Consider the following 53,904-nt stretch of genomic DNA (forward strand, 5'->3'; position numbering starts at 1 on the left):
CGCCGACATCGGCATGCTTGTGCTTGACCATGGCGCTCTCGGTCCACGAGGCATTGGCATCCGGCACCGCCTTCAGCGCCATGGCCATCGCCTTGATCACCATGTCGTTGACCGACAGCTTGTAGGCGGGCGCCTCACCCTTCTCGGTCTTCTTCACCGGCGCGGCGGCATTGAGTTGCGTGCGCAGGGCCAGCAGCGCATCGAGTTCGCAGTCGAGCGTCAGGTAGAAATGCGGGATGGTGGTTTTGGCTTCGACCAGGCGCCGCGCGATGGTCTTGCGCATGTTGTCATGCGGAATGAGTTCGTAGGAGCCTTCCTCGAACAGCTTCAGCACCTGGTCGTCCGACATTGGCTTCACCGCCGGCGCGGCGGCTGGTGCGCCAGCCGGAGCCTTGGCGGCGGGCGCTGCCTTGGCACCACCGCCGGCGATCGCGGCATCCACGTCTGCTTTCACCACCCGGCCATGCGGGCCGGTGCCGGTCACGGCCGACACATCGACCCCCGCCTCCTTGGCGACACGGCGTGCGAGCGGCGATGCAAAGGTGCGGTCGCCAGCCGCATGACCATTGGCAGTGGCTGGAGCTGCCGAGGCAGGCTCGGCCTTCGACGCCTCGGTCTTTGGTGTCTCGGCCTTTGATGCCTCGGGCTTTGATGCCTCGGGCTGGGGCGCTTCAGCCTTGGCGGCTTCAGCCTTCGGCGCTTCGGCTTTCGCCGGTGCGGCATCGCCACCGCTTTTGGCGGCAGCGCCCGCATCTTCGCCTTCGGCGGCAAGCACGGCGATCAGCGCGTTGACCTTGACGCCTTCGGTTCCGGCCGGCACGACGAGCTTGGCAACCGTACCCTCATCGACAGCCTCGACCTCCATCGTCGCCTTGTCAGTCTCGATCTCGGCGATGACATCGCCCGGCGAAACCTTGTCGCCTTCCTTGACCAGCCATTTTGACAGATTGCCTTCTTCCATCGTGGGCGACAGGGCCGGCATGGTGATGTTGATAGGCATCGCTCACTCCTGGATGAATTTGAAAAGGCCGCGCATGACGGTCAGCGTGGCGACAATGAACACGGGTGGCAAGACACCGAAATGGTAGCTACCCTTGCCCATCTCGAGGACCATCATGCTGCCGGTCTGGTCGACCTTTGCGGAAGCAGTTGCCACAATAGCAAGAACCAGCGACGCGGCACCGCTGAGCATCAACAAAACCGCATCGAACTTCCCGGTCATCGATCGCACGAAAAATGCGACCACGACAGTGGGAACAATGATGGCTGCCAACGTCCAGAAAGACAGCATCCGCATTGCTCCCTAGCGATATGTGACTGCCTTAACCGCCTCGATGACCTCGCCGACATTCGGCAATGCCAGCTTTTCGAGGTTGGCCGCATAGGGCATCGGCACGTCCTTGCCGGCAATGGTGATGACCGGCGCGTCGAGAAAATCGAAGGCGCGCTGCGAGACCTGGTTGGCGATATGGTCGCCGACCGAATTCTGCGGGTAGCCTTCTTCGACCACGACCAGCCGGTTGGTCTTCTTGACCGAGGCGATGATGGTGTCGAGATCGAGCGGACGAATGGTCCTGAGGTCGATGATCTCGGCATCGATGCCCATGCCGCGCAGCTCGGCTTCGGCCTTGACGGCATAGGTCATGCCGATGCCGAAGGAGACGATGGTGACATCCTTGCCTGCCTTGTGAATACGCGCCTTGCCGATCGGCAGCACGAAGTCGTCCAGCTTCGGCACGTCGAAGGACTGGCCGTAGAGGATCTCGTTCTCGAGGAAGATGATCGGGTTCGGATCGCGGATCGCCGCCTTGAGCAAGCCCTTGGCGTCGGCCGCCGTATACGGCATCACGACCTTCAAGCCTGGAATGTGGCTGTACCAGGCGGCATAGCACTGCGAGTGCTGTGCGGCGACGCGGGCTGCGGCGCCGTTCGGCCCACGGAACACGATCGGCGCGCCCATCTGGCCGCCCGACATATAAAGCGTCTTGGCGGCCGAATTGATGATCTGGTCGATCGCCTGCATGGCGAAGTTGAAGGTCATGAACTCGACGATGGGCTTCAGCCCAGCCATCGCCGCACCGACGCCAACGCCGGCAAAACCATGTTCGGTAATCGGCGTGTCGACGACGCGACGCGGCCCGAATTCCTGCAGCAGGCCTTGCGTGATCTTGTAGGCGCCCTGGTATTCGGCGACTTCCTCGCCCATCACGAAGACATCGCCGTCGCGGCGCATTTCCTCCGCCATGGCATCGCGCAGCGCTTCACGCACCGTGGTCGAGACCATCTCGGTGCCGGCCGGAATATCCGGATCTGCGGCGATTTCCGTTTTCGGTGCGGCCGCGACAGGCGCGGCGGCTGGCTTTGCCACTTCCGCCTTGTCCTCGGCCGGCGCTTCCGCCTTTGCCGCTTCCGCCTTGGCGGGAGCCGCGGACTTGCCGACATCGGCGGCGCTCTCGCCGTCCTGCAGCAGAACGGCGATCGGCGTGTTGACCTTGACGCCTTCGGTGCCGGCGGCGATCAGGATCTTGCCCAACGTGCCTTCATCGACGGCCTCGACTTCCATCGTCGCCTTGTCGGTTTCGATTTCGGCGAGCACGTCACCGGCGACGACCTTGTCCCCCTCGTTCTTCAACCATTTGGAAAGATTGCCCTCTTCCATGGTCGGCGAGAGCGCGGGCATGAGAATTTCGATCGGCATGTCCTGGCCCTCCCTTACAATACGATATCGGTCCAGAGCTCGGACGGATCCGGCTCGGCGTCGTGCTGGGCAAATTCGGCGGCGTCGGCGACGATGTCGCGAACCTCCTTGTCGACGGCCTTGAGTTCGTCCTCGGTTGCCCACTTCTTCTCGATCAGGCGCGCCTTGACCTGCTCGATCGGATCATGGTCGGAGCGCATCTTCTGGACTTCTTCCTTGGAGCGGTATTTGGCCGGGTCGGACATCGAGTGACCGCGATAGCGGTAGGTCTGCATTTCGAGAATGATGGGTCCGTTGCCGGCACGGCACCACTCGGTAGCCAAATCGCCGGCCGCCTTCACCGCACGCACGTCCATCCCGTCGACCTGGATGCCCGGAATCTTGAACGAGGCGCCGCGATGCGAAAAATTGGTTTCCGCCGACGAGCGCGAAACCGAGGTGCCCATGGCGTAGCGGTTGTTCTCGATGATGTAGATCACCGGCAACTTCCACAGCGAGGCCATGTTGAAGCTCTCATAGACCTGACCTTGGTTGGCGGCGCCGTCGCCGAAATAGGTCAGCGAGACATTGTTGTTGTCGCGGTAGCGGTTGGCGAAGGCCAGGCCGGTGCCGAGCGACACCTGCGCGCCGACAATGCCGTGACCGCCATAGAAATGCTTTTCCTTGGAGAACATGTGCATGGAGCCGCCCTTGCCCCTGGACAGGCCGCCGCGGCGTCCGGTCAGCTCGGCCATCACACCGCGCGGCGACAGCTCCATCGCCAGCATGTGGCCGTGGTCGCGATAGGCCGTGATCATCTGGTCGCCGTCGATCAGCGCCATCTTCATGCCGGTGACCACGGCTTCCTGGCCGATATAGAGATGGCAGAAGCCGCCAATGAAGCCCATGCCGTAGAGCTGGCCGGCCTTTTCCTCGAAGCGGCGGATGAGCAGCATGTGCCGGTAGGCGGCAAGCTCTTCGTTCTTGGTGAAGTCAGCAGGCTTTGGTGCCGACAGACCGGATTTGCCGTCGGATTTCGATTTGGCAGGCGCTTTTCTGGCTGCGTTGGCCATGCATCACTCCCTGTTGGCGTCTCTTTGCGGACACTGGAGCAAGGTCAACCTGCTCCGGGGAGATCGCCCTCCCCTTCGATTTATGGGAGGCTAACACGTAGAAAGGCGTTCCGCCATGTCGAAATTGCATAGCTGGCATGCGCCTAAGCGGTTAAAATCATTGAAAATATTGCTGATTAACCGAAAATAGGTTACTTCGTCGAAACCGGCAGCATGATGGTGATCTCATCAGGTTGGGATAAATTGAGCGCTTTACGAGCCTGCTCGTCGAGCATGTCCTTCTCCAGCGTGCCATCATGCATGAGCTTGACGCGCCGTTCGAGCTCCGTCCTGCGCGCCTTGATCGCATCGAGCTGACCCTGCAGCGCGACCGTCTCGGCCTCCAGCTTGTATTTGGAATTGATGCCGAATTCACCATGGTAGGCATGAAAGCCGAAATAGGCCAGGAACGCCACGCAGAGCGAGGGAATGATCAGCCGGCCGGTGTTTCTCTGCTTGTGCTGACGTGTCCACATGTTTCAAATTCCTTCGGGTCGCGAACGCTACGACCTAGCATCTATCTCGCCCGATTGTGCTTAATGGACGGTTACGCACGACTGGATTTGGCAGGCTGCCGAAACGAAGAACCGAAAAGGACGGACATACAGCGCACGCCATAGCCGCCTGAGATCGCTGATCCGACGTCCCCGAGGAGGAGTACCCCAATGCAAACGCGAGCACTCGATATCACGGCGCGATGTGCGTTTGTCCTCTTTCTGGTTTTCGCGCACCTGCCTGTCTCCTTGGCGGAGTCGGGACATCTGGTTGCGGCGACCGCGATCTCTGGCGCTCCTGCGGGTGCGATGGCGTGGCGCATTCGCTACGACACGACCGACCACGAGGGACGCCCGGTGCAATCGACCGGCGTGCTCGTCGCGCCAAGCGGCCTTGCGCCGAGTGGCGGCCGCAAGGTGGTAGCTTGGGCGCATGGTACCACGGGCATCGCGGAGCCTTGTGCCCCGTCATTGGGACCGCGCGCATTGGCTTCCATTCCGGCCCTCGAACAAATGGTCAGGCAGGGATGGACCGTTGTGGCCACGGACTACCCGGGGCTCGGAACGCCGGGGCCTCATGCCTACCTCGTGGGGGAGGCCGCGGCACACGCGGTGCTCGATTCGGTCCGCGCCGCGCGACAGGTCGAGCATGCGAATGCCAGCACGCAATTCATCGTGTGGGGGCTGTCGCAAGGCGCGCACGCCGCGCTCTTCACTGGACAGGAGGCGCACGGCTACGCGCCCGATCTGCAACTGCTTGGTGTAGCCGCCGCAGCGCCACCGACAGACTTAATCATGAACCTTGGAGATAGCTCCAGTCCGATGGTTCGCACGATTTTGACGGCGTTTGCGGTCGACAGCTGGTCCAAGGTCTATCACGCGGATACGGGAACGATCGCCAAACCGACGGCCCGGCGCTTACTGCATCGGCTCGCCTCTACATGTGGCAGCGAGGATCCGGCCCTTCGAACCAAGATCCAAGTGGCACGCCTCCGTCGTCAGATTACGGATGTCCACCTGACCGCCATCGAGCCGTGGCGTTCGCTGCTTGTCACCAATTCGGCAGGTGGCGGTCCCGCTGGTGCACCGCTGTTCGTGGCGCAAGGCACCGACGATGCCGTCGTCTCTGCCGATGTGACGAAGCGCTTCGTTGTCAATGCTTGTGGACGCGGAGAACAAATTCGCTTCGTGTCGATATTGAACGGCATTCATCGCACAACGGCGACCGCTTCCGCCGAAGAGACATTGCGCTGGATGGCCGGACGATTCGCAGGTCAGCCATCACCGAACGACTGTCCTATCCGATGACGGGACGGCGAGATGTGACCTCGCCGCCTCCGGATATGGTGTTCCCGCTCAGCTCTTGATCACCGACTTGCCGGCGTAACGCGCCTGCTTGCCGAGTTCTTCCTCGATGCGGATCAACTGGTTGTATTTGGCCATGCGGTCGGAGCGCGACAGCGAGCCGGTCTTGATCTGTCCGCAATTGGTGGCGACGGCAAGATCGGCGATGGTCGAATCCTCGGTCTCGCCCGAACGGTGCGACATGACGGCCGTGTAGGCTGCCTTGTGCGCGGTCTCGACCGCGTCGAGTGTCTCGGTCAGCGAGCCGATCTGGTTGACCTTGACCAGTATCGAATTGGCGACACCCATGCGGATGCCATCGCGCAGGCGCGCCGTGTTGGTGACGAAGAGATCGTCGCCGACGAGCTGCGTCTTCTTGCCGATCAGGTCGGTCAGGTATTTCCAGCCTTCCCAGTCATCCTCGGCGAGGCCGTCCTCGATCGAGATGATCGGATAATCGGCGGCGAGCTTGGCGAGGTACTTGGCCTGCGCCTTGGGGTCGCGCGTCTTCTTCTCGCCCTCATAGACATAGCTGCCGTCCTTGAAGAACTCGGTCGCGGCGCAATCGAGGCCGAGCGCGATCTCTTCGCCCGGCTTGAATCCGGCCTTCTCGATCGATTCCATGATGAAGTCGAGCGCCACCGGCGCGCTCTTCAGGTTCGGCGCGAAGCCGCCCTCGTCACCGACATTGGTGTTGTGGCCGGCATCTTTCAGCTTCTTGCGCAGCGTGTGGAAGATTTCCGAACCCCAGCGCACGCCTTCGCGCAGCGTCGGCGCGCCGACCGGCAGGATCATGAATTCCTGGAAGTCGATCGGATTGTCGGCATGCGCGCCGCCATTGATGATGTTCATCATCGGCACCGGCAGGACATGCGCCTTGGTGCCGCCGACATAGCGATAGAGCGGCAGGCCGGCGGCATCGGCCGCGGCTTTCGCGACCGCCAGCGAAACGCCCAGAATGGCGTTGGCGCCGAGCCGGCTCTTGTTGGGCGTGCCGTCAAGCTCGATCATCGTCTGGTCGATATGGATCTGGTTTTCGGCTTCCATGCCGCCGATCGCCTCGAACAGTTCGCCATTGACCGCCTCGACGGCCTTCAGCACGCCCTTGCCGAGATAGCGGGCGCCGCCGTCGCGAAGTTCGACGGCTTCGTGGGCGCCGGTCGAGGCGCCCGACGGCACAGCGGCGCGGCCCATCGAGCCGTCTTCGAGAACGACATCGACCTCGACGGTCGGATTTCCACGGCTGTCCAGGATTTCACGCCCGACAATATCGATGATGGCGGTCATTGCGATGTCCTCGATTGATCTGGAGAAAGGGGTCGCGCCCGTCTTAGCCAAAGCGACGCAAAAGGCAATCGGGCCCTGGCCGAATATTGCCGTTCGCTCGATTCACGAAGCGCAAGTTTCTGTCATCATAAGTCATGCCACCACACGCGCATTCCGGGTTATGGATGTTGTCGCGCGGGGCGAAACAGGAGGAGTTTCGCCATGTCTGAGTTGAGCGGTATCGTCAGTCTGTTCCTGATCGCCGCGGCGTTCCTGACGTCATGCGACAATCAGCAGTCACCGCCAAAAGCCTTTGCGCCTTTGGCGGCTTCGCACATCAGCGAGTAGCGTTGCCTTGAATCGAAAAGGGGGCCGTCGAAACGACCCCCTTTTTCGATTGTGGCGTCAATGCCAATAGGGCGTGACTTTGTAATACTGATAGGACTCGTCGCGCGCGCTCTCGCCATCCGCGCCGGCCAGTTCGTTGATCGAATGGGCAGGCGCTGCCTTCAGCTGTTCCTTGGTGAAGGGTACGACATAGCCGCCTCTTGCCTCATCATAGTCGAGGGTTGCCCAAGGAACGGCGTGGTACTTCTCGCCAATGCCGAGAAAGCCGCCAAATCCGATCACCGCGAACATGATGCCATTCGACGTCTTGTCGAGCATGACGTCCTCGATGCTGCCGATGCTGTCGCCCTGGGTGTTGTAGACGGTAGTGCCGATGACTCGCGAAGCGGCAATGGCTTCGGTGTGGCCTGTCTGGGTTGTCATTATCGTACTCCTCGTTGTCGTTGATCACTGCTTGACAATGAGAGGCGCGGGCGAAAGTTCCCGACTTTTTGGCGGCTGCCTGATCACTCCGCGAGGATGAAAGTCACCTTCATGTTGACGCGATAGGCCGCGATCTTGCCATCCTCGACAACGATCTTCTGGTCCTGGATCCAGGCGCCTTCGACGTTCTTCAGGGTCTTCGAGGCGCGCGCAATTCCCTGCTCGATGGCGTCCTGAAAGCTCTTGCTGGACGACGAGGTGATTTCGGTGACGCGGGCGACAGACATTGGCTTCCTCCTGCCAAAACGCTCATTTGCAGGACAAAGCGTACAACTGGGGCTTGTTCGCTACAAGATGGTGGCTTTTCAGCCCTTTGCGATCCTGTCGAAGGCCATCAGCCTTTCCAGCAGTGCCGGCATGTCTTTCAGCGGCACCATGTTGGGACCATCGGAAGAGGTCGAATTGTCGGGGTCCTGATGGGTCTCGATAAAGACGCCGGCAACGCCGACGGCAACGGCCGCGCGGGCCAGCGTCTCGACAAAGCGGCGCTCTCCGCCAGACGACCCGCCCTGCCCGCCCGGCTGCTGCACCGAATGGGTGGCGTCGAAGATCACCGGGGCGCCGATCTCGGCCATAACAGGCAGAGCGCGCATATCCGACACAAGTGTGTTGTAGCCGAAAGAAGCGCCACGCTCGGTGGTCAGCACATTGGCATTGCCGGAACCGGTGATCTTGGCGACCACGTTCTTCATGTCCCAAGGCGCGAGGAATTGCCCCTTCTTGACATTGATGACCTTGCCCGTCCTTGCGGCGGCGACCAGCATATCGGTCTGGCGCGACAGGAAAGCTGGTATCTGCAGCACATCGACATGCGGAGCAACAATCGCGCACTGCTCCTCGGTGTGGACATCGGTCAACACGGGCAGCGAGAATTCCTTGCGCAATTCGTCGAAAACTGGAAGCGCGGCGTCCATGCCGGCACCACGCGTTGCCGACAGCGAGGTGCGGTTGGCCTTGTCATAGCTCGTCTTGTAGACGAGGCCGATGCCGAGCCTGCCGGTCAGGTCCTTCAGCGCACCGGCCATATCGAAGGCGTGCTGGCGCGATTCGAACTGGCACGGGCCGGCGATCAGCGCCAGGGGTCCTGCATTGTCGAAGACGACATTGCCGACGGTTACCGACGAATTGGGTGCCAGGGGGTTGCTCATTGGATCTCCCGAAAGATGAAAGCCGCGCCCTGCCCGGGTGCCGGCCGCACGATGATGTCATTGCCCGACATATCGTGTTCGATGGCATTGGCCGCAAGCAGGCTTGCGGCGGCGTCAATGTCGCGGATCGAAAAAACCACGGCGGCGAAGCGCAATTCTGATGGCGCCCCGGCCGGCATTCCAAAGCGCGCCGTGAAAGAGGCGGCGTCCAGGACGGTCAAGATCGCGTTCGGCAGATGAAAAGTGCCGCCTTGCGTATCGGCGGACGGGTCGTTGACCGCCACTGAAATCAGCCGATGCTGCTCGGCTGGGGCGCCGCCGCTGATTGCAATCACCTCGACAATTCCGTCGACGCCGTTGGGGTGAGCCTGCAATGCCGCGCGGTCCACTTTCGGCGCATTGATGCGCTGGCAGGTAAAAAGAAATGCGTCCGTTTGGCCGTGAGCCGCAGCAAAGGCGAGCTTGAACGAGGCCGTATCGCTTTTGCCCGCCGCGTCGGTGAAGGTTCGCGAGAAGCTCAGCGTGTCTCCCGCCGACAGGCCGGCTTTGACATAGCGTTCATGGTCACCATCGGCATTGTCCGTGCCAAGAACCACCGCGGAAAATCCCTCGTTGCCATGGCTTTCGCGATAAAGGCGGTCGCGCGCAACGAAGACATTGCCCTCGGCAGCCGCCTCTGTCGCAGCCTGTTCACTGCCAATCGCAAGCGGCTCCAGATAGGTGCCGTCGGCAAGGAAAACGCAGCAGTTTTCCGTGCCAAAGGGATGGATGCCGGTCGGAGCGACGACGAAGCCAAGCGCGTCGAGCCGGGCGCGCGCGGCATCGAGGCTCTGTGTCGGCAAAACCAGATGATCGAGCGGATGAATGCCTGATGAGGTCATGGAAGCGCGATGTGCATCATTCGGAAGATCGGTTCAAGACCTTGATCGCCGGCGGCGGCGCGTCGCGCTGGACGAATTGCGGGCCTGGCGGAAGGCCATCAACCTTCCCCGGCGGCCTTCACGTGCTGCCCGGTTATTTCAGGGGGCGCCGCGAACGGCACCTTCTGGAGCAAGCGCTGGATCAGGTTCCGGCCACGACATCAGCGGAATAGCGCAGTTCGCGCATTGGTTTGACGTTGCTGGTGGTCTGCGCATAGAGCGGGTGCGCCTTGTAGGCGGCCAGCGCCGCGTCATCGGCGAATTCCGCGTAGACGACGACATCAACTTCATCCGACAGCGGGTCGACCTTGGTGTTCAACGTGACCTCGAAAAGGCTGGAATGAGGAATATCGCCGAGCGCCAGCAGGCCGGTACGAACTGCTTCCACATCTTCCTTGCGCCGTGCGCTGAAGAAAACGATATGCCGGATCAATCCCGCCTCCTCGATCTGAATGTCGGGGTCTTTTGTGACGGCGGTCTCTTCGCGTCAACCGGTCATGGCGCCACACGTCCTTGCGACGCGCCTCGATCGGTGCTGGACCTCAGCTGCCAATTTGAAGGGGATGTCTAGGTCTTGCCGGTGACGTAGCGCACCGCATGGGAAACCTCCCTGACCGTGACGTCGAGATACCGGCCCTGATTGTAGAGGCCGTCCCAGATCAGGAAGAACGCGATGGCGGCAATGACGATTACATAACGCATGGCTAAAGCTATCGCACTAGCGCTGCTGCTGCCATAGGCGTTTTTGATTGGGCTGCAGCGACCTTACGCAAGACGTCAGATGCCGGGCGCCGCGTGGCACGGTCCAGCTTTCGGGCGTGCCTCTTGAAGTTCCCCCTCATGACGTGGAAGATTGTGGCAGGCATTCACGGGAAGCGCTGAGGCTCTGGCTAAGGGGCGCGTTTTCGTTCGAGCCCGCCTGTCGCCGGATCCGCAAGCTACCGGTCGAGGCAAGGGCGTTCGAACCCGGCGGATGATCCAAGGGAACCGTAGCTCGGCAATTGCGCCGACGCCACGGAGATCCAGGGGCATGGAATGGGACACGGGGAACATCACGGCATAGTGCCGAGCGAAGCGGTCAGGCTCGATGAATTCAATTTCGCCGAGATCGTCAAGGGCCTGCCGGCCAAGGCGCGCATGGTGCTGTCGGCGGCCATGAGCCTGCCGCGCGGTTCGCTGAAGGTCAGGATGCCGGACGGCCGCGCCGTTCTCGTCGGCGGCAAGGCGCCGGGTCCCGACGCCGAACTCGTGCTCAAGAACTGGCGTCTGCCGGGCCGCGCCTTTTCCGGCGGCACGATCGGCGTTGCCGAATCCTATATGGACGGCGATTGGGAAAGCCCTGACGTCACCAGCTTCCTCGAACTGTTTGTGGTCAACTCGGCGATCGGCGAACGCGTCGCGGGCGGCGCCAGCTGGCTCATCAACACGGTCCAGCGCATCCGCCACTGGTTCAACGAGAACACCCGCACGGGGTCGAAGCGCAATATCTCGGCGCATTACGATCTCGGCAACGCCTTCTACAAGGAATGGCTCGACCCGAGCATGACCTATTCCTCGGCGCTTTATGCCAATGGCGCCAACGATCTCGAGAGCGCCCAAGCCGCCAAATACCGGGAGCTGGCCAGGGATACGGGTATAAGTGGCAAGGATCATGTGCTGGAGATCGGCTGCGGCTGGGGCGGCTTTGCCGAATTCGCGGCGCGCGAAATCGGCTGCCGGGTTACCGGATTGACCATCAGCCGCGAGCAGCACGATTTCGCCAAGGCGCGCATCGCCAAGGCGGGGCTTGCCGACAAGGTCGACATCAAGCTGCAAGATTACCGCGATGAAACCGGCACTTACGATCGCATCGCCTCGATTGAGATGTTCGAGGCTGTCGGCGAGAAATACTGGCCGGTATTCTTCTCCAAGATGAAGGCTTGCCTGAAGCCCGACGGCACCGCGGGGCTGCAGATCATCACCATCAACGAAGCCGCCTACGACACCTACCGCGCCAGGCCGGATTTCATCCAGCGCTACGTCTTCCCAGGCGGCATGCTGCCGACGCCGTCCATCTTGAAGTCGCTTGGCGCGACGCACGGCCTTGCCCATCTACGCGAACGCGTTTTCCCCGAGGACTATGCCCGCACGCTTGCCGAATGGCGCCAGCGTTTCCGGGGATCGTGGGAAAAGATCGTGCCGCTCGGCTTCGACGATCGTTTCAAGAAGCTCTGGGAATTCTACCTGCATTATTGCGAGGCCGGTTTCCGCACCAGCTATATCGACGTGCGCCAGGTGGTCTACAAGGCGTAAGGCTGGCCAGGCTGACAGCGGCTTTTCCACGGATGCGCTGGATTCTGTCATGCCGGTGATCAGGAGCGATCCGCGCCGCCCACCCCTCCAAAGAGCTGACTGGAGGCCTTGGGGATGCGGCCAGGACTGACCGCATCCGGCTTTGGCGGCCTTATCAGAGAAGAATGCGATATCTGGCAAAACCAGCTTCGCCCTCGCCGGCAGGCTCGATCCTCAGCGACTTCACATCGGCAATGAAGTCCTTTGCCTTGACGCCTGTCTCGAAGACGACGCTGGCCCCCGGCAACGGCGCGAACGACCAGTTGCCATCCGCCGTCGGGTTGATGGTGCCTTGGCTGATGACGTAGCGGACGATGACGTCGCGGTTGGTGTCAGGCGCCTCGTAGATGATCTTCGAGGCATTGATGTCGGGAAAGTTGCCACCGCCGCCGGCACGATAGTTGTTGGTCGCAACGATGAATTTCGCTGCTGGATCCATCGGCTTGCCGTCGAATTTCAGGTCGACAATGCGATTGGAACCGGCATTGGCGACGCCGCCCTTGGAATCGTATTTCGGCGGCTGCGAGAGGTCTATCCTGTAGCTGACGCCATCGATGACATCGAAATTGTAGGAGGGGAATTCAGGGTCGATCAGCGGCTGCTCAGCCTTCCCTGCCTCGATCTTTTTGAAGATGCCGGCCGACATCTCCAGCCATTCCTTCACCTGCGCACCCGTGATCTCAACCGCGCGAACCGTATTCGGATAGAGATAGAGGTCGGCGACGTTCTTGATTGCGATGTCGCCCACCGGCACGTCGGTATAGTAGTCGGCGCCGCTGCGTCCGCCGGCCTTGAAGGGCGCCGCCGCCGACAACATCGGCACGTCCTTCCACTGGGTGCTCTTCAGGATATCCTTGAGATACCAGCTCTGCGCCTGGTTGACGATTTGCACCGACGGATCATCGGCCACCAGCGCGAAATAGGAATAGAGCGGAGCCGAGGTCTTGCCGACAGGGCGGCGCACATAGGCGAGCGTCGCCTCGTGGTCCTGCTCGACAGCGGCAATGATGCGCTTGTCGTCCGGGACGGTCGGCTTGTTCTTGTTGTCGACGCGCTCGAAGATCGGCCGCGCCTCCGATGTCGCCGAGACCACTTTCCACTTCGACCCGTCGCGTTCCAGCATCAGGTCGATCAGGCCCATATGCGAGCCCCAGAAACCGCCCATGACGGCGGGCTTGCCTTGCAGCGTCCCCTTCTGTGCGTCAACGCCCTCGAGCGCCTGGAAATCCTTCTTGCCGGGGAAGACCAGGTGCTGGTGGCCGGTGAAGACCGCGTCGATGCCTTTGACGCCGGCGACGAAGAACGAGGCGTTCTCCATCATATCACCCTGTTTGACGTCGATGCCGGAATGCGAGAGCGCGATGACGATATCGGCGCCCTCCTCCTTCATCTGCGGCACCCAGGCCTTCGCCGCCTCGACGATGTCGCGCGTCTTGACGTTGCCTTCGAGATTCTTGAGGTCCCAGATCATGATCTGGGGCGGTACGAAACCGATGATGCCGATCCTGATCGGCTGTTCCGCGCCTGACCCGTCCTTGATCTTCTTGTCCAGGATTATGTAGGGCTTGAGGTAGAGCTTGTCGTCGCGCGGGTTGGCGGCAAGCTCGGTGCCCCGGATCAGATTGGCGCAGACGAACGGGAAATTGGCGCCGGCCAGTACCTTGTCCAGAAAGGACAGGCCGTAGTTGAATTCGTGGTTGCCAAGTGTCGAACACTCATAGCCGAGCAGGTTCATGCCTTTCATGATCGGATGGAGATCGCCTTCCTTTAGGCCCTTCTCATAGGCGATGTAGTCGCCCATCGGATTGCCCTGCAAAAGGTCGCCATTGTCGATCAGCATCGAATTGGCTGCTTCCTTGCGCACGGCGTCGATCAGGGACGCCGTGCGCGACAGCCCCATCGTGTCATTGGCTTTGTCGGCGTAGTAATCATAGGGCAGCACGTTCACATGGATATCGGTGGTTTCCATGATTCTCAGATGCGCCTGGTTAGCCTGCGCACGGGCGGAGAAGGGATGAAGCATGATCAGCGCCCCTGTGGCAGCGGCCCCCGCAAGGAGACCACGGCGAGAGACGGGATGGAGCAGTTGCGACATATTTTCTCCTTACTTCGACGACCTGACAGGCCCTGCCCCGAAGCGAACTTCGCGCTGAAACCGGCTCAAGTCCACTCAAGAAGTCGCGCGCATCGGCACGCCAATCCATCAGCTACAGATGACGGCCCGATGAAAAGCGCGGTGAAGAAAGTCAGCTCTTGTCGTCGTCGCCCTGGGTGATCAGCCGGGCGCTGCGCTGGCCTGTGACGTAGATCCATAGCCAGCTCAGCGAAACCGCAAGCCGGTTGCGGAAACCGATCAGGAAATAGATATGGGCGATGCCCCAGAGCCACCAGGCGAGCCAGCCGGTCAGCTTGATCCAGCCGAAATCGATCGCGGCCGCGCGCTTGCCGATCGTCGCCAGATCACCGGCATGCTTGTAATGGAAAGGCCGCGGGCTCGTGTCGCCGGCAAGCCTGGCCTTGACGGTCGCGGCAACATGCCGTCCCTCCTGCTTGGCGGAAGGTGCCACGCCGGGCACCGGCCGTCCGTCGCGCCGCAGCACAAGCGCTGCGTCGCCGATGACAAAAATTTCCGGGCTGCCGGGCACACTGAGATCAGGCTCGACCAAGACCCTGCCGGCCCGGTCCGCCTTCGCTCCCAGCCATTCGGCGGCGGGCGAAGCGGCAACGCCGGCTGCCCACAGGATCGTGCGGGCCGGCAGAACCGTGTCGCCAAAAACCACGCCTTCGGCATCGCAGCGCGTAACGGCCCGGCCAAGCTCGACCACAACACCAAGCCGTTCCAGCGCCTTCCCGGCATAGTCGGAGAGCGTCGGCGCGAAATTGGCCAGAATGCGGTCGCCGGCCTCGATCAGCACCACGCGCGTCTGGCGCGTATCGATGTTGCGGAATTCGCCGCGCAGCGTGTCATGCGCCAGTTCGGCAATGGTTCCGGCAAGTTCGACGCCGGTCGGCCCGCCGCCGACGATGGCAATCGTCAGCAGCGCCTGGCGCCTGGCGGGGTCGGGTTCCCGCTCCGCCTGCTCGAAGGCCAGAAGAATGCGGCGCCGAATGGTGGTGGCGTCCTCCAATGTCTTCAGGCCCGGTGCGAAAGGCTCCCATTCGTCATGGCCGAAATAGGCGTGGCGCGCGCCGGTGGCGAGCACCAGCGTGTCGTAGGCGACGGTGCTGCCATCGTCGAGCAAAACACGTTTGCCGGCCCGGTCGACTCCCGTGACATTGGCCAGCAGCGTGGCCACATCCTTGCGCTTGCGCAGGAGATGGCGGATCGGCCAGGCAACCTCCGAGGTCGCCAGCGCCGTGGTTGCCACCTGATAGAGCAGCGGCTGGAACAGATGATGGTTGCGCTTGTCGATCATGGTGATGCGCACTGCTACACCGGCCAGCGCGCGGGTGAATTCAAGGCCACCGAACCCGGCGCCGCCGACGACGACATGATGTCTGGCATCGCTCATTTCATTCACCCTTGATGGGCAAGATTGCCTGCCTAGATGTAGGTATTTTTGTGCAATGCAACAATGGCAGGACAGTGCGCAAGACTCGTCGTGCCATGTCGTGAATGCGCATGTTGTATCGTATCGCGAGGTATAGCGTCATCGAATGCGAGATGAGGTGAGGCATGGCTAAAGATCATGACGAACAGGGGCCGGCACAGTATGCCTCGCCGCCCTGCTTCATGCATGAGCTCGATCCCGCGTTCCAGCCACCGCTCAGCGACTGGACCGACGTCAGGCGCTGGCGCAGGGCCGAGCGTGAACGCCTGATCGCGGCGCGCCTTGCCGTTTCCGCCGAAGCGCGAACGGCAATGTCGCAACGCATCGCGGAAGGCCTCGACGCCGTGATCGGTGGCGTAGCAGGCCGGATGGTCAGCCTCTACTGGCCGTTTCGCGGCGAGCCGGATCTGCGGCCATGGATGGCGTCGATCAACGCGCACGGCGGCCGCACCGCGTTGCCCATCGTCGTCGAAAAGGGTCAGCCGTTGATCTTTCGCGCCTACAAACCGGGCGACCGGCTGGAGAAAGGGGTGTGGAACATCCCGATCCCGGCCGAAGGCGATCCGGTGCTGCCGGACATCGTCATCTCGCCCATTGTCGGCATTGATCCGGCAAGCTATCGGCTGGGCTATGGCGGCGGCTTCTTCGACCGCACGCTGGCCGCCATGTCGTTCAAGCCACTGGTCATCGGCGTCGGCTACGAATTGCAGCGCATCGCCACCATCTATCCGCAGTGGCACGACATTCCCATGGACCGGATCGTGACGGAGGCTGCCACGGCATAAGTTAGAGGCCGTTTCGAAGGCAGAAAAACGCCTTCAGATGACCACACGAACGAGATTTCGGTCGGGCTCTAAGCCATTTCCGGCTTCAGGCCCATGGCCGTCCGGTCGACGATTTCACGCAAGGCGAAGGACGAATTGATTTTCGTTACATGCGGCATCGCCGACAACCATTCCTTGTGGATGCGCTCGTAGTCGACGAGATCCTTTGCCGCGATCCTCAGGATATAGTCGTACTCGCCCGACATCAGGTGGCACGACAGCACGTTCGGACAGCGTTTGATCGCCGCTTCGAAGTCCGACAGCGTCTTCTCGAACTGGCCGGAGAGGGATATGTGGACGATCGCCGTCATCTGGTGGCCAAGGGCTGCATTGGAAAGCCGGGCGTGATAACCGCGAATGGTTCCGGATTTTTCCAGATTGTCGAGCCGGCGCGAACAGGCCGACTGCGACAGGCCGACCTTTTCGGCAAGGGCCGCGTTCGGCATCCGGCCATCCTTCTGCAACGTCTCCAGAATGGCGATATCAATCCTGTCGAGCGGCATTCTTCGTGATTCCTGCGAATATCAGTACATTTTTCGCAACGATTATCGAAGGACGCGCTCTCCTGCAAGCGCATTCGCAAACACCTGCGCGCCGATTCATGGTTCACTGCGTCCTCACAGGGAGTGAGCCCAAAAGGGCCCGGATCAGGAGAAGAAAATGCGCGTCGGCTGCCCCAAGGAAATCAAGAACCACGAATACCGTGTCGGCCTCACGCCGGGCTCGGTCCGCGAATATGTCGCCCATGGCCATGAAGTTCTGGTCGAGGCCGGCGCGGGCGCCGGCATCGGCGCCGATGACAATGCCTATCGCGCCGCCGGCGCCACCATCGCCAAGACGGCCGCCGACGTGTTCGCCAAGTCGGACATGATCGTCAAGGTCAAGGAGCCGCAGCCCAATGAGTGGGTACAGCTGCGCGAAGGCCAGATCCTCTACACCTATCTCCACCTGGCCCCAGATCCGGAACAGACCAAGGGCTTGCTCGCATCGGGCGTCACTGCGATTGCCTATGAAACCGTGACCGACGATCGTGGCGGGCTGCCGCTTCTGGCGCCGATGTCGGAAGTCGCTGGCCGCCTGTCGATCCAGGCCGGCGCCACGGCGCTGCAGAAGGCCAATGGCGGCCGCGGCGTGCTGCTCGGCGGCGTGCCCGGCGTGCTGCCCGGCAAGGTCACCGTGCTCGGCGGCGGCGTCGTTGGCCTCCACGCGGCCCGCATGGCCGCGGGCCTTGGCGCAGATGTCACCATCATCGACCGCTCGATCCCGCGTCTGCGCCAGCTGGACGACCTCTTCGCCGGCCGGGTCCACACCCGTTACTCGACCGTCGAGGCGCTCGAGGAAGAATGCTTCTCGGCCGACATCGTCGTCGGCGCCGTGCTCATCCCGGGCGCTGCCGCGCCGAAGCTCGTCACCCGCGAAATGCTGTCCGGCATGAAAAAGGGCTCGGTACTGGTCGATGTCGCCATCGACCAAGGCGGCTGCTTCGAGACCTCGCACGCGACCACCCATGCCGAACCCACCTACGAGGTCGACGGTGTCATCCACTACTGCGTCGCCAACATGCCTGGTGCGGTGCCGGTCACTTCGGCTCATGCGCTGAATAACGCAACGCTGCACTATGGCCTGCAGCTCGCCGACAAGGGCCTGAAGGCCCTGGTCGACGACCATCACCTGCGCAACGGCCTCAACGTCCACAAGGGCAAGATCACCAACCGCGCGGTCGCCGAAGCGCTCGGCTATGAACTGGTCGAGCCGAAGGCAGTGCTGGCGGCTTAATTCGCCCGAAAGCTTCCTTCAGTCCCCCGCCGGCTCAAACCGGCGGGTTTTTTCTTGAGCGATCGGTGCAGGCAACAAAAAAGCGGAGCCAAAGCCCCGCTTCCTCGATATCGAGATTGCCGCCGGTTCATCCGCGGTCGGCCAATCGATCGACAATGGCTTTCTAGCGCGTCCATGCGACAGCGGTGCGACAGAAGCTTTCTTCCGGCAATCGTTGCATCTCATGCGCGCTCGATACGGCATTGGTAGCAATTGTTGCGCGCCGAGCGGACATGCACATAGGCAATGTCTTCACGCTCGAACAAGGTCTCGGCTCGTGCGGCAATTGCTTGGGTCGGGATGACGCCACCGCTACCGTAGACGATACGATCATCGCTGCCATAGCCGCGCACGATATAGTCCGGGCTATCGAGAATCTCCGGCGGCAGCCCTGCCCCGGCGGCACGCTCGCACTCCTGGGCATGCAGGAAGATCGGCCCTGTTTCAGCGTAGGGCTGAGGGTTCGGAAATGGCCGGTAGGCGAGGACTAGGTAGACATCTCCGGCGGCGATATTCCCAAGGCAATGCCGGCAAGGCATGCCATCACCGTCAGAGATTTTCCGCTCGGGCGTCTGGCCATAGGCATCGGGGCCGCCGCGCTGCAGGGCCCTTACATCTTCGGTCGGCAGAGCTGTGAACTGGATGGCCATGGCAAGATCTCCGTTGCTATCGACCGGAAATTACCCGCTCACGACAGGGCTTCCCACCCGATTCCCGCCAAGCATCCGGGAACCGATCCGATGTGAGGATCGGCCCCCGTAGACCTTCGATGGGATCACCGGCATCCTCAGATATAAGCCGGCTAATCAGTGCGACAAATCACTTGATGAAATAGTCGAAGAGGCGGTTCAGATTCCGGCTGGAGTTACGGCCGCATGACGCTGGCCGAGCGCTCGGCGAAAGGCAGGGGATGCACGACCTCTTTCTTCTGAGCGACCGGCTTGAAACCGAGCTTCTGGTAGAGCGGCAGGGCTGCGGGGTGGTCGAGCGTGCAGGTCTGCACCGTCACCCGTTTCGGCCCATACGACCATGCCGCCGTAATCGCCGAGCCAAGGAACCAGCGGCCGATGCCTTGCCCGGTGGCGTGTTCCATCATGCCGAAATAGGCGAGTTCGACTTCCTCGGGCAGATGCGGCTTGAGGTCGAAGAAGCCTGCCGGCGAACCGTCGAGATAGAGCACCCTGATGTCGCGATCCTCGCGGTGGATTCCGGCCGACAGCTCGTCGTCATTCAGCCTTAGAACATTGACCCAGTGCCATTTGCGCCCCACCCGGTCCATCAGGTAGCGGTAGAAATGCAAGGGAATATCCCTGGTCTTCAGCAGTGCGACCTGACGGTTGTAGGGCACCGGTGGCGAGGCGGCCTGTGGGGCATGCATCTCCAGAAAAGTCACCGTGACTTCAATATCCTGCAGCACGCCGTTTTCCATCAATTCATTCCTTGCCGGTCTTCGCTGGGCCGGTCACGACCGGCGTATCGGACAGCCCGCCCCACTCGGTCCATGAGCCGTCATAAAGCCTGTTGTCGGTGTGGCCAAGCGTCTCCAGCGCCAGCGTGATCACCGCGGCGGTGACGCCGGAGCCGCAGGATGTGACCACTGGTTTGGACAGGTCGATACCGGCGTCCTCTATCACCTTGCGCAAACGGTCTTTCGGCAGCAGCCTGCCGTTTTCGGAAAGCGCCGAATAAGGGATGTTGCGTGCGCCCGGCATATGGCCGGAGCGGATGCCAGCGCGGGGCTCGGGCTCGACACCGGTAAAGCGGCCCGGTCCCCGGGCGTCGGCAATCTGGCTTGCTTTCGTATCGACGATCCGGCGCATGTCGGCCAGACCGACGACGCGACCGGCATCGAAATCAGCATGAAAGACGCTTGGCGCGATCTTGGTCGGCTCGGCCGTTACCGGCCGGCCGGATACCTTCCATCCGTCGAAGCCGCCGTCCAGAATATAGGTCTGGAAGACGCCCATGATGCGGAACATCCACCATGCCCGGGGCGCCGAGAAGAAACCCGGGCCATCATAAACGACGATGGTGTCATCGGCCGAAACGCCCATCGAGCCGACATACTGGGCGAAATGCTGCGGCGATGCCAGCGTATGCGGCAAGGCGGCGTCGGGATCCGAAACGGCATCCTGGTCCAGGAAACGGGCGCCTGGAATATGGGCTGCATCATACTCGGCGCGCGCGTCGCGTTTTTGCGCCGGCAGATACCAGGAGGCATCTATGATCGTCAGGCCCGGCTGGCCCAAGCGCTCCTGCAGCCAGTCCGCGTCGACGGTGAAAGGACTGTCTTCGGCCATCTTTTTTCTCCTACCGCCTTTCGACGGTGTCTGTCTGTTCAGTTCGCCGGCATGGGGCCGAAGCGGATGCGGAAGCGCCTGTTCTCCCGGCCCTTCTTCTCGATCTTGCCGATGTGGATCTCGCCGATTTCGCCGGTGCTCTTCACATGGGTGCCGCCGCAGGGCTGGCTGTCCACCGAGGCGCTTTCGCCGATGCAGACGAGGCGGATATTGCCCGTGCCAACGGGCGGTCGGACATTCTTGGATTTCACCAGGCCGGGATTGGCGGCCAATTCCTCATCGCTGATCAGCCTGGTGAAGATGGGATGATCAGCCCTCACCAGGTCCATCATGCCGGCGGTCACATCTTCCTTGGTGAAGCTGGCGTCCGGAATGTCGAAATCGACACGGCTGTCGTCCTCGGAAACCGCCGCACCGGTGATCGGGAATGGACAGACGACGGTGAGCAGGTGGCAGGCAGCGTGCATGCGCATCAACAGATGCCGACGCTCCCAGAAGATTGCCAGCTTCACCCGCTCGCCAACGGCCGGTGCCGCCTGCTCCGGCGCCGGCACATGGATGATCTCGTCCTTGGTTTCGCCTGTAATCGTGGCGGCGATCTCGATGCGGCTGCCGTCGGCACACTCCAACGTCCCGCTATCGCCCGGCTGGCCGCCAGAAGTGGCATAAAAGATCGTCCGGTCGAGGATGATGCCGCCGCGCTCATTGATGGCGACGACCGTGGCGTCAGCCGTCCTGAGATAGGCATCGTGGCGAAACAGCGCTTCTGTCTTGTGCGCCATCACGCGACCTTTTCGAACGGCACCGAGATCTTGCTCTGCAGTTCCATCCAGCCCGGCACAGGCAGCTTCTTGTCGCGCAGGAATTCCGGGTTGAACAGCTTCGACTGATAGCGCGTGCCGTAGTCGCAGAGGATCGTCACGATGGTGTGGCCCGGGCCCAAATCCCTGGCCAGCCGCATCGCGCCGGCTATGTTGATGCCGGTCGAGCCGCCGACGCACAGGCCTTCTTCCTGGATCAGGTCGAAGACGATCGGCAGCGCGTCCTCATCCTTGATCTGGTAGGAGAAGTCAGGCGTGAAGCCTTCGAGATTGGCGGTGATGCGCCCTTGCCCGATGCCTTCGGTGATCGAACTGCCTTCGGACTTCAGCTCACCACTGGTGTAGAAACTGTAGAGCGCGGCGCCGAGAGGGTCGGCGAGCGCAATCTTGACGCTCTTGCTCCTGGCCCTCAAACCGAGCCCGACACCGGCCAGCGTTCCGCCCGAACCCGCCGCCGAGACGAAACCGTCGACCTTGCCGCCGGTCTGGGCCCAGATTTCCTCGGCCGTGGTACGGATATGACCATCGCGGTTGGCGACATTGTCGAACTGATTGGCCCAGATGGCGCCGTTCGGCTCGGTTCTCGCCATCTGCTCGGCCAGCCGCCCCGACAGCTTCACATAATTGTTGGGGTTCTTGTAAGGCACGGCGGGCACTTCGATCAGTTCGGCGCCGAGCAGCCTGATCGTGTCCTTCTTTTCCTGGCTCTGCGTATCCGGGATGACGATGACCGTGCGATAGCCGAGCGCCTTGGCGACGAGCGTCAACCCGATGCCGGTGTTGCCGGCCGTCCCCTCGACGATGACACCGCCCGGCTTCAACAGGCCACGTTGTTCGGCATCGCGGATGATGAACAGCCCGGCGCGATCCTTGACCGACTGGCCCGGATTCATGAACTCGGCCTTGCCCAGGATCTCGCAGCCGGTCTCTTCGGAAGCTTTATTGAGGCGGATCAGAGGCGTGTTGCCGATCGCGTCGATCACAGAACGGGGCATTCAGGATTCCTTGTGTACGTGCGCCGAAACCCTAGAAACCCAACGCTTCGGTTTCAAGGCAAGAATTCGTCTGGTCCAGTCGCATTTCCGGCGCTGCGGTGCATGGATGTCGCTGGGGACCGGGCGGACACAGGACAGTTCATTTGCACCCGGCGTCGAGAAGCACTCTTTTCATTCGATTTCTCCACCGCTAGAGCAAGACACCAATAACTCGGCGGGGGCGCAAGCATGACACTCTATCGGGCCGATCCGAAACACGGCGTCGCCTGGGTCACGGGCGGCAGCAGCGGCATCGGCCGCTCGCTGGCCAGGGATCTGGCGTCACAAGGGTATGCGGTGGCGGTGACGGCGCTGGACGACGATCCGATCGACACGCTCATCGTCGAGACCGCACAGATGCCGGGCAAGGTCGTGTCCTTTCCCTGCGACGTCACCGACGAGCCGCGCATGGCAAGGACGGTGGCGGCGATCGAGAAGGACCTCGGGCCGATCGTGCTCGCCATCTTCAATGCCGGAAATTACATCGCGACACCTGGAGAGTCCCTCGTCGTCAAGGACTTCCGCCGCACCTTCGAGGTCAACTATTTCGGCATCATCAATGGGCTCGTGCCTGTGGTCGAGTATATGCGGGTGCGCGCGCGTGGCCATGTCGTTCTGGTCGGCTCGGTGACCGCCTATTTCGGCTGGCCGACCACGGCGGCCTATGGCGGCACCAAGGCGGCGATCAACATCCTGGCCGAGTCGCTGAAATATGATTTCGACAAGATGAACATCCGCGTCCAGGTCGTAAACCCCGGTTTCGTCGACACGCCACTGACCGAAAAGAACATGCTGCCGATGCCGGGCCTGATGCCGGTTGGCCGTGCGACGCGCCGCATGGTGAAGGGAATCAAGTCCGGTGGCTTCGAAGTCACCTTCCCGTATAGAACGAGCTGGCCGCTGAAAATTCTTGGCATGCTGCCAAGGCCTTTATGCAGATGGGTGATCAACCTGACGACCAGCTGGAAGGCACGGCCGCTGCAGTATGAGCGCAAACCGCCCAACAAATAGATGCCCACAGGATTGGTGGCTTGGCTGCCTGAACGGCCGTTGCCTGTGCATGGCCACCACCATAGCTTGAATGTTGTTGCGTGGAGTCTGCGATGGGGCGACGGATCGTGTTTGCTGTGCTGGGCCTGATCGCCGTCCTCGCACTGGCCTTTGTATTGGGTCCACGCGTACCGGTCGACACCACGATCCGTTTCGATCCTTCCGTCATCGGTGACGACCCACAGGCCTATGTGGCAAAGGTTGAAGCCGCCGTGCCCGGTATTCGCGACGGGCTGGAGAAGGAGATCGTCTGGGCGAACCCGATGGTGCACGCCAAGACGCCGCTGTCGATCGTCTACATCCATGGCTTTTCCGCATCGAAGGGCGAGGTCCGGCCCTTGCCCGACGACGTTGCCGACCAGCTCGACGCCAACCTGTTCTACACCCGCCTCACCGGTCACGGGCAGGACGGCGCGGCAATGACGCAAGGCAGCGTCAATGCCTGGATCAACGACTATGAGGAGGCGCTCGCCATCGGCCGGGCGATCGGCGACAAGGTGATAGTCATCTCAACGTCGACCGGCGGCTCGCTGGCGGCCTGGGCGGCGACGCAGGCCGGTGCATCCGAGGGCGTGGCGGCCATTGCATTCATCTCGCCCAATTTCGGCGTGAAGGCATCCGGCGCCGAGGTCCTGACCATGCCATGGGGCAAGCAGATCGCTGAACTCGTCGCCGGCAGAGAACGCAGCTTCGCGCCGCGCAACGCGCTGCATGAGAAATTCTGGACCACCAGATATCCGATCGCAGCGACAATGCCGATGCAGGCCCTGACGGAGCTAGCCTATGGCGCGCCCGTGGAGAAGGCGACCATCCCGGCTTTGTTCATCTTCTCGGATTTGGACAGAGTGGTGCGGGCCGACCGTACCCGCGAAATCGCCGCGCGCTGGGGCGGCCCGCATGAACTGGTCCCCATCGAAAGCAGTGGCGATCCCGACAATCATGTCATCGCCGGCGACGCGCTGTCGCCATCCACTACGGCTTTCCTGGCGCAACGGATTGCTGTCTGGGTCGAGGCGGTGGCGAAGTAAGGTTCGGAGACGAAAAGGGCTGATGAAGCATTGCTTCATCAGCCCTTTCTTTGTTGGTCAGTCACCAGCCAATCACCAAGGGTGGCCAACTGCATAAGGCGTATTAAGCAGCTCGCGCCGCCGGACGCTTGCCGCCGAAGCGGCGCTTGTTGTTGCCCTTGAAGGGCTTGGCGCCTTCGGGCTTGCGTTCGCCGGCAAAGGCTGGCTTGTCGCCGAAACGCTTCTTGCCGAAGCCGTTGTTCTGCTTCTTCTCGCCGCCCGGTCGCCGGCCGTCGCGACGCCCATTGCGGTCGCTGCGATCATTGGCGGGTTCGAAGCGCTCGTTCTTTTCCGCCGGATTGCGTGCCGGATCGGGGCTGCCGAGATGGTCGGCAACAACAGGCAGCTTGGTGCGGATGATCCGCTCGACCTGGCGCAGCTTGCTGTTCTCCGAAGGATCGCAAAGCGTGATCGCGATGCCATCCATGCCGTTGCGGCCGGTGCGGCCGATGCGGTGGACGTAGCTTTCAGCCTCGTCCGGCAGGTCGAAATTCACGACATGGCTGATGCCGGGCACGTCGATGCCGCGCGCGGCGATGTCGGTCGCGACCAGAATGCGCACCGAACCGTCGCGGAAATCATTCAGCGCCTTCTGACGCGCATTCTGCGACTTGTTGCCGTGGATGACGGCGGCCTTGAAGCCGTCGCGCTCGAGGTCCTTGGTCACCCGGTCCGCACCGTGCTTGGTACGCGAAAAGATGATGACGGACTTCATCGCCTCATCGGCGAGCATCGTCGACAACACCTGGCGCTTCTGCTTGGTGCGGGCGAAGACGACGCCCTGGACGATTTCGGCGGCCGCGGTGCTTTGCGGCGAGACTTCGACACGGACAGGGTTCTTCAGGAGGCCCTTGGCGAGTTCAGCGATCTCGTCCGGCATGGTGGCCGAGAAGAGCGCCGTCTGGCGATCGGGCGCGGTCGCCTTGGCAATGCGCTTGACGTCGTTGATGAAGCCCATGTCGAGCATGCGGTCGCCCTCGTCCAGCACCAGCCATTTGGTGTCGGAGAGGATGAGGTCGCCCTCGCGCACGAGGTCGGTCAACCGGCCGGGCGTGGCGATGAGGATATCGACGCCGGGAGCAACCTTCTTCACCTGGCTGAAGCGCGAGACACCGCCCAGCACGAGTGCCGTCGAGACATGCGCGCCCTTGGCGAGGATCTTGATGGTGTCCTCGATCTGCACCGCGAGTTCGCGGGTCGGCGCCAGGATCAGCGCGCGGGTCGTCTTGGCGCGCCGCTTGGTGCCGAGCGCGATGATCTTGGACAGGATCGGCAGCGCAAAGGCCGCGGTTTTGCCGGAGCCGGTCTGCGCGATGCCGAAAATGTCACGGCCTTCCAGCTGCGGCGGGATGGCCTGCATCTGGATCGGCTTCGGTTCGGCAAAGCCGGCATTGTGGGTGGCCTTGAGCAGCGCACCCGTAATTCCCAGCGCCGCGAAACCGGAGAGTTCCGCGGTATCGTTGCCGGGCAAAGTGTTTTCGTTGGTCAAAATAATCTTCTTTCACGCGGCCTCTGGCCGCAAACGTCAATCGCGGCAGGGCGCAACCTGCCGTCGAAAATTTGATATGAAACGACAAGGCGGGCGGACACGTGCGTCCACTCGGCTGCGCTGTCGTGCCCGCAGGCATCATGCCACGGGGCTTTTTCGCCACTTTGTGATGTACCGGAAAGAGGGGCCGATATACCGGAAAGAGGGAAAACAGACGCAACCAGTCTCATTTGTCGAGAAGGCCGGAATCTCCCGGCCCAAGCGCCTATGGGTTGCATATGGCTGAGTTCGCCCCGGAATGCAAGAGGCGCGATGTTGCGGTGCAGCAAAAACCAGCGAGAAGCCGACGCTTGCGCTCCCCGACGGGCATCATTACCACAAACGCAGCTTCCGTTTTCTGGGGACCGAGCGATGAAAGACGTGCTGAAGGAACTCGAGCGGCGGCGTGACATCGCCCGCATGGGTGGCGGCCAGGCCCGCATCGACGCCCAGCACAAGAAGGGCAAGCTCACAGCGCGCGAGCGCATCGAGGTGTTCCTCGACGAGGGTTCATTCGAGGAGTTCGACATGTATGTCGAGCACCGCTCGACCGACTTCGGCATGGAGAAGACCAAGATCGCAGGCGATGGCGTCGTCACCGGCTGGGGCACGGTCAACGGCCGGCCGGTCTATCTCTTCGCCAAGGATTTCACGGTGTTCGGGGGCTCGCTGTCGGAAGCCCATGCCGAAAAGGTCATCAAGGTGCAGGAGATGGCGCTGCGCAATCGCGCGCCGATCATCGGCCTCTACGATGCCGGGGGCGCGCGCATCCAGGAAGGCGTCGCCGCACTCGGCGGCTACGCCGAGATATTCCAGCGCAATGTGCTCGCTTCGGGTGTCATTCCGCAGATCTCCGTCATCATGGGCCCTTGTGCCGGCGGTGACGTCTATTCGCCCGCCATGACCGATTTCATCTTCATGGTGCGCGACACCTCCTACATGTTCGTCACCGGGCCGGATGTGGTGAAGACCGTGACCAACGAGACGGTGACCGCCGAGAGCCTCGGCGGCGCTTCCGTCCACACGACGAAATCCTCGATCGCCGACGGCGCCTATGACAATGACGTCGAAGCACTCTTGCAGATGCGCCGGCTGGTCGACCTGTTGCCAGCTTCCAATACGTCGGAGCTCCCCGAGATCGAATGCTACCAGTCGGTCACCGATCATGACATGTCGCTCGACCGGCTGATCCCCGACAATGCCAACAAGCCCTACGACATCAAGGAGCTGATCCTGAAGGTCGCCGATGAGGGTGATTTCTTCGAGATCCAGCAGAGTTTTGCGAAGAACATCGTCACCGGTTTCGGCCGGGTCGAGGGCCGCACGGTCGGCTTTGTCGCCAACCAGCCAATGGTGCTGGCGGGCGTGCTCGATTCCGACGCCAGCCGCAAGGCGGCGCGCTTCGTGCGCTTCTGCGACTGTTTTTCTATTCCCATCGTCACCTTCGTCGATGTTCCCGGTTTTCTGCCCGGCACGGCGCAGGAGTATGGCGGCCTGATCAAGCATGGCGCCAAGCTGCTTTTCGCCTATGCCGAGGCGACCGTGCCGAAGATTACCGTCATCACCCGCAAGGCCTATGGCGGCGCCTACGACGTCATGGCGTCAAAGCATCTGCGCGGCGACATGAACTATGCCTGGCCGACGGCGCAGATCGCCGTTATGGGGGCGAGAGGCGCGGTCGAGATCATCTACCGCAAGGACATCGGCGATGCCGAGAAAATCGCTGCCCATACAAAGGCTTACGAGGACCGCTTCCTGTCGCCATTCGTAGCCGCCGAGCGCGGCTATGTCGACGAGGTGATCATGCCGCACTCGACCCGCCGCCGTATCGCCCGAGCGCTTCGCATGCTGCGCAACAAGGATATGCAGAACCCCTGGAAGAAGCACGACAACATTCCGCTGTGAACTGGTGTCGCGGGCATCGCGGTTGATCAGCGCCCGCCTCCGGCAGCCACCAGTTCGCGCAGCACCGGCACCATCGCCTGCGGCAAATCCTCGGCGACCAGCCCCGGCCCGAACCGACTGCCGGCCTCGGCATGGATCCAGACCGCCGCGCAGGCCGCTTCGAAGGCCGGCATGCCTTGGGCAAGCAGTCCGGCAGTGATGCCGGACAACACATCGCCCGACCCTGCAGTGGCAAGCCAGGCCGCGCCATTGGAATTGATCGCCGCCCTGCCGTCCGGAGCGGCGATCACCGTATCGGCGCCCTTGTAGACGATGACGGCATTGGCGCGCGCTGCCGCCGCGCGTGCCTTGTCAAGCTTCGATGAGGCATAGTCATCGGCGATGCCAGGAAACAACCTGGCGAACTCCCCTTCATGCGGTGTCATCACCAGCGCGGGCGCGTCCGGCCTGCGGGCGGCTTCGAACAAGACATCTGGCGCCTCACGAAACGAAGTGATCGCGTCGGCGTCGAAGACCAGGCCGGCAATTCCAGTGGACGCGGCCACTGGCTTGCCCGACGCGAGCAGCGCAAGCGCGAACGCCTGGTTTTTTTCACCGACGCCAAAGCCAGGCCCGAGAACAAAGGCCGATGGCCGGCGCTCCTCGACAAATGCCTCAATGTCGGCAGCGTCGTCGGCCCTGTGCAGCATGATCGAGGTCAGGTGCGCGGCATTGACCTGCATGGCGTTGCCCGGCGACAGGACCGTCACCGCCCCTGCCCCGCTTCGGGCAGCGCCAAGTGCTGAGAGCCGCGCCGCGCCGGTGGCATGGGGGCCGCCGGAAAAGACACCGACATGGCCGCGCTTGTATTTGTGCGCGTCGACGGCCGGCACCGGCAAATAGCGCAACCAAAGCGCTGGTCCGTTCTCGAACGTCCGGGGCTGGAGCCTTGCAATGATCTCCAGCCCAATGCCGATATCGGCAAGCACGATCTCGCCGCATCGCTCCCGGCCGGGCAGGAGCAGATGGCCGGGCTTCTTGCGCGCAAAGGTCACTGTGAGCTCGGCCGAAAACGACCTGCCGAGCACCTTGCCGCTGTCGCCGGAAATGCCGGAAGGCAGGTCGACCGCGACAACCGGCAAATGCAGGTCGGTGACCAGATCGACCGTCCTGGCGGCCTCGCCGGACAGCGGCTTGGACAGCCCTGCCCCGTAAAGCGCATCGACCACGATCGAGCCGGAACCGACATCAAAGTCCGATAGCGGCCGGGGCTTGATTGGGCATTCGGCGGCGGCGAGTGCCGCATCGCTATGCGGCTTCGGCGGGGCAGACGCCCAGACCGTGGTGGCGACGCCGCTGCCGGCGAGGATCCGGGCAGCGACATAACCGTCGCCACCATTGTTGCCCGGGCCGCACAACACATGGGCGTGCGCCGCCGCGGGATAGCGCCTGAGCACTTCGGCCGCGACGGCTTGCCCGGCACGTCGCATCAATCCAATGCCGCCGGTTGGACCTGCCGCAATTGTCAGCCGATCCGCCTCGCCCATCTCGGCGGAAGTAAGAAGTTCGTGGCTCATGGATTGCCGATCCGCATTCGATCAAGCATTGTCCAGTTTTCGGCTCGACGCAAACGGGGAGGAGCTGGCGCTGTCATGACCATGTCGATCGGTGCAAGGATCGCGGGCACCAAGCTGCGCGCCTGATGAGCAATTTGCCCAGATCTTGGGCAGACATGCACAGGAGTGCCGGATAGGCTACAGCCGTTCATGCCGCTTCCAATGCAGCGAATGACGCGAATTTGCATCTGGGGGTGACATGGCTTTGAAATCGTATGACACCGCTTCTGTTCCCTCCGACTGGCACAGTTCGTGCTTGATTGAGGCGCAAGCGGGGGCTCACAACCCGTTTTTTTGGCAGTGGAGGCCACTTTTTACATGAAAAAGATCGAAGCGATCATCAAGCCATTCAAGCTGGACGAAGTGAAGGAAGCGCTTCAGGAGGCCGGACTGCAAGGCATCACCGTGACCGAGGCCAAGGGGTTCGGGCGCCAGAAGGGTCACACCGAACTCTACCGCGGCGCCGAATATGTCGTCGACTTCCTGCCCAAGGTGAAGATCGAGGTCGTGCTCGGCGACGATGCCGTGGAAGGCGCGATCGAGGCCATCCGTAAGGCGGCCCAGACCGGCCGCATCGGCGACGGCAAGATCTTCGTCTCCAACATCGAGGAGGTCGTGCGCATCCGCACCGGCGAAACCGGAATGGACGCGGTTTGATCAAGCCGGCCATCCTCTAAGACCGGCCATCCTCCAAGAAACGTCATCCATCAAAAAACGTCAGCACACAGGGATACATGACATGACGACAGCCAAAGACATCATGAAGCAGATCAAGGACAACGACGTGAAATTCGTCGACCTGCGCTTCACCGACCCGAAGGGCAAGCTGCAGCACGTGACGATGGATGTTGTCGAGGTCGAGGAAGACATGTTTGCCGACGGCGTCATGTTCGACGGCTCCTCAATCGCCGGCTGGAAGGCCATCAATGAGTCCGATATGGTGCTGATGCCCGATACGGACACGGTCCACATGGATCCGTTCTTCGCGCAGTCGACCATGGTCATCCTGTGCGACATCCTCGATCCGGTCTCGGGCGAATCCTACAACCGCGATCCGCGCGGCACGGCCAAGAAGGCCGAGGCCTACATGAAGTCGGAAGGCATCGGCGACACCATCTATGTCGGCCCCGAAGCCGAGTTCTTCGTGTTCGACGACGTCAAGTACAAGGCCGATCCCTATAACACCGGCTTCAAGCTGGATTCGACCGAACTGCCGTCGAACGACGACACCGATTACGAGACCGGCAATCTCGGTCACCGCCCGCGCATCAAGGGCGGCTATTTCCCGGTGCCGCCGATCGATTCGGCGCAGGACATGCGCTCCGAAATGCTGACGGTGCTCGCCGAGATGGGCGTGCGCGTCGAAAAGCATCACCATGAGGTGGCCGCCGCCCAGCACGAACTCGGCATCAAGTTCGACACGCTGGTCCGCAACGCCGACAAGATGCTGATCTACAAGTACGTCGTGCACCAGGTCGCCAACGCCTATGGCAAGACGGCGACCTTCATGCCGAAGCCGATCTTCGGCGACAACGGCTCGGGCATGCACGTTCACCAGTCGATCTGGAAAGGCGGCAAGCCAACTTTCGCCGGCAATGAGTATGCTGGTCTTTCAGAGAGCTGCCTGTTCTACATCGGCGGCATCATCAAGCATGCCAAGGCGATCAATGCCTTCACCAACCCGCTGACCAACTCCTACAAGCGACTGGTGCCGGGCTACGAGGCGCCGGTGCTGCTCGCCTATTCGGCGCGCAACCGTTCGGCGTCCTGCCGCATCCCGTTCGGCAGTTCACCGAAAGCAAAGCGCGTCGAGGTCCGCTTCCCCGATCCGGGTGCGAACCCCTATCTCGCTTTCGCCGCCATGCTGATGGCCGGCCTCGACGGCATCAAGAACAAGATCCACCCAGGACAGCCGATGGACAAGGATCTCTACGACCTGCCGCCGAAGGAGCTGAAGAAGATCCCGACCGTCTGCGGTTCGCTGCGCGAAGCGCTCCAGAGCCTCGACAAGGATCGCGGCTTCCTTAAGGCCGGCGGCGTCTTCGACGACGACCAGATCGACAGCTATATCGAGCTCAAGATGGCCGAAGTGATGCGCTTCGAAATGACCCCGCATCCAGTCGAATACGACATGTACTATTCCGTCTAAGATTCCGTTCGGATAGTGTTTCGAAGCCCTTGAAGGATTTCCCCCTTCAAGGGCTTTTTTGCTGATCCTAGGAGGACGCATCTCAGTTCGGGCAGCCTGCCCTCTTGGCCGCCGCAGAAGACCTCGGGTTGGGTGGCAAAAAACCCGTTCGAGCAAGTTGGCGGATAGCCTTTCGGGACGCAATCGAACGCCAGGAGCGAGCGGCGCACTGCCTCAGGCTGCAATGCCCGCTCGTCCGGCGCCCCCGCCAATGCCGTCGTTCACGAAACCCCCGCCCCGTTCGAACGGCATCGCTTTGGCGTAACCCCCAAGGCGACGAATACGCATGCCGCGGCGTGGCCTGTCAACGCCGCCTTCCGGAGGCACAAATCGTCGATTTCGATGTATGAACAGTGGCTTATATAAAGGATCGGTGGTGTACGGACGAGCTGAAACAGGCTGTTTTCCGGGCTTTTTCAATGAAACTCGGAAATGCATGAGACGAGTGGCGGCAAGGGGCGTCAACCAAAGCATCTCGTTCGGCTAAAATTGCCCGTCCCTTTTCAACCTGACTTTTTTTGGGGGAATTCGCCGTTCCGGCAAAAAAGGCCCGGGCGTTTCCGCCCGGGCCTTTTCCACAATGAACATCCGCGTGCGGCGCGGAGCTGACCACGCCGCAAAGAGAATCAGGCAGCGGCCGAAACCTCTGCGCTCGCCGGCACCGAAGCGATCGTCTTCAGGATCTGCGAGGCGATCTGGTAGGGGTCGCCCTGAGAATTCGGACGGCGGTCTTCCAGATAGCCCTTGTAGTCGTTCTTGACGAACGAATGCGGGACGCGGATCGAGGCGCCGCGATCGGCGATGCCATAGCTGAACCTGTTCCACGGCGCTGTCTCGTGCTTGCCGGTCAAACGTTTGTCGTTGTCCGGGCCGTAGACGGCGATGTGGTCCATCAGGTTCTTGTCGAAGGCCGCCATCAGCGCTTCGAAATAGGCCTTGCCGCCGACTTCACGCATATAGGACGTCGAGAAATTGGCATGCATGCCCGAGCCGTTCCAGTCGGTGTCGCCGAGCGGCTTGCAGTGGTATTCGATGTCGATGCCGTACTTCTCGGTCAGGCGCTGCATTAGATAGCGGGCCATCCACATCTGGTCGGCGGCCTTCTTGGAACCCTTGCCGAAAATCTGGAATTCCCACTGGCCCTTGGCCACTTCGGCATTGATGCCTTCGTGGTTGATGCCGGCCGCGAGGCAGAGATCAAGATGTTCCTCGACGATCTGGCGCGCAACGGAGCCGACATTCGAATAGCCGACGCCGGTATAGTACGGGCCCTGCGGCGCGGGATAGCCGCTTTCGGGGAAGCCGAGCGGACGGCCATCCTTGTAGAAGAAATACTCCTGCTCGAAGCCGAACCAGGCGCCTTCGTCGTCGAGGATGGTGGCGCGCTTGTTGGATGCATGCGGCGTAACGCCGTCGGGCATCATGACTTCGCACATGACGAGCACGCCGTTGGTGCGGGCCGGATCGGGATAGACGGCGACCGGCTTCAGCACGCAATCGGAGCTATGCCCCTCGGCCTGCTGCGTCGAGGACCCGTCGAAACCCCACAGCGGCAGCTGCTCGAGCGTCGGGAACTCGGCGAATTCCTTGATCTGCGTCTTGCCGCGAAGATTGGGGACCGGGGTGTATCCATCGAGCCAGATATACTCGAGCTTGTATTTGGTCATTCTAGAGCCTCTCGTTGCTTGGACACCGCAAGCAGGCGATGTCGATGCATGGCCGAAACAGGCCGGCCTGCCGATGATTAAAAAGCAATTCGTATGCCACTCGGCCTCCGATGGGTGCGGCAAAATGGTCATGCCAAGGCTTTGATTTTGCTGAGCCGTCTCAGCAATGCGTCAGGATCGGCCAAACGGCAATACTGCTTAAATCATAGGCAAATCATGATCTTTTCCTAAGCATATTGCCTAAATGAATCGCAGAACCTATTTTGATGAGAACTGAATCGGCAAGCTTCTGAAAAAGCAGGGAGACCGGCAATGCAAGTCACGCAATCGCGTCCGTCGGCGAAAATCCTGATGTTCCCGCTGGCAGCGCGCAAGTCTGCCTTAAATTTAGGCGCCAAGGCCAAATTCGCGGCAGAGCTTGCCGCGCTTCGCGGCGAGCACGCCGATTCCGATGGGTGGTATCACGAGGCCGCCGTCGAGGAAGAGAACCCGCAACGGAAGAGCTGAAGCCCTCCACGTCGATCTCACATGAAAAAGCCCGGCGCGATCGCTCGCGCCGGGCTTTTCGTTCGTATCGGCCGATCGGCTACTCCTTGGTGTGCAGGTCGGTACCGAGCGTATCCTTGACGAAGATCATGCCGATGATCAGCGTCATTGCCGCGATTACCACCGGATACCAGAGGCCATAATAGATATCGCCCTTGTAGGCGCTGAGCGCGAACACCGTCGCCGGCAACAGGCCGCCGAACCAGCCATTGCCGATGTGGTAGGGCAATGACATGCCAGTGTAGCGAATGCGAGTCGGGAACATCTCGACAAGGATCGCCGCGATCGGCCCGTAGACCATGGTCACGAACAGCACCAGGATGAACAGGATACCGATTGTCATCGGCCAGTTCACCGCCGCCGGATCGGCGAACATGGCGAAGGCGCCGCCGCCCGGTATGTTGTAGACGGTGACCTCGGGCGCGCCCGCGGCCTCTTCGGTGGTCAAGAGCTTGTCCTTGACCGCCTGATCAATCGGCACAGTCGCCTTCTCACCGGCACGGATCGCGGCAGCGTCCAGCTTCAGTTCCGGGTTGGCGGCAACAAACGCATCGAGTTTCTGGTCCGCAACCTTGATCGCCGCACGCTTCAGCGGATAACCGCCGTCCCGCAGGGACATGTTGACAGCCTTGACGAAAGCCGCGTCCTTGGCCTTGGCCTGATCGCCGGCGGCGACCGCGTCGTAGGACGCCACCGTCTCTGTACCAATCTTGACTGACGCGGCCGTTCCGGGCGCGGCCGTCGACACTACATCGTACGGTACCGAGTTCTTGGTCAGGAACGAAGTCGCGATGTCGCAGGACGTCGTGAATTTCGCGGTTCCGACCGGATTGAACTGGAACCTGCAGTCGCCGGGTGCTGCCGTCACAGTTGCCCGAGTGCTCTGCTGTGCCTTGGCGAGCGCTGGATTGGCGGCCCAGGTCAATGCCTTGAACAGCGGGAAGGTGCAGACGATGGCGAGCGCCAGGCCAGCCATGATGATCGGCTTGCGGCCGATCTTGTCGGAGAGCCAGCCGAACACGACGAAGAAGATCGAGCCGAGCGCCAGCGCGATGGCGATCATGATGTTGACCGACTGCGCGTCGACCTTCAGCACATTTTGCAGGAAGAACAGCGCGTAGAACTGGCCATTGTACCAGACGACGGCCTGACCGGCGGTGAGGCCGAGCAGCGCCAGGAGCGCGATCTTCGCGTTTTTCCACTGACCAAAGGCTTCCGAGAGCGGCGCCTTGGAGCCCTTGCCCTCGTCCTTCATCTTCTGGAAGGTCGGGGACTCCGAGAGAGACAACCGGATCCAGATCGAAATGGCGAGCAGCAGGAAAGAGACGATGAAAGGAATGCGCCAACCCCAGGCGGCGTAGCTCTCCTTGCTCAGCGATCCCTGCACAATCAGGATGACGATCAGCGACAGGAACAGGCCGAGCGTCGCTGTCGTCTGGATCCAAGAGGTGTAAAAGCCGCGGCGGTCATCGGGCGCGTGCTCGGCGACATAGGTCGCCGCACCACCATATTCGCCGCCCAGCGCCAAACCCTGCAGCATGCGCAAGACAATCAGGATCACCGGAGCAGCGATGCCCAGGGTTGCATAGCCGGGCAACAGGCCGACCAGGAAGGTCGACAGGCCCATGATCGTCATGGTGACCAGGAATGTGTATTTGCGGCCGACGAGGTCGCCGATGCGACCGAACAGCAGCGCGCCGAACGGGCGCACCAGGAAACCTGCGGCAAAGGCCAGCAGCGCGAAGATGTTGCGCGTTGCCTCGGGAATCGTCGGACTGAAAAAGGTCGAGCCGATGAAAGCCGCCAGCGAGCCGTAGAGATAGAAATCATACCATTCGAAAACGGTGCCGAGCGAGGAAGCGAAGATGACTTTCTTCTCCTCCCGCGTCATGCCCCGGCTCCTTCCGCCGGCGGTCGATGCCATTGCCATTGAGTTATCCTCCCGTGAGACCCAGTCCTAGATGCTGTGCGCCAACGTCCGCGTTCTCCTCCGAACGCGGACTCAAAAAGCGCAGCCAGCACATGAAAAATGGCAGAAAGCGCAGGGAAAAGGCAGCGCGACGATGGGATTATGACTTTCGTATTAGGTGCAGTGCGAAGGCGGAGCGAAGCGCTCAGGCCCGCAGCGCTTCGAGCAAGCTGACGGCGGCCATCATGTCTCGTTTGCGGGCGGCACGACGCGCGACTGCTTCGGCGTCCTGTCCCCAATGCGCGATCTGCCAGTCCTCGTCGACATGGCCGGCGGCCCAGGCCTCCTCGCCGGCGAGCTCGCCGAAATCGACCGCCAACGCCAGCAACGCCGAGCCGGTCAGCGATGTCATGACATGAATGGCGGCCAGGCGCAGCGGCTCGGCACGCTGCGCCAGGTGGCTGCCCAGCACGGCAATGGTTTCGCGCGGCTGCTCGACATGGATGATACCCTCGGCAAGGTTGAAGCGAACCCCAAGCGCGGCGCGTGCCCAGTCGATGACGGGATCCCACTGTTCGTTCTGCCGCTCGACCAGCCCTTGCGGCGCATCGGCGCGGTAACAGAGCAGATCCGACGAGGCAAAACGCAGAATGTCTTCCAGCACCGCCTGCGGATCGCTGGCAACGCCATCGATGGCGGTGTTGACCAGCCGCATCACCGGCATCGTCACCGGATTGATCGTCTCGCCCTGTTCCGCGAACTCGCCGGCAACCAGTGCCGCGGCCGCTTCAGTCGGCAGCGCCAGCAGCGCCTTGCCCGGCGTGCGCACCGGCCTGCCGTCGAGTTGCACCGCGAAGCCAGCTTCCACCGGCACGACCGAGACCTCCTTGTAGAAGCGCTTGGGCAGCGGCGTCTTCATCTGGATCTGGGCGCGACGTACCGGATCCGGATCGGAAAGATACTTGCCCGCTTCAAGGTCGTTAAGGATATCACGCATGAAGTCTCTTTCTCACACCGGTGTCAGCTTGCGTGCCGGCCGGTTGACGATGATCAGCCCCGCCGCAATCAAGCCAAGTGCCAGAAAAATGCGAATGGTCAGCGGCTCGTTCAAGATGATCGCACCGCATAAAACACCGAAGACCGGCGACAGGAAGGTGAAGCTCGACAGCCCTGAGGCCGGATAGCGGCGCAGCAGCCAGAACCACAGCACGTATGTAAAGGCGACGATATAGATTGCCTGGAAAAGCAGCGCCAATGTCGGCAGCAAGGCTGGATCGCGAACGGGTGGGCCCGCGAGAGGCATTACCAACACGCCAACGATCGCCGCGCCGGCGAGTTGATAGAGCAGCAGCTTCTCCGCGCTTGCCTCGACCAGTTTCGATCGCTTGATGAGGATATTGGTCAGGGCCCAGAAAAACCCGGAACCAAGGCTCAGGAGATCGCCGAACAGCATGTCTCCGCTACCGCCGAGCTTGTCGGAAAAAACGGTGGCGAGACCCGCGAAAGCCAACAGCAGGCCAAGGAACTTGCGCGTGGTGATCTGTTCGCCGAGCAGAAAGTGGCCGCCGATCAGCATCCAGAACGGCATTGAGTTGACCAGCAGCGTGTTGCGGGCAACGGTGGTGTGCTCCAGCCCGACATAGAGGCAAAGGAACTCGATGCCGAAAAGCACGCCGACCGCGATGCCGGCCAGCAATGTCCCATCCCTGGTGAACAGCGCAATGCCGCGCCAGCGGCACCAGAGGAAGACGCAGAAGCCGCCGATGACCGAGCGTGCGATTGACAGGAAGACTGGGTCGTAGCCGGCGTAGGAGATCTTGGCGGCGACGTAGTTCAGGCCCCAGGAGAAGGTCAGCCCGACCATGATGGCGGCGGCGGCCATATCGACCGTGTCGCGCCGATCGAGCGCGTCGGTGGCGCCACTCACGGTCAATCCTCCGCGCTGGCGTCGTCGAAGCCGATCAGGTTCCAGCTCTGGCGCATGTGCGGCGGCATCGGCGCGGTGACGTCGATAACGCCCTTGTCTGGGTGCGGGATAATGATGCGGCGCGCGTGCAGGTGCAGGCGGTTTTGAATGCCGCCGGGAAAATCCCAGTTGGTGTCGGCTTCGAAGTATTTCGGGTCGCCGATGATCGGGCAGCCGATATAGGCGGCATGGACGCGGAGCTGGTGGGTGCGGCCCGTATAGGGCTCCATCTCCAGCCAGGTCATGGTCTGCGCCGCCTGCTCGATGATGCGGTAGTAGGACACGGCATGGTCGGCGCCCTTTTCACCATGCGCGGCCACGCGCACGCGGTCGCCATCCTCTGTCGGCTCCTTGATCAGCCAGGTCGAGATCTTGTCCTCGCGCTTGGGCGGCACGCCTTTGACCAACGCCCAGTAGGTCTTCTTGGTTTCTCGCGCCCGGAACGCCTCCGAGAGCTTCATGGCGGCAAGCCTGGTACGGGCGACAACCAGCACGCCCGACGTATCGCGGTCGAGCCGATGCACCAGCCGCGGCTTCTCGCCCTTCTGGCTGCGCCAGGCTTCCAGCATGTCGTCGACATTGCGCGTGACGCCGGAGCCGCCCTGAACGGCGAGGCCCGCCGGCTTGTTGAAGACGAAGACCTTCGGGTCCTCATGGAGCAGCATCTTGGCGAGCACATCGGCGTCGCCCTGGTTGCGGATCGAGTGGCCCGTGAGCGCGCTCTCGCCCTTCTTGTCCACCTCGAGCGGCGGCACACGCACCATCTGGCCCGGCTCGACGCGGGTGTCGGCCTTGACCCGGCCGCCATCGACGCGGATCTGGCCGGAGCGCAGCAGCTTCTGCAGGTGGCCGAAGCCAAGTCCCGGGAAATGCGTCTTGAACCAGCGATCGAGCCGCATGCCCGCCTCGCCGGCTTCCACCGTGATCTGTTCAACGCCTGCCATAGTTCCAATCGCCGTTTCGCCGGATGCAACCGTATTCGCCGCGTCCGCAACCTTACACGCGAGAGACACTGGACCCGTCGCCCGGATCCATTGCAGGTCACTCGTTCTCGGTTCCATATTGCAGAACCTGAACTTTCTCCAGTGTGATCAGGCCGCTTATCATGATTGTTTCAAGCGCGGGTAGGAAAGCAGCTATCTTTTCCTCGCAGTCGACGATCTCGATCACTAGCGGGAGATCCTCCGACAGACGGAGGATTTTCGTGGTGTGGAGTCGGCTGGAATGGCCGAACCCCATCGCGCCGCGCAGGACGGTCGCACCGGCAATCTGCATTTCGCGGGCCTTGAGCACGATTGCTTCATACAGCGGGTGGCCATCCGCCCGGTCGTTCTCGCCGATGAATATGCGCAGCAATTGCGCCTGCCTTGGTATCTTCATTGCCCGGATCCTCTCAGTCGGTTGAGGCGCATTGCAAAGATGTGGCCAAGCCAGACGGCGGCAAGCCACGCTATCACGGAGATAGCGATGTTGAGCCCCGCCGCCACATACCTTCCATTCTGCACCAGGGTGAGGGTTTCAAGGCTGAACGCCGAAAAGGTCGTCAGGCCTCCGCAGAAGCCGACCATGAAGAATTGGCGCTGCAGCGGGCTGGCAAAGACGCGGCCGTCGGGCCCCGTCAGCGTCGCGTAGAAACCGATGAGGAAGGAGCCGACAATATTCACGAGGAGCGTGCCGAAGGGAAATCCATTGCCCCACAGCGCGGTACTCGCCAATGAGGCAAGCGCCCGCAACACGCCGCCGATCATGCTGCCGGCAGCCACGGTCGCATAGGTACGAACCGTTTCACTCGTTTTGCGCCAGCCAATACGGCGCGTGGCTAACCCTGCCGCAGCGAGATCCGACCCGCCGGAGCCGAGCTTCTGCCGACCGCTCACAGCGTCCCGCCACCGATCAAAAGACTTGCCGCGGCAAAGCCCAGCGCCACGCCGCCAAGGCTCAGAAAGACCGAAAGCACCATATTGCCACCGGCGCGTAGCCATTCGCCCTCGCGCGCCAGCGCCAGCGTCTGCAGGCTGAAGGACGAAACCGTGGTATAGCAGCCGAGGCAGCCGGTAACGGCAAAGGCCCAAATAGCAGGCATCGCATCGCGCGCCACCGCATGCGCGATGACGCCGATCGCAAAGGCTCCCGAGACGTTGACGACCATCGTCCCCCAGGGAAAAGTCTCGCCGACCCGGCGGGCGACGAAGCCGGACAGGAAAAAGCGGGCCATTCCGCCGAGCGTGCCGCCGAGACAAACAAGCAATAGATACATCGCGATCCCTCTTGCCGGTCACTAGGAAGTTGTCAGGCAGTTCCAGCCTTCTTGGTCTTGGTCGAACCGATCATCTTCCAGTTCTTGTAGAACATCGAGTTGATGCGCTCGACGCTGACCGACACGACCGCAAGCATGCCAGCGATCAGGCGAGGGAACGGGGACGGTCTGATAATATCCATGAACACGCAGTAGCGGCGGCCATCATATTCGTTGACCGAGCGATGCAGCAGCGTGTCGTCGAAAATGAACTGCGGATTGTCGTACCAGTAGTTCTTGACGTTGCCGCATTCGACGAAAATCTCAGCTTTCACCGGGATCAGATTGTAGAGGATGCGCAGGCTGAGCCGCAGCGGCCCGAAATGCCAGGAGGTCGATTCGCGCTTGCTGAAGACGGAAACGGCGATCGTCTTGATGTATTTGAAATCCTTGTTGAATTCCTCGACATTGTCTATCCTGTGCTTGCCGTACCACTGGTAGACATACATGCCGCGCCGGCCGGCGCCGAAATTGGCGTCGATATCGGCGATGATCTCATCCTTGCGCGCCTTGAAGACATCAAGGACCTCGTTGACCTCACGCTGATAGTCGGCGGGAAACTGCTCCAGCTTCCACACGCCCGGATTTCTGTAGCACAGAAGATCGACCAGCAGGTTGAAGGGTGAGAGCAACCAGGTGAAGAGCCCGTTGCCAAGGAAGTAGCCGCTGAACAGCGCCAGATCCTTCCTGTCGTTGCGCAGCACATCGATCAGACCACAGACGATGAAGATCGTCGTCAGGATCGGTATGAAATAGAAGCCAAGGGCAAGAATCGGGATGGCAATAGCGAATTTGCGAAGTGATTTGCGAAGGGTTTTTGTCATTTTTCCACGCGCGATGCGCGATCCTGTTGCGAATGAGGTGCCCAAATCATGGCAACGGCCACCGCCCGACCGTGCGCCTTGATAAGGTTTTTTGGGTCACCGCACAACGGCCATGGTATCCGGCCGGGCTGGCTGCCTGGTGGAGCCTGCCGGGCTGTCAATGCACCGCCGGCAAGCCAAGCTCGTCCCATTTGTCCCTGGCCACGGGATCGCCGACCAGAAACTCAAAGCCAATGACGCTTTCGCCGTCCTGTGCGAGCTGGCATTTGAACTTCAGACTGTACCAGTTTTTGCGGCTGCGGAAAGCCGCACCATCAGCGGCGATCGTCGTGCCGGTTATCTTTTCCTCGGCGGTTGCGTAGGGCACCACCTGCTCCGGCTGGAAATCCGCATGCCATTGGCGGATCTGATCCATGGCCTCCAGATTGCAAAGCTGCACCATACGCTCGTCGGATGCGAAGGTCCTGAGATCGGCGCGCGCCTGCCTGCTGCGCGGATCGGCCAGGGTCTTGGCCGACAGCATCCGCGTCGGGCGAATCATGGCAGGCGCGGCGGGCGGTTGAGTTTTGGGCGGGTTCGAAGCAGGCGGTGGCTCTGCCGCCCTCGCCTCCGGCACCGCCGCAGCGGCGGAGGCCGGCGGCGGTCTCGCCGATGCCTCGAACTGTTCAGGCGCCAGGATGTCGACCGACACCAGCTCTTCCTCCAGCCGGTTCGGCCGCTTCGGCAACGGCATAAATGCCAGTGTCGCGGCGAACAGTGTATGAAGGACGACCGAAGTTGAAATGCCCCAGGGCGAAGCCTCGTCCCGAAGCGTGACGACCACCGGGCGACGCAAACCGGCTATTCCCGCTCTTTGCGCAGCTTTGCCCAGTAGTCGAGCCGCTTTCTGATATCGCGCTCGAAACCACGCTCGGGCGGATCGTAGAAGGTCTGTCGACCCATCTTTTCGGGAAAATAGTCCTGGCCTGAAAAGGCGTCCGGCTCATCATGGTCGTAACGGTAGCCGGCGCCGTAGTCCTCCTCTTTCATCAGCTTGGTCGGCGCGTTGAGGATGTGCTTGGGCGGCAGCAGCGAGCCATGTTCCTTCGCGGCCCGCGTGGCTGCCTTGAAGGCCGTATAGACGGCGTTGGATTTCGGCGCGGTGGCGAGATAGACGGTGGCCTCGGCGAAAGCGAGTTCGCCCTCCGGAGAGCCGAGATAGTCGTAGGCATCCTTGGCGGCGTTGGCGACAACCAGTGCCTGCGGATCGGCCAGCCCGATGTCCTCCATCGCCATGCGCACCAGCCGGCGGCCGAGATAGAGCGGATCCTCGCCGGCATCGAACATGCGCGCGAGATAGTAGAGTGCGGCATCCGGATCCGAGCCGCGCACCGACTTGTGCAGCGCCGAGATCAGGTTGTAATGGCCATCCTGGCCCTTGTCGTAGATCGGCGCACGGCGCTGGACGATGCGCTGCAGCCCTTCGGGATCGAATATCTCGCCAGGCTTGGCGGCACGCCAGACTTCCTCGGCCAGCGTCAGCGATGCGCGCCCGTCGCCATCGCTCATGCGGATCAGCATCGCCCGCGCCTCGTCATCGAGCGGCAGCGCCCTGCCCTCGGTCTCCTCCGCCCGCGTCATCAGCTTGGCGATGCTGTCTTCGCCGAGCGAATGGAAGACCATGACCCGTGCGCGCGACAACAAGGCCGCGTTGAGTTCGAAGGACGGATTTTCAGTTGTGGCGCCGACCAGGACGACCGTTCCATCCTCCATGACGGGGAGAAAAGAATCCTGCTGGGCACGGTTGAAGCGGTGGATCTCGTCAACGAAAAGCAGGGTTTGGCGGCCGTTGGCGCGGCGCAGCTTGGCCGCCTCGAACACTTTCTTCAGATCGGCGACGCCGGAAAAGACGGCCGATATCTGCTCGAAGGCAAGACTGGTCTCGCCGGCGAGCAGCCTCGCCACCGTGGTCTTGCCGGTGCCGGGCGGCCCCCAGAAGATCATCGAGCCCAGCGAACCGGAGCCGATCAGCCGGGTCAGCGCGCCATCGGGGCCCGTCAAATGCTCCTGGCCGACCACCTCGCCAAGGTTCTTCGGACGCAACCTGTCGGCCAGCGGCCGCCCGGGCGGAACTTTTTCCGGTTCGTCGACACTGAACAGATCGGCCATGCACTTCCTCAGAGCAATTCCAGGAAAAGCGTGAAGCCTTGTCCGTCCGGAATTGCGTCAAAACAAGGAGATAGAGCAGATCGGCGTTTCGGCAAAACGCCGATCTGCTTTAAGTTTGGAGCGCGATCCCATCAGGGGTCGAACTCAGTAACGCAACACCTGGCGCAGTATCTGCCCACCGCGCTCGACGGTAAAGCGCCACCAGCGCGTATCCTGCTGGGCTACCTGCGCCAGCGTTGCGGCGGTGTCGATGCTGGTGCCGTTGACCTCGCGCACGATGTCGCCAGGCTGGAAGCCGAAATCGGCGGCCGGCGAATCACGGTTGATGTCGATCACGGTCACGCCCTTGAGATCGGTGCGCAGGCCGAGCTTCTGGGCCAGCCGCGGCGACAGTTCCGAGACCTTGGCGCCCGAGAACGGGCTACGGCCATGCAGCGTCACCTCCGAGGCTTTTGCCCCCTCCGGCGCGCGCTCCAGCGCGATATCCAAGACTGCTTGCTGGCCCTTGGTCAGGATCGCGAAATTCGCCTTGGTGCCGATCGACAGCGTCGCCATGCGATAGTCCAGCGCTTCGATGCTCTCGACCGGCTTGCCGTCGATCTGCAGCACGACATCGCCCGGTTTCAGCCCTGCCTTGCCGGCGGGGCCCATCGCATCGGCCGACGAGACCAGCGCCCCAATTGGCTTTTCCATGCCGAGCGATTCGGCGATCTGCGGCGTCACCGCTTCGAATTCGGCGCCGATATAGGGCCGTTCGAAGAAATCGAGGCCGGCCTTGGCGGCATCGGCGAAAGCCCGCACCATGTTGGCGGGAATGGCAAAACCGATGCCGATCGAGCCGCCGCTGCGGCTGTAGATGGCGGTATTGATGCCGACAAGCTGGCCGCCCATATTGATCAGCGCACCGCCGGAATTGCCCGGATTGATGGCGGCATCGGTCTGGATGAAATAGCCAGAATCAGAAACGCCGATATGGCTGCGAGCAAGGGCGGAAACGATACCGCTGGTGGTGGTCTGGCCGACACCGAAGGGATTGCCGATGGCCAGCACCAGGTCGCCGACTTCGAGCGCGTCGGAATCACCGATGGCAATGACCGGGAACGGTTTGTCGGACTCGATCTTGAGCACGGCCAGATCGAGCGTCTCGTCCTTGAGCATCACCTTGCTGGTGAATTCACGGCCGTCGGCGGTCGCCACCTTGACCTCGTCGGCGTCCTTGATGACATGGAAATTGGTGACGATCACACCGCTCGGATCGACCAGAACACCCGAGCCCAGCGAAGACTGCGCACGCGGCTGGGCGCGGCCGAAAAACTCCTCGAAGAAGGGATCGCCTTCGAAAGGCGAGGTCACCTTGGCCGTCTGCGAGGCATAGACATTGACCACCGCCGGTGCCGTCTGCTTGACCAGCGGCGCGAAGGAAAGCTGGACCTCCTCGCGGCCGAACGGCACGCGCTTGTCCGGGCCGGAAGTGGCATTCTCGCCTTCGACGCCATGCAACAAGTCGGTCAGCACATCGGAGAGCCCCGGATCGGCTGGCTTGGCGGCGTCCTCGGCCAGCGCCTGCCGGACTGCCGGTGCGGCTGCGAACACCATGAAGGCGCAGAGCAGAACAAGGGACAGTTTTTTGGCGCGCATTGCGAATCCTCCAAGCGAGTTCGGGCGCATTGTCCCGACGAATGTGCAAAATGAAAGGCTAAGCCGCTGAAATCCGATTATTTTCGCGGCAATCAATATTTTTGGCTGCGCCTTTGCGCGCGGAATATGAAAAAGGGGCCCGCAGGCCCCTTTAAATCAATCTGGAAGGACGAAACCTTATGCGGCTGCGGCTTCGTCCGTGCCTTCCGCCTCGAGGCGGGCGCGGTCGCCGGCGCCCTTGGCGTCGGTGTCGCGGTCGACGAACTCGATGACCGCCATCGCGGCATTGTCGCCATGACGGAAGCCGGCCTTCATGATGCGCAAATAGCCGCCGTTGCGGGTGGCGTAGCGCGGGGCGATGGTATCGAACAGGCGCTTGACGACGCCTTCATTGCCGATCTGCGCGATCACCTGGCGGCGGGCGTGCAGGTCGCCGCGCTTGCCGAGCGTCACCAGCTTCTCGACGATGGGACGCAGGTCCTTCGCCTTCGGCAAGGTGGTGACGATCTGCTCGTGCTCGAGCAGCGACACCGCCAGGTTGGCGAACATCGACTTGCGGTGGCTTATGCTGCGGGCGAAGCGGCGGCCTTTGAAACCGTGGCGCATGGCTCTTTTCCTTCTTCAGTTGTTCAAGAGGCCACGGCCTCTGATGGTTTTCCGCACGACCGTCGGATCGAGCGGCTCACGCCGCCGATCCTTGGAGTTCATGCTCAATATTGGTCTTCGTAACGCTTTGCGAGGTCTTCGATGTTTTCCGGCGGCCAGTCCGGCACTTCCATACCGAGGTGCAGGCCCATCGCCGCCAGAACTTCCTTGATCTCGTTCAGCGACTTGCGGCCGAAGTTCGGGGTGCGCAGCATCTCGGCTTCGGTCTTCTGGATGAGATCGCCGATGTAGACGATGTTGTCGTTCTTCAGGCAGTTGGCCGAACGCACCGAAAGCTCGAGTTCGTCGACCTTCTTGAGCAGCGCCGGATTGAAGGCGAGCTCGGTGACGGCTTCCGCGGCGACTTCCTTCTGCGGCTCGTCGAAGTTGACGAACAGGCCAAGCTGGTCCTGCAGGATGCGGGCGGCGAAAGCCACCGCATCCTCGCCCGAGATCGAACCGTCGGTCTCGATGGTCATGGTCAGCTTGTCATAGTCGAGAACCTGGCCCTCGCGGGTGTTCTCGACCTTGTAGGAGACCTTCTTGACCGGCGAATACAAGCTATCGACCGGGATCAGGCCGATCGGCGCGTCTTCGGCGCGGTTGCGCTCCGCAGGCACATAGCCCTTGCCCGTGTCGACGGTGAATTCCATGCGGATTTCAGCGCCTTCGTCCAGCGTGCAGATGACGTGGTCGGGGTTGAGGATCTCGACGTCGCCAACCGTCTGGATGTCGCCGGCCAGAACCGCGCCCGGGCCCTGCTTGCGCACGACCATGCGCTTGGGGCCATCGCCTTCCATGCGGATGGCGATTTCCTTGATATTCAAGACGATGTCGGTCACGTCCTCGCGCACGCCGGCGATGGACGAGAATTCATGCAGAACACCGTCGATCTGCACGGCGGTGACAGCCGCACCGCGCAGCGAAGACAGGAGCACGCGGCGCAGCGCGTTGCCGAGCGTCAGGCCAAAGCCGCGTTCGAGCGGCTCGGCGACCAGCGTGGTCAGCGTCTTCTTCTTCGACGAGAACTCGATCTTGTTCGGCTTGATCAGTTCCTGCCAATTTTTCTGGATCATGATGCTTTCCTTCCGTTGACCCGCCACCATCCAATCGTGGCGGGCGACCTGGAATACCGCGGAGGAGCGCCCTGGGCGCTCACGCGGCGTTCGATAAATTGCTTAGACGCGGCGCTTCTTGCGCGGGCGGCAGCCATTGTGCGGGATCGGCGTCACATCACGGATCGAGGTGATGGTGAAGCCGGCCGCCTGCAGGGCCCGCAACGCCGATTCACGACCGGAGCCCGGTCCGCAGACCTCGACTTCGAGCATGCGCATGCCGTGTTCCTGGGCCTTCTTGGCAACGTCCTCGGCAGCCATCTGGGCGGCGAACGGGGTCGACTTGCGCGAACCCTTGAAGCCCTGGGCACCGGCCGACGACCAGGCGATCGAATTGCCCTGCGCGTCGGTGATGGTGATCATCGTGTTGTTGAAGGTCGAATTGACGTGGGCAACGCCCGACGAGATGTTCTTGCGTTCGCGGCGGCGAACACGTGCGGCTTCCTTGGCCATGGTAGTCCTTTCAGTTGATCTCTACACCGCCGTAATGCCAGCGGCTCCACCTGGAAAAGTGAATAGTGAATTGGTGAGTAATGACGAGGTGCAGGCGTTAACGCCGGTTCTCACTACTCACTAACAGCTACTCACTCCCAATTACTTCTTCTTGCCGGCGATCGACTTGGCCGGGCCCTTGCGGGTACGTGCATTGGTGTGCGTGCGCTGACCGCGAACCGGCAGCGAGCGGCGGTGACGCAGGCCGCGGTAGCAGCCGAGATCCATCAGACGCTTGATGTTCATCGACACTTCGCGGCGCAGGTCGCCTTCGACCTGGTAATCGCGGTCGATGGTCTCGCGGATCTGCAGCACTTCCGCGTCGGTCAGCTGGTTGACGCGGCGCTCGGCCGGGATGCCGACCTTGTCGACGATCTCCTGGGCGAACTTCTTGCCAATGCCGTGAATGTACTGAAGCGCGATGACGACGCGCTTATTGGTCGGAATGTTGACGCCGGCTATACGAGCCATGTTCTTCTCTTCTCCATATCGGCCAGCCAACCCTCAAAAAGGCAGATCCGGCGCTATCCACATTGCCCCGCGTCCGGTGGAGGCCGGCCCTTGCGGGAGTTTCCAGTTCAAAGCGACTGCCTTGCCCTTGCGGACAAGCAAAGTGCGCACCTGATAGGAAGACGGGCCGCCATACCGCAGCGAGCCTCCTCCGTCAAGCTTAATCTTTAAATTCCCTTACCGCGCCTTCGCGGCCGCCACGACCACGGCTTCGATCTCCGCGGTCACCGCGTCGATACTGGCCATGCCGTCCACGGTCTTGAGCTTGCCCTTGGCGTAATAGTAGCCGGTCAGCGGAGCGGTTTTCTTGTAGTACTCCCGCAGGCGCTCTTCGAACACAGCGGGATTGTCGTCCTTGCGCACTGGCTGGCCAGCCGCCTTGGCATCATCGGCGCGCTTGACGATCCGACCGACCAAGGCCCTGTCGTCGACGACAAGTTCGATGACCGTATCGAGACCAATGCCGCGCTCCAGGAGCATCGATTCAACCGCATCGGCCTGCACCAGCGTACGCGGATAACCATCGAGGATGAAACCCCTGGCGCAGTCGGCCTGATCGATACGCTCAGCGACGATGGCGTTGACGATGGTGTCCGAGACCAGCTCGCCGGCATCCATCACCGCCTTGGCGCGCTTGCCGACCTCGGTACCCGCCTGGACGGCGGCACGCAGCATGTCACCCGTCGAGAGCTGGGGTATGCCGTGTTTTTCTACCAATCTTTGTGCTTGTGTCCCCTTGCCCGCCCCCGGCGGCCCAAGCAAAATCAACCTCATCTGGCTTTCTTCCCCCCGCGCAGCTTCGACTTCTTGATCAGCCCTTCATACTGGTGCGCGATCAGGTGACCCTGAATCTGCGCAACCGTATCGAGCGTGACACTGACCACGATCAGAAGCGATGTGCCACCAAGGTAGAATGGTACGCCAGTCGCCGAGATCAGGAACTCCGGCAGCAGGCACACCAGCACCAGGTAGATGGCGCCGACGACGGTGATGCGGGTGAGAACGTAATCGATGTAGTCGGCGGTGCGCTCGCCCGGGCGGTAGCCCGGGATGAAGCCCGAATGCTTCTTGAGCTGGTCGGCGGTGTCCTTCGGATTGAAGACAATCGCAGTGTAGAAGAAGGCGAAGAACACGATCATCGCCGCGTAGAATGCCATGTAGAGCGGCTGGCCGTGGCCGAGCGAGGCCAGGATGGTGCTCGCCCAGGCCGGCATGTTGGTCGTCTGCGAGAAGCCGGCGACGGTGGCCGGCAGCAGGAGCAGCGACGACGCGAAGATCGGCGGGATGACGCCCGACGTGTTGAGCTTGAGCGGCAGGTGCGAGGTATCGCCCTGGAACATGCGGTTGCCGACCTGGCGCTTCGGATACTGGATCAGCAGGCGGCGCTGGGCGCGCTCGAAGAAGACGATGAGCGCGATGACGACGATGGCCAGCACGATGATCGCCAGGATCAGGCCGGTCGACAGCGCGCCGGTGCGGCCAAGTTCCAGCGTGCCGGAAATGGCGTGCGGCAGGCCGGCGACGATGCCGGAGAAGATGATCAGCGAAATGCCGTTGCCGATGCCGCGTGCGGTGATCTGTTCGCCGAGCCACATCAGGAACATGGTACCGCCGACCAGCGTGACGACGGTGGAGATGCGGAAGAACATGCCGGGATCGCTGACGATGCCGTTGCCGTTCTCAAGCCCGACCGAAATGCCGTAGGCCTGCACCAGCGCCAGGAGCACGGTGCCGTAGCGCGTGTACTGGTTGATGACCTTGCGGCCCTGCTCGCCTTCCTTCTTCAGCCCTTCCAGCGAGGGAATGACAGAGGTCATCAGCTGCATGATGATGGAGGCGGAGATATAGGGCATGATACCGAGCGCGAAGATCGCCATGCGCTGCACGGCACCGCCGGCGAACATGTTGAACATGCCGAGCACGCCCTTGCTCTGCGAGGAGAAGGCCTGGGCGAAGGCGTCGGGATTGATGCCGGGAAGCGGGATGTAGGTGCCGAGGCGATAGACGAGCAACGCGCCGATGGTGAACCAGATGCGCTTCTTCAGGTCCTCCGCCTTGGCGAAGGCCGAGAAATTCAGATTCGAGGCTAGTTGTTCAGCAGCCGAAGCCATGCCTGATTCTCCGCTTGGTAACGCTTGATGGCCCGTGGGGTCAGGCGGTGCGTTTCACCGAAGCTCACGAGATAAGCTCCGGGCTGTAAACATGCAAGCGGCCGCGTTGACGCGGCCGCTAAATTGAGCAGGTCAAAGCGCGATCGAAAGCAAAAACGAATGCCACTCTTGCCGACCGCGCTTCAAATTGCCGTTACTCGGCAGCTGCCTTTTCCGGCAGCTTGACCGAACCACCGGCCTTTTCGATCTTCTCGATCGCGGCCTTGGAGGCGCCGGCGACGTCGAAGGCAAGCTTGGCCTTGAGCTCGCCGTCGGACAGCACGCGGACGCCATCCTTGACGCGACGGATGACGCCGGCGGCGACGAGCGTTTCGGCCGTCACGGTTGCCTTGACGTCAAGCTTCTTGGCATCGACGGCTTCCTGGATGCGGGCCAGCGAGACGACAACGAAGCTCTTGGCGAAGATGTTGTTGAAGCCACGCTTCGGCAGGCGCCGGTAGAGCGGCATCTGGCCACCCTCGAAGCCGTTGACGGCAACGCCGGAGCGCGCCTTCTGGCCCTTGACGCCGCGACCGGCGGTCTTGCCGGAACCGGAGCCGATGCCACGGCCGAGACGCTTCTTGGAGTGCGTCGCGCCGTCCTTGTCACGCAGATCGTTGAGTTTCATCTTGCTTCTCCTGCGCTTTGGCTCAGCCCTCGTCCACGACGCGGACGAGATGCTGGACGGCAGCGATCATGCCGCGCACGGAGGGCGTATCCTCCAGCGTGCGCTGCTTGTGCATCTTGTTGAGGCCGAGGCCGACCAGCGTCGCGCGCTGTTCCTTCGGACGGCGGATCGGCGAGCCGATCTGCTCAACGGTGATGGTCTTGGTTGCTTTCTTGGCCATGGTCAAAATCCCTGGTCAGATCGACTATTCTTCAGCCGCAACGGCGGTGCCGCGGCGGGCCTGAAGGGTCGAATACTTGATGCCGCGCGCCGCAGCCACATCCTTGGGATGCATCTGGCTCTTCAGCGCGTCGAAGGTGGCGCGAACCATGTTGTAGGGGTTCGACGAACCCATCGACTTGGCAACCACGTCATGCATGCCGAGCGTCTCGAAGACGGCGCGCATCGGGCCGCCGGCGATGATGCCGGTACCCTGCTTGGCGGCGCGCAGCAGCACGCGCCCCGCACCCCAGCGTCCTTCGACGTCGTGATGCAGCGTGCGGCCCGAGCGCAGCGGCACGAAGATCATGTCGCGCTTGGCCGATTCGGTTGCCTTGCGGATGGCTTCCGGCACTTCGCGCGCCTTGCCGTGACCGAAGCCGACGCGGCCCTTCTGGTCGCCGACGACGACGAGTGCGGCGAAGCCGAAGCGGCGGCCACCCTTGACGACCTTGGCGACGCGATTGATGTGGACGAGCTTGTCCACCATGCCGTCATCGCGTTCTTCACGCTCGCGGCCGCGGCCGCCTTCCCTACGTTCCTGTGCCATATCCTGTTCCTTGTTCTTTTCCGGAAGCACGGGTTGCTGATTGCTGATGCCGCTTTTGGGTCATCAGCGGTGAACTTCTCCTTTGCATGATCTTGTCCGAAAAGTCTGCAACTTTTCGGGATCATGCATTAGAAGCTGAGACCCCCTTCGCGGGCAGCCTCGGCCAGCGCCTTGACGCGGCCGTGATAGATGTACGGGCCACGGTCGAAGACGACTTCCTTGACGCCGGCCTTGGTGGCGCGCTCGGCGATCAGCTTGCCGATCGCGGCGGCGGCGGCCGTGTCGGCGCCGGTCTTGAGCGAACCCTTGAGGTCCTTCTCGAGCGTCGAGGCGGCAGCGATGGTGTGCCCCTTCGCGTCGTCGATCACCTGAACGTAGATGTTCTTCGATGTGCGGTGCACAGAAAGGCGCGGACGCTCGCCGGCGACTTTCTTGATCTGGCGGCGGACGCGTTGCGCACGGCGCTGGATGGCTTCCTTGGTACCCATGATGTCTTCCTTGCCTTCAAAAAACGGGGGCCGCCATATGCGGTAGGCGAAGCGCCTCCCGCGACCGCTCCCCGCGGCGTTACACTTGCGTGGCTTGGCCCTGTCCGAAAAGTCTGCAACTTTTCAGGGCCAAGCAGATTACTTCTTCTTGCCTTCCTTGCGGACGATCTTCTCGCCGGCGTAACGGACACCCTTGCCCTTGTAAGGCTCAGGACCGCGGTATTCGCGGATTTCCGCGGCAACCTGGCCGACCTGCTGCTTGTCGATGCCGGCCACGGTGATTTCGGTCGGCTTCGGCACGGTGATCGTGATGCCGGCCGGCGTCTCGTAGACGACATCATGGCTGAAGCCAAGAGCCAGCTGCAGGTTCTTACCCTGCAAGGCAGCGCGATAGCCGACGCCGGTGATCTCGAGCTTCTTCTCGAAGCCGTCCTTGACACCCTGCAGGATGTTGACGATCTGCGTGCGCGACATGCCCCACTTGGAGCGAGCTGTCTTGGTCTGGTCGCGCGGCTGGACAGCGATCTCGCTGCCTTCCATCTTGACCAGCACTTCGTCGTTCACCACGAACTTCAGCTCGCCCTTGGGGCCCTTCGCCGTCACGGTCTGGCCGTTGACGGTCGCGGTCACGCCCTGCGGCAACGAAACGGGTTTCTTTCCAATACGAGACATTTTGTTGTCCTCGTCACTTCTCTTGTTTCAGGTCTCTGTCTTCGGAACGATCCGAAGACCGGATTCCAATTTGCGGTGAGCTGCCAGATCAGAAGATCTGGCAGAGGATCTCGCCGCCGACGTTCTGCTCGCGTGCTTCGTGGTCGGCCATCACGCCTTTCGGTGTCGAAAGGATGGCGATGCCGAGGCCGTTGGCGACGTGCGGGATCGACTTGGCCGAAACGTAAACGCGGCGGCCAGGCTTCGAAACGCGGGCGATTTCGCGCACGACCGGAGCACCGTCGAAATACTTCAGTTCGATTTCGATCTCGGACTTGCCGTTGTCGAAGTCGGTCTGGCTATAATCGCGGATGTAGCCTTCAGCCTTCAGCACGTCGAGGACGCGGGTGCGCAGACGCGAGGCCGGCGTCGAGACACTCGACTTCTTGCGGCCATAGGCGTTGCGGATGCGGGTCAGCATATCGCCGAGAGGATCGCTCAATGACATGTTATGTCCTCCTTACCAGCTCGACTTGACCAGGCCCGGGATCTGGCCGTTATTGCCGAGATCCCGAAGCGCGATGCGCGATACTTTGAGCTTGCGATAGTAGGCACGCGGACGGCCGGTGACTTCGCAGCGGTTGCGGATGCGGATCTTGGCCGAGTTGCGCGGCAGGGCAGCAAGCTTCAGCTGAGCGCGGAAGCGCTCTTCCATCGGCTTGGACTGATCCATGATGATCGCCTTCAGCGCGGCGCGCTTGGGACCGTACTGGTCTGCAAGCTTGCGGCGCCTGTTGTTCTTCTCGACTGAGCTGGTCTTTGCCATTTCAGATTTTTCCTTTTCTCGCTGCCGTTACTGGCGGAAGGGGAAGTTGAAAGCCTTGAGCAAAGCCCTGGCTTCGTCGTCCGTCTTCGCAGTCGTACAAACGATGACGTCCATGCCCCAGATCTGATCAACCTTGTCGTAGTTGATCTCCGGGAACACGATGTGTTCCTTGATGCCCATGGCGTAGTTGCCACGGCCATCGAAGCTCTTCGGATTCAATCCGCGGAAGTCGCGGACGCGCGGCAGCGCAATGTTCACGAGGCGATCGAGGAACTCGTACATGCGTTCCTTGCGCAGCGTGACCTTGGCGCCGATCGGCATCTTCTCGCGAACCTTGAAGCCCGCGATCGAATTGCGGGCGCGGGTCACGACGGCCTTCTGGCCGGCGATCATCGCCAGGTCCTCGGCCGCGACCGAAGGCTTCTTCGAATCGGCGGTCGCTTCGCCCACACCCATGTTCAGCACGATCTTGTCGATGCGCGGAACCTGCATCTCGTTGTCGTAGCCGAATTGCTCCTGCAGCGCCTTGCGGATGGTCTCGTTGTAGACCTGCTTGAGGCGCGGCGTGTTGTTGGCAGTCGCCTGCTTGGTTTGAGCCTTAGCCATTGATGACTTCTCCCGAGCGCTTGGCGACGCGCACCTTCTTGCCGTCCTTCTGGAAGATGAAACCGACGCGGGTCGGCTTGCCATCCTTCGGATCGGCCAGCGCGATGTTCGACAGCTGGATCGGCGCTTCCTTGGTGATGATCCCGCCCTCTTGGGACTGGGACTGCTTCTGGTGACGACGGATCATGTT

General features: G+C 61.9%; 60 protein-coding genes (1 of these 60 only partly in view). 11 read left to right on the forward strand and 49 right to left on the reverse strand.

Translation table 11 applies throughout. The features are described 5' to 3' along the window. The 5 genes from O7B34_RS23485 to O7B34_RS23505 form a co-directional block, all read right to left on the reverse strand. On the reverse strand, window positions 1-1,000 hold a 1,000-nt coding region (locus tag O7B34_RS23485), incomplete at its 3' end, for a 2-oxo acid dehydrogenase subunit E2 (protein WP_337148328.1). Window positions 1,001-1,003: 3 nt separating this feature from the next. Further along, window positions 1,004-1,291 carry a hypothetical protein gene (locus tag O7B34_RS23490; protein ID WP_140505258.1) on the reverse strand — a complete coding sequence of 96 codons (288 nt, stop codon included), beginning with the start codon at window positions 1,289-1,291 and terminating at the stop codon, window positions 1,004-1,006. 12 nt (window positions 1,292-1,303) lie between these two features. Then, entirely contained in the window at window positions 1,304-2,698 is a 1,395-nt protein-coding gene (locus O7B34_RS23495; RefSeq protein WP_337148329.1) for a pyruvate dehydrogenase complex E1 component subunit beta, read from the reverse strand. 14 nt (window positions 2,699-2,712) lie between these two features. Further along, window positions 2,713-3,750, reverse strand: a complete 1,038-nt coding sequence (gene pdhA, locus O7B34_RS23500) for a pyruvate dehydrogenase (acetyl-transferring) E1 component subunit alpha (RefSeq protein WP_337148331.1) — start codon at window positions 3,748-3,750, stop codon at window positions 2,713-2,715. Between the two features lie 191 nt (window positions 3,751-3,941). Continuing rightward, window positions 3,942-4,265: an FtsB family cell division protein gene (locus O7B34_RS23505; protein WP_337140572.1), complete on the reverse strand. Its 324-nt coding sequence runs from the start codon at window positions 4,263-4,265 to the stop codon at window positions 3,942-3,944. A 189-nt stretch (window positions 4,266-4,454) separates the two neighbouring features. On the opposite strand from O7B34_RS23505, the gene O7B34_RS23510 reads away from it, so the two are divergent. Further along, window positions 4,455-5,591 carry a lipase family protein gene (locus O7B34_RS23510; protein WP_337148332.1) on the forward strand — a complete coding sequence of 379 codons (1,137 nt, stop codon included), beginning with the start codon at window positions 4,455-4,457 and terminating at the stop codon, window positions 5,589-5,591. Between the two features lie 48 nt (window positions 5,592-5,639). Here O7B34_RS23510 and eno read toward each other — a convergent pair whose 3' ends face one another. After that, window positions 5,640-6,914 (reverse strand): phosphopyruvate hydratase, encoded by a 1,275-nt coding sequence (gene eno / locus O7B34_RS23515; protein ID WP_337148333.1) that lies wholly within the window; start codon window positions 6,912-6,914, stop codon window positions 5,640-5,642. Between the two features lie 201 nt (window positions 6,915-7,115). Here eno and O7B34_RS23520 point away from each other — a divergent pair, with 201 nt between their 5' ends. Further along, window positions 7,116-7,241, forward strand: a complete 126-nt coding sequence (locus tag O7B34_RS23520; RefSeq protein WP_084636826.1) for a hypothetical protein — start codon at window positions 7,116-7,118, stop codon at window positions 7,239-7,241. Between the two features lie 57 nt (window positions 7,242-7,298). Here O7B34_RS23520 and O7B34_RS23525 read toward each other — a convergent pair whose 3' ends face one another. The 6 genes from O7B34_RS23525 to O7B34_RS23550 all read right to left on the reverse strand — a co-directional run bounded on the left by O7B34_RS23525 (window position 7,299) and on the right by O7B34_RS23550 (window position 10,494). Continuing rightward, window positions 7,299-7,664 carry a PRC-barrel domain-containing protein gene (locus O7B34_RS23525; RefSeq protein WP_337140574.1) on the reverse strand — a complete coding sequence of 122 codons (366 nt, stop codon included), beginning with the start codon at window positions 7,662-7,664 and terminating at the stop codon, window positions 7,299-7,301. An 83-nt stretch (window positions 7,665-7,747) separates the two neighbouring features. Continuing rightward, window positions 7,748-7,951 (reverse strand): dodecin family protein, encoded by a 204-nt coding sequence (locus O7B34_RS23530; RefSeq protein ID WP_140758630.1) that lies wholly within the window; start codon window positions 7,949-7,951, stop codon window positions 7,748-7,750. A gap of 78 nt (window positions 7,952-8,029) precedes the next feature. Then, window positions 8,030-8,872 carry a 3-deoxy-8-phosphooctulonate synthase gene (gene kdsA / locus O7B34_RS23535; RefSeq protein ID WP_337148335.1) on the reverse strand — a complete coding sequence of 281 codons (843 nt, stop codon included), beginning with the start codon at window positions 8,870-8,872 and terminating at the stop codon, window positions 8,030-8,032. Beyond that, window positions 8,869-9,753: a VOC family protein gene (locus O7B34_RS23540; protein WP_337148338.1), complete on the reverse strand. Its 885-nt coding sequence runs from the start codon at window positions 9,751-9,753 to the stop codon at window positions 8,869-8,871. The genes kdsA and O7B34_RS23540 overlap by 4 nt, the downstream gene beginning before the upstream one ends. Before the next feature lie 181 nt (window positions 9,754-9,934). After that, on the reverse strand, window positions 9,935-10,225 hold the full coding sequence (locus tag O7B34_RS23545) for a Dabb family protein (protein ID WP_337148339.1): 291 nt from the start codon (window positions 10,223-10,225) through the stop codon (window positions 9,935-9,937). 134 nt (window positions 10,226-10,359) lie between these two features. Continuing rightward, on the reverse strand, window positions 10,360-10,494 hold the full coding sequence (locus O7B34_RS23550; protein ID WP_263489212.1) for a hypothetical protein: 135 nt from the start codon (window positions 10,492-10,494) through the stop codon (window positions 10,360-10,362). 333 nt (window positions 10,495-10,827) lie between these two features. Here O7B34_RS23550 and O7B34_RS23555 point away from each other — a divergent pair, with 333 nt between their 5' ends. After that, window positions 10,828-12,084 carry a cyclopropane-fatty-acyl-phospholipid synthase family protein gene (locus O7B34_RS23555; protein ID WP_337128267.1) on the forward strand — a complete coding sequence of 419 codons (1,257 nt, stop codon included), beginning with the start codon at window positions 10,828-10,830 and terminating at the stop codon, window positions 12,082-12,084. A 154-nt stretch (window positions 12,085-12,238) separates the two neighbouring features. On the opposite strand, the gene O7B34_RS23560 is transcribed toward O7B34_RS23555, so the two are convergent. Then, window positions 12,239-14,218: a bifunctional 2',3'-cyclic-nucleotide 2'-phosphodiesterase/3'-nucleotidase gene (locus O7B34_RS23560; protein ID WP_337148340.1), complete on the reverse strand. Its 1,980-nt coding sequence runs from the start codon at window positions 14,216-14,218 to the stop codon at window positions 12,239-12,241. 151 nt (window positions 14,219-14,369) lie between these two features. Next, the gene (locus O7B34_RS23565; RefSeq protein ID WP_337148341.1) at window positions 14,370-15,635 is read right to left on the reverse strand and encodes an NAD(P)/FAD-dependent oxidoreductase; all 1,266 of its coding nucleotides are present in this window, start codon (window positions 15,633-15,635) and stop codon (window positions 14,370-14,372) included. Window positions 15,636-15,799: 164 nt separating this feature from the next. Here O7B34_RS23565 and O7B34_RS23570 point away from each other — a divergent pair, with 164 nt between their 5' ends. Continuing rightward, entirely contained in the window at window positions 15,800-16,459 is a 660-nt protein-coding gene (locus O7B34_RS23570; protein ID WP_337148342.1) for a 5-formyltetrahydrofolate cyclo-ligase, read from the forward strand. Between the two features lie 68 nt (window positions 16,460-16,527). Here the strand turns inward: O7B34_RS23570 and O7B34_RS23575 are convergent, their stop codons facing one another. After that, window positions 16,528-17,001 (reverse strand): Lrp/AsnC family transcriptional regulator, encoded by a 474-nt coding sequence (locus O7B34_RS23575; protein WP_015317948.1) that lies wholly within the window; start codon window positions 16,999-17,001, stop codon window positions 16,528-16,530. Window positions 17,002-17,158: 157 nt separating this feature from the next. Here O7B34_RS23575 and ald point away from each other — a divergent pair, with 157 nt between their 5' ends. Further along, complete coding sequence (ald, locus tag O7B34_RS23580) at window positions 17,159-18,274, forward strand: alanine dehydrogenase (protein ID WP_019858003.1); 1,116 nt, start codon at window positions 17,159-17,161, stop codon at window positions 18,272-18,274. 221 nt (window positions 18,275-18,495) lie between these two features. Here the strand turns inward: ald and O7B34_RS23585 are convergent, their stop codons facing one another. The 5 genes from O7B34_RS23585 to O7B34_RS23605 form a co-directional block, all read right to left on the reverse strand. Beyond that, window positions 18,496-18,963, reverse strand: a complete 468-nt coding sequence (locus O7B34_RS23585) for a DUF1203 domain-containing protein (protein ID WP_337148344.1) — start codon at window positions 18,961-18,963, stop codon at window positions 18,496-18,498. Window positions 18,964-19,178: 215 nt separating this feature from the next. After that, entirely contained in the window at window positions 19,179-19,742 is a 564-nt protein-coding gene (locus tag O7B34_RS23590; RefSeq protein WP_337148346.1) for a GNAT family N-acetyltransferase, read from the reverse strand. A 4-nt stretch (window positions 19,743-19,746) separates the two neighbouring features. Continuing rightward, on the reverse strand, window positions 19,747-20,613 hold the full coding sequence (gene sseA, locus O7B34_RS23595; protein ID WP_337148347.1) for a 3-mercaptopyruvate sulfurtransferase: 867 nt from the start codon (window positions 20,611-20,613) through the stop codon (window positions 19,747-19,749). 38 nt (window positions 20,614-20,651) lie between these two features. After that, on the reverse strand, window positions 20,652-21,395 hold the full coding sequence (locus tag O7B34_RS23600; protein ID WP_337148349.1) for an alanyl-tRNA editing protein: 744 nt from the start codon (window positions 21,393-21,395) through the stop codon (window positions 20,652-20,654). Then, window positions 21,395-22,429 (reverse strand): cysteine synthase A, encoded by a 1,035-nt coding sequence (locus O7B34_RS23605; protein ID WP_337148350.1) that lies wholly within the window; start codon window positions 22,427-22,429, stop codon window positions 21,395-21,397. Before O7B34_RS23605 ends, O7B34_RS23600 begins: the two co-directional genes overlap by 1 nt. 228 nt (window positions 22,430-22,657) lie before the next feature. On the opposite strand from O7B34_RS23605, the gene O7B34_RS23610 reads away from it, so the two are divergent. Together O7B34_RS23610 and O7B34_RS23615 are read left to right on the forward strand one after the other, a co-directional pair. After that, window positions 22,658-23,479: an SDR family oxidoreductase gene (locus O7B34_RS23610; RefSeq protein ID WP_337148351.1), complete on the forward strand. Its 822-nt coding sequence runs from the start codon at window positions 22,658-22,660 to the stop codon at window positions 23,477-23,479. A 92-nt stretch (window positions 23,480-23,571) separates the two neighbouring features. Continuing rightward, window positions 23,572-24,546 (forward strand): alpha/beta hydrolase, encoded by a 975-nt coding sequence (locus O7B34_RS23615; protein ID WP_337148353.1) that lies wholly within the window; start codon window positions 23,572-23,574, stop codon window positions 24,544-24,546. A 103-nt stretch (window positions 24,547-24,649) separates the two neighbouring features. Here O7B34_RS23615 and O7B34_RS23620 read toward each other — a convergent pair whose 3' ends face one another. Next, window positions 24,650-26,074: a DEAD/DEAH box helicase gene (locus tag O7B34_RS23620; protein WP_027145595.1), complete on the reverse strand. Its 1,425-nt coding sequence runs from the start codon at window positions 26,072-26,074 to the stop codon at window positions 24,650-24,652. Between the two features lie 411 nt (window positions 26,075-26,485). Between O7B34_RS23620 and O7B34_RS23625 the strand changes: the two genes are divergently transcribed. Continuing rightward, entirely contained in the window at window positions 26,486-28,018 is a 1,533-nt protein-coding gene (locus O7B34_RS23625) for an acyl-CoA carboxylase subunit beta (RefSeq protein WP_027145594.1), read from the forward strand. A gap of 26 nt (window positions 28,019-28,044) precedes the next feature. On the opposite strand, the gene O7B34_RS23630 is transcribed toward O7B34_RS23625, so the two are convergent. Then, the gene (locus tag O7B34_RS23630; RefSeq protein ID WP_337148354.1) at window positions 28,045-29,574 is read right to left on the reverse strand and encodes an NAD(P)H-hydrate dehydratase; all 1,530 of its coding nucleotides are present in this window, start codon (window positions 29,572-29,574) and stop codon (window positions 28,045-28,047) included. Between the two features lie 357 nt (window positions 29,575-29,931). On the opposite strand from O7B34_RS23630, the gene O7B34_RS23635 reads away from it, so the two are divergent. Continuing rightward, a complete protein-coding gene (locus O7B34_RS23635; protein WP_006205430.1) occupies window positions 29,932-30,270 on the forward strand; it encodes a P-II family nitrogen regulator in 339 nt (112 codons plus the stop codon). Between the two features lie 82 nt (window positions 30,271-30,352). Beyond that, the gene (gene glnA, locus O7B34_RS23640; protein WP_337140589.1) at window positions 30,353-31,762 is read left to right on the forward strand and encodes a type I glutamate--ammonia ligase; all 1,410 of its coding nucleotides are present in this window, start codon (window positions 30,353-30,355) and stop codon (window positions 31,760-31,762) included. A gap of 665 nt (window positions 31,763-32,427) precedes the next feature. Here the strand turns inward: glnA and O7B34_RS23645 are convergent. Then, window positions 32,428-33,468, reverse strand: coding sequence for a glutamine synthetase beta-grasp domain-containing protein (locus O7B34_RS23645; protein ID WP_140758610.1), 1,041 nt, complete (start codon window positions 33,466-33,468; stop codon window positions 32,428-32,430). A 312-nt stretch (window positions 33,469-33,780) separates the two neighbouring features. On the opposite strand from O7B34_RS23645, the gene O7B34_RS23650 reads away from it, so the two are divergent. Next, window positions 33,781-33,975, forward strand: a complete 195-nt coding sequence (locus O7B34_RS23650) for a DUF2735 domain-containing protein (RefSeq protein ID WP_140505229.1) — start codon at window positions 33,781-33,783, stop codon at window positions 33,973-33,975. 79 nt (window positions 33,976-34,054) lie between these two features. Here the strand turns inward: O7B34_RS23650 and O7B34_RS23655 are convergent, their stop codons facing one another. The 26 genes from O7B34_RS23655 to rplX form a co-directional block, all read right to left on the reverse strand. Next, complete coding sequence (locus O7B34_RS23655) at window positions 34,055-35,944, reverse strand: MFS transporter (protein ID WP_337148356.1); 1,890 nt, start codon at window positions 35,942-35,944, stop codon at window positions 34,055-34,057. A 184-nt stretch (window positions 35,945-36,128) separates the two neighbouring features. Further along, window positions 36,129-36,920 carry an ATP12 family chaperone protein gene (locus O7B34_RS23660; protein WP_337148357.1) on the reverse strand — a complete coding sequence of 264 codons (792 nt, stop codon included), beginning with the start codon at window positions 36,918-36,920 and terminating at the stop codon, window positions 36,129-36,131. 12 nt (window positions 36,921-36,932) lie between these two features. Continuing rightward, window positions 36,933-37,805: a DMT family transporter gene (locus tag O7B34_RS23665; RefSeq protein ID WP_337148431.1), complete on the reverse strand. Its 873-nt coding sequence runs from the start codon at window positions 37,803-37,805 to the stop codon at window positions 36,933-36,935. 47 nt (window positions 37,806-37,852) lie between these two features. After that, window positions 37,853-38,833 carry an RluA family pseudouridine synthase gene (locus O7B34_RS23670; protein WP_140505223.1) on the reverse strand — a complete coding sequence of 327 codons (981 nt, stop codon included), beginning with the start codon at window positions 38,831-38,833 and terminating at the stop codon, window positions 37,853-37,855. 97 nt (window positions 38,834-38,930) lie between these two features. After that, window positions 38,931-39,269, reverse strand: coding sequence for a DUF190 domain-containing protein (locus O7B34_RS23675; RefSeq protein WP_337148358.1), 339 nt, complete (start codon window positions 39,267-39,269; stop codon window positions 38,931-38,933). Further along, the gene (gene crcB / locus O7B34_RS23680; RefSeq protein ID WP_442920995.1) at window positions 39,266-39,637 is read right to left on the reverse strand and encodes a fluoride efflux transporter CrcB; all 372 of its coding nucleotides are present in this window, start codon (window positions 39,635-39,637) and stop codon (window positions 39,266-39,268) included. The genes O7B34_RS23675 and crcB (O7B34_RS23680) overlap by 4 nt, the downstream gene beginning before the upstream one ends. A 125-nt stretch (window positions 39,638-39,762) precedes the next feature. Next, entirely contained in the window at window positions 39,763-40,146 is a 384-nt protein-coding gene (crcB, locus tag O7B34_RS23685) for a fluoride efflux transporter CrcB (RefSeq protein ID WP_337107156.1), read from the reverse strand. A gap of 32 nt (window positions 40,147-40,178) precedes the next feature. Continuing rightward, window positions 40,179-41,009: an aspartyl/asparaginyl beta-hydroxylase domain-containing protein gene (locus tag O7B34_RS23690; RefSeq protein ID WP_337148359.1), complete on the reverse strand. Its 831-nt coding sequence runs from the start codon at window positions 41,007-41,009 to the stop codon at window positions 40,179-40,181. A gap of 157 nt (window positions 41,010-41,166) precedes the next feature. Continuing rightward, the gene (locus O7B34_RS23695; protein WP_337148360.1) at window positions 41,167-41,844 is read right to left on the reverse strand and encodes a DUF930 domain-containing protein; all 678 of its coding nucleotides are present in this window, start codon (window positions 41,842-41,844) and stop codon (window positions 41,167-41,169) included. Window positions 41,845-41,849: 5 nt separating this feature from the next. Beyond that, the gene (locus O7B34_RS23700; RefSeq protein ID WP_224614514.1) at window positions 41,850-43,157 is read right to left on the reverse strand and encodes a replication-associated recombination protein A; all 1,308 of its coding nucleotides are present in this window, start codon (window positions 43,155-43,157) and stop codon (window positions 41,850-41,852) included. Window positions 43,158-43,301: 144 nt separating this feature from the next. Beyond that, the gene (locus O7B34_RS23705) at window positions 43,302-44,795 is read right to left on the reverse strand and encodes a DegQ family serine endoprotease (RefSeq protein WP_337148361.1); all 1,494 of its coding nucleotides are present in this window, start codon (window positions 44,793-44,795) and stop codon (window positions 43,302-43,304) included. Window positions 44,796-44,972: 177 nt separating this feature from the next. Next, window positions 44,973-45,401: a 50S ribosomal protein L17 gene (gene rplQ / locus O7B34_RS23710; protein ID WP_127279754.1), complete on the reverse strand. Its 429-nt coding sequence runs from the start codon at window positions 45,399-45,401 to the stop codon at window positions 44,973-44,975. Between the two features lie 104 nt (window positions 45,402-45,505). Beyond that, on the reverse strand, window positions 45,506-46,516 hold the full coding sequence (locus O7B34_RS23715; RefSeq protein ID WP_006205443.1) for a DNA-directed RNA polymerase subunit alpha: 1,011 nt from the start codon (window positions 46,514-46,516) through the stop codon (window positions 45,506-45,508). A gap of 102 nt (window positions 46,517-46,618) precedes the next feature. Then, on the reverse strand, window positions 46,619-47,008 hold the full coding sequence (gene rpsK, locus O7B34_RS23720) for a 30S ribosomal protein S11 (protein ID WP_006205444.1): 390 nt from the start codon (window positions 47,006-47,008) through the stop codon (window positions 46,619-46,621). A 141-nt stretch (window positions 47,009-47,149) separates the two neighbouring features. Next, a complete protein-coding gene (gene rpsM, locus O7B34_RS23725) occupies window positions 47,150-47,518 on the reverse strand; it encodes a 30S ribosomal protein S13 (RefSeq protein WP_006205445.1) in 369 nt (122 codons plus the stop codon). Between the two features lie 216 nt (window positions 47,519-47,734). Further along, the gene (locus O7B34_RS23730) at window positions 47,735-48,331 is read right to left on the reverse strand and encodes an adenylate kinase (protein WP_027145579.1); all 597 of its coding nucleotides are present in this window, start codon (window positions 48,329-48,331) and stop codon (window positions 47,735-47,737) included. Then, window positions 48,328-49,668, reverse strand: coding sequence for a preprotein translocase subunit SecY (gene secY / locus O7B34_RS23735; protein ID WP_337140598.1), 1,341 nt, complete (start codon window positions 49,666-49,668; stop codon window positions 48,328-48,330). Before secY ends, O7B34_RS23730 begins: the two co-directional genes overlap by 4 nt. 193 nt (window positions 49,669-49,861) lie before the next feature. Continuing rightward, window positions 49,862-50,335 (reverse strand): 50S ribosomal protein L15, encoded by a 474-nt coding sequence (rplO, locus tag O7B34_RS23740; RefSeq protein WP_140505214.1) that lies wholly within the window; start codon window positions 50,333-50,335, stop codon window positions 49,862-49,864. A 22-nt stretch (window positions 50,336-50,357) separates the two neighbouring features. Then, window positions 50,358-50,555, reverse strand: coding sequence for a 50S ribosomal protein L30 (gene rpmD, locus O7B34_RS23745; RefSeq protein ID WP_006205449.1), 198 nt, complete (start codon window positions 50,553-50,555; stop codon window positions 50,358-50,360). Between the two features lie 24 nt (window positions 50,556-50,579). Beyond that, window positions 50,580-51,143: a 30S ribosomal protein S5 gene (gene rpsE, locus O7B34_RS23750; RefSeq protein ID WP_032933400.1), complete on the reverse strand. Its 564-nt coding sequence runs from the start codon at window positions 51,141-51,143 to the stop codon at window positions 50,580-50,582. A gap of 128 nt (window positions 51,144-51,271) precedes the next feature. Further along, the gene (gene rplR, locus O7B34_RS23755; protein WP_149907592.1) at window positions 51,272-51,631 is read right to left on the reverse strand and encodes a 50S ribosomal protein L18; all 360 of its coding nucleotides are present in this window, start codon (window positions 51,629-51,631) and stop codon (window positions 51,272-51,274) included. 138 nt (window positions 51,632-51,769) lie between these two features. Then, window positions 51,770-52,303: a 50S ribosomal protein L6 gene (gene rplF / locus O7B34_RS23760; RefSeq protein ID WP_013895694.1), complete on the reverse strand. Its 534-nt coding sequence runs from the start codon at window positions 52,301-52,303 to the stop codon at window positions 51,770-51,772. An 88-nt stretch (window positions 52,304-52,391) separates the two neighbouring features. Then, window positions 52,392-52,790, reverse strand: a complete 399-nt coding sequence (rpsH, locus tag O7B34_RS23765) for a 30S ribosomal protein S8 (protein ID WP_006205453.1) — start codon at window positions 52,788-52,790, stop codon at window positions 52,392-52,394. 12 nt (window positions 52,791-52,802) lie between these two features. Continuing rightward, a complete protein-coding gene (gene rpsN, locus O7B34_RS23770) occupies window positions 52,803-53,108 on the reverse strand; it encodes a 30S ribosomal protein S14 (RefSeq protein WP_010909282.1) in 306 nt (101 codons plus the stop codon). Window positions 53,109-53,135: 27 nt separating this feature from the next. Continuing rightward, window positions 53,136-53,714, reverse strand: coding sequence for a 50S ribosomal protein L5 (rplE, locus tag O7B34_RS23775; RefSeq protein ID WP_032935916.1), 579 nt, complete (start codon window positions 53,712-53,714; stop codon window positions 53,136-53,138). Next, window positions 53,707-53,904, reverse strand: the 3' portion of a protein-coding gene (rplX, locus tag O7B34_RS23780) for a 50S ribosomal protein L24 (protein ID WP_006205456.1). The gene runs 117 nt beyond the window's last position; only the last 198 of its 315 coding nucleotides appear in the window; the start codon falls outside the window, past its right edge; the stop codon is at window positions 53,707-53,709. Before rplX ends, rplE begins: the two co-directional genes overlap by 8 nt.

This window comes from Mesorhizobium sp. Cs1299R1N3, from assembly GCF_037179625.1.
GTDB lineage: Bacteria > Pseudomonadota > Alphaproteobacteria > Rhizobiales > Rhizobiaceae > Mesorhizobium > Mesorhizobium salmacidum.

What these genes read in the sequence shown, in the direction of transcription:
- O7B34_RS23490 (WP_140505258.1), bottom strand. Translation starts at nt 1,291, where the DNA reads ATGCTGTCTTTCTGGACGTTGGCAGCCATCATTGTTCCCACTGTCGTG.
- O7B34_RS23495 (WP_337148329.1), bottom strand. Translation starts at nt 2,698, where the DNA reads ATGCCGATCGAAATTCTCATGCCCGCGCTCTCGCCGACCATGGAAGAG.
- pdhA (WP_337148331.1), bottom strand. Translation starts at nt 3,750, where the DNA reads ATGGCCAACGCAGCCAGAAAAGCGCCTGCCAAATCGAAATCCGACGGC.
- O7B34_RS23505 (WP_337140572.1), bottom strand. Translation starts at nt 4,265, where the DNA reads ATGTGGACACGTCAGCACAAGCAGAGAAACACCGGCCGGCTGATCATT.
- O7B34_RS23510 (WP_337148332.1), top strand. Translation starts at nt 4,455, where the DNA reads ATGCAAACGCGAGCACTCGATATCACGGCGCGATGTGCGTTTGTCCTC.
- eno (WP_337148333.1), bottom strand. Translation starts at nt 6,914, where the DNA reads ATGACCGCCATCATCGATATTGTCGGGCGTGAAATCCTGGACAGCCGT.
- O7B34_RS23520 (WP_084636826.1), top strand. Translation starts at nt 7,116, where the DNA reads ATGTCTGAGTTGAGCGGTATCGTCAGTCTGTTCCTGATCGCCGCGGCG.
- O7B34_RS23525 (WP_337140574.1), bottom strand. Translation starts at nt 7,664, where the DNA reads ATGACAACCCAGACAGGCCACACCGAAGCCATTGCCGCTTCGCGAGTC.
- O7B34_RS23530 (WP_140758630.1), bottom strand. Translation starts at nt 7,951, where the DNA reads ATGTCTGTCGCCCGCGTCACCGAAATCACCTCGTCGTCCAGCAAGAGC.
- kdsA (WP_337148335.1), bottom strand. Translation starts at nt 8,872, where the DNA reads ATGAGCAACCCCCTGGCACCCAATTCGTCGGTAACCGTCGGCAATGTC.
- O7B34_RS23540 (WP_337148338.1), bottom strand. Translation starts at nt 9,753, where the DNA reads ATGACCTCATCAGGCATTCATCCGCTCGATCATCTGGTTTTGCCGACA.
- O7B34_RS23550 (WP_263489212.1), bottom strand. Translation starts at nt 10,494, where the DNA reads ATGCGTTATGTAATCGTCATTGCCGCCATCGCGTTCTTCCTGATCTGG.
- O7B34_RS23555 (WP_337128267.1), top strand. Translation starts at nt 10,828, where the DNA reads ATGGGACACGGGGAACATCACGGCATAGTGCCGAGCGAAGCGGTCAGG.
- O7B34_RS23560 (WP_337148340.1), bottom strand. Translation starts at nt 14,218, where the DNA reads ATGTCGCAACTGCTCCATCCCGTCTCTCGCCGTGGTCTCCTTGCGGGG.
- O7B34_RS23565 (WP_337148341.1), bottom strand. Translation starts at nt 15,635, where the DNA reads ATGAGCGATGCCAGACATCATGTCGTCGTCGGCGGCGCCGGGTTCGGT.
- O7B34_RS23570 (WP_337148342.1), top strand. Translation starts at nt 15,800, where the DNA reads ATGGCTAAAGATCATGACGAACAGGGGCCGGCACAGTATGCCTCGCCG.
- O7B34_RS23575 (WP_015317948.1), bottom strand. Translation starts at nt 17,001, where the DNA reads ATGCCGCTCGACAGGATTGATATCGCCATTCTGGAGACGTTGCAGAAG.
- ald (WP_019858003.1), top strand. Translation starts at nt 17,159, where the DNA reads ATGCGCGTCGGCTGCCCCAAGGAAATCAAGAACCACGAATACCGTGTC.
- O7B34_RS23585 (WP_337148344.1), bottom strand. Translation starts at nt 18,963, where the DNA reads ATGGCCATCCAGTTCACAGCTCTGCCGACCGAAGATGTAAGGGCCCTG.
- O7B34_RS23590 (WP_337148346.1), bottom strand. Translation starts at nt 19,742, where the DNA reads ATGGAAAACGGCGTGCTGCAGGATATTGAAGTCACGGTGACTTTTCTG.
- sseA (WP_337148347.1), bottom strand. Translation starts at nt 20,613, where the DNA reads ATGGCCGAAGACAGTCCTTTCACCGTCGACGCGGACTGGCTGCAGGAG.
- O7B34_RS23600 (WP_337148349.1), bottom strand. Translation starts at nt 21,395, where the DNA reads ATGGCGCACAAGACAGAAGCGCTGTTTCGCCACGATGCCTATCTCAGG.
- O7B34_RS23605 (WP_337148350.1), bottom strand. Translation starts at nt 22,429, where the DNA reads ATGCCCCGTTCTGTGATCGACGCGATCGGCAACACGCCTCTGATCCGC.
- O7B34_RS23610 (WP_337148351.1), top strand. Translation starts at nt 22,658, where the DNA reads ATGACACTCTATCGGGCCGATCCGAAACACGGCGTCGCCTGGGTCACG.
- O7B34_RS23615 (WP_337148353.1), top strand. Translation starts at nt 23,572, where the DNA reads ATGGGGCGACGGATCGTGTTTGCTGTGCTGGGCCTGATCGCCGTCCTC.
- O7B34_RS23625 (WP_027145594.1), top strand. Translation starts at nt 26,486, where the DNA reads ATGAAAGACGTGCTGAAGGAACTCGAGCGGCGGCGTGACATCGCCCGC.
- O7B34_RS23630 (WP_337148354.1), bottom strand. Translation starts at nt 29,574, where the DNA reads ATGAGCCACGAACTTCTTACTTCCGCCGAGATGGGCGAGGCGGATCGG.
- O7B34_RS23635 (WP_006205430.1), top strand. Translation starts at nt 29,932, where the DNA reads ATGAAAAAGATCGAAGCGATCATCAAGCCATTCAAGCTGGACGAAGTG.
- glnA (WP_337140589.1), top strand. Translation starts at nt 30,353, where the DNA reads ATGACGACAGCCAAAGACATCATGAAGCAGATCAAGGACAACGACGTG.
- O7B34_RS23645 (WP_140758610.1), bottom strand. Translation starts at nt 33,468, where the DNA reads ATGACCAAATACAAGCTCGAGTATATCTGGCTCGATGGATACACCCCG.
- O7B34_RS23650 (WP_140505229.1), top strand. Translation starts at nt 33,781, where the DNA reads ATGCAAGTCACGCAATCGCGTCCGTCGGCGAAAATCCTGATGTTCCCG.
- O7B34_RS23655 (WP_337148356.1), bottom strand. Translation starts at nt 35,944, where the DNA reads ATGGCAATGGCATCGACCGCCGGCGGAAGGAGCCGGGGCATGACGCGG.
- O7B34_RS23660 (WP_337148357.1), bottom strand. Translation starts at nt 36,920, where the DNA reads ATGCGTGATATCCTTAACGACCTTGAAGCGGGCAAGTATCTTTCCGAT.
- O7B34_RS23665 (WP_337148431.1), bottom strand. Translation starts at nt 37,805, where the DNA reads ATGGCCGCCGCCGCCATCATGGTCGGGCTGACCTTCTCCTGGGGCCTG.
- O7B34_RS23670 (WP_140505223.1), bottom strand. Translation starts at nt 38,833, where the DNA reads ATGGCAGGCGTTGAACAGATCACGGTGGAAGCCGGCGAGGCGGGCATG.
- O7B34_RS23675 (WP_337148358.1), bottom strand. Translation starts at nt 39,269, where the DNA reads ATGAAGATACCAAGGCAGGCGCAATTGCTGCGCATATTCATCGGCGAG.
- crcB (WP_442920995.1), bottom strand. Translation starts at nt 39,637, where the DNA reads ATGATCGGCGGCGTGTTGCGGGCGCTTGCCTCATTGGCGAGTACCGCG.
- crcB (WP_337107156.1), bottom strand. Translation starts at nt 40,146, where the DNA reads ATGTATCTATTGCTTGTTTGTCTCGGCGGCACGCTCGGCGGAATGGCC.
- O7B34_RS23690 (WP_337148359.1), bottom strand. Translation starts at nt 41,009, where the DNA reads ATGACAAAAACCCTTCGCAAATCACTTCGCAAATTCGCTATTGCCATC.
- O7B34_RS23700 (WP_224614514.1), bottom strand. Translation starts at nt 43,157, where the DNA reads ATGGCCGATCTGTTCAGTGTCGACGAACCGGAAAAAGTTCCGCCCGGG.
- O7B34_RS23705 (WP_337148361.1), bottom strand. Translation starts at nt 44,795, where the DNA reads ATGCGCGCCAAAAAACTGTCCCTTGTTCTGCTCTGCGCCTTCATGGTG.
- rplQ (WP_127279754.1), bottom strand. Translation starts at nt 45,401, where the DNA reads ATGCGCCACGGTTTCAAAGGCCGCCGCTTCGCCCGCAGCATAAGCCAC.
- O7B34_RS23715 (WP_006205443.1), bottom strand. Translation starts at nt 46,516, where the DNA reads ATGATCCAGAAAAATTGGCAGGAACTGATCAAGCCGAACAAGATCGAG.
- rpsK (WP_006205444.1), bottom strand. Translation starts at nt 47,008, where the DNA reads ATGGCCAAGGAAGCCGCACGTGTTCGCCGCCGCGAACGCAAGAACATC.
- rpsM (WP_006205445.1), bottom strand. Translation starts at nt 47,518, where the DNA reads ATGGCTCGTATAGCCGGCGTCAACATTCCGACCAATAAGCGCGTCGTC.
- O7B34_RS23730 (WP_027145579.1), bottom strand. Translation starts at nt 48,331, where the DNA reads ATGAGGTTGATTTTGCTTGGGCCGCCGGGGGCGGGCAAGGGGACACAA.
- secY (WP_337140598.1), bottom strand. Translation starts at nt 49,668, where the DNA reads ATGGCTTCGGCTGCTGAACAACTAGCCTCGAATCTGAATTTCTCGGCC.
- rplO (WP_140505214.1), bottom strand. Translation starts at nt 50,335, where the DNA reads ATGAAACTCAACGATCTGCGTGACAAGGACGGCGCGACGCACTCCAAG.
- rpmD (WP_006205449.1), bottom strand. Translation starts at nt 50,555, where the DNA reads ATGGCCAAGAAAGCAACCAAGACCATCACCGTTGAGCAGATCGGCTCG.
- rpsE (WP_032933400.1), bottom strand. Translation starts at nt 51,143, where the DNA reads ATGGCACAGGAACGTAGGGAAGGCGGCCGCGGCCGCGAGCGTGAAGAA.
- rplR (WP_149907592.1), bottom strand. Translation starts at nt 51,631, where the DNA reads ATGGGTACCAAGGAAGCCATCCAGCGCCGTGCGCAACGCGTCCGCCGC.
- rplF (WP_013895694.1), bottom strand. Translation starts at nt 52,303, where the DNA reads ATGTCTCGTATTGGAAAGAAACCCGTTTCGTTGCCGCAGGGCGTGACC.
- rpsH (WP_006205453.1), bottom strand. Translation starts at nt 52,790, where the DNA reads ATGTCATTGAGCGATCCTCTCGGCGATATGCTGACCCGCATCCGCAAC.
- rpsN (WP_010909282.1), bottom strand. Translation starts at nt 53,108, where the DNA reads ATGGCAAAGACCAGCTCAGTCGAGAAGAACAACAGGCGCCGCAAGCTT.
- rplE (WP_032935916.1), bottom strand. Translation starts at nt 53,714, where the DNA reads ATGGCTAAGGCTCAAACCAAGCAGGCGACTGCCAACAACACGCCGCGC.